General features: G+C 62.1%; 45 protein-coding genes. 22 read left to right on the plus strand and 23 right to left on the minus strand.

Annotated features, from left to right (window positions below; genetic code table 11):
* The 4 genes from K0F85_RS21665 to K0F85_RS21680 all read left to right on the plus strand — a co-directional run.
* On the plus strand, positions 1–1,235 hold a 1,235-nt coding region (locus K0F85_RS21665; RefSeq protein ID WP_219117988.1), incomplete at its 5' end, for an MFS transporter.
* 31 nt (positions 1,236–1,266) lie between these two features.
* The gene (locus K0F85_RS21670; protein ID WP_219117989.1) at positions 1,267–1,932 is read left to right on the plus strand and encodes a DUF1345 domain-containing protein; all 666 of its coding nucleotides are present in this window, start codon (positions 1,267–1,269) and stop codon (positions 1,930–1,932) included.
* A 239-nt stretch (positions 1,933–2,171) separates the two neighbouring features.
* Positions 2,172–2,549: an HPF/RaiA family ribosome-associated protein gene (locus K0F85_RS21675; protein ID WP_219117990.1), complete on the plus strand. Its 378-nt coding sequence runs from the start codon at positions 2,172–2,174 to the stop codon at positions 2,547–2,549.
* 258 nt (positions 2,550–2,807) lie between these two features.
* Positions 2,808–3,773 carry a GGDEF domain-containing protein gene (locus K0F85_RS21680; protein WP_219117991.1) on the plus strand — a complete coding sequence of 322 codons (966 nt, stop codon included), beginning with the start codon at positions 2,808–2,810 and terminating at the stop codon, positions 3,771–3,773.
* 1 nt (position 3,774) lies between these two features.
* On the opposite strand, the gene K0F85_RS21685 is transcribed toward K0F85_RS21680, so the two are convergent.
* Positions 3,775–4,404 (minus strand): DUF5610 domain-containing protein, encoded by a 630-nt coding sequence (locus tag K0F85_RS21685; protein WP_257572958.1) that lies wholly within the window; start codon positions 4,402–4,404, stop codon positions 3,775–3,777.
* A 143-nt stretch (positions 4,405–4,547) separates the two neighbouring features.
* On the opposite strand from K0F85_RS21685, the gene sbcB reads away from it, so the two are divergent.
* A complete protein-coding gene (gene sbcB, locus K0F85_RS21690) occupies positions 4,548–5,996 on the plus strand; it encodes an exodeoxyribonuclease I (RefSeq protein WP_219117993.1) in 1,449 nt (482 codons plus the stop codon).
* A gap of 43 nt (positions 5,997–6,039) precedes the next feature.
* Here sbcB and pyrF read toward each other — a convergent pair whose 3' ends face one another.
* Positions 6,040–6,864: an orotidine-5'-phosphate decarboxylase gene (gene pyrF, locus K0F85_RS21695; RefSeq protein ID WP_219117994.1), complete on the minus strand. Its 825-nt coding sequence runs from the start codon at positions 6,862–6,864 to the stop codon at positions 6,040–6,042.
* A gap of 167 nt (positions 6,865–7,031) precedes the next feature.
* Between pyrF and K0F85_RS21700 the strand changes: the two genes are divergently transcribed.
* The 4 genes from K0F85_RS21700 to K0F85_RS21715 all read left to right on the plus strand — a co-directional run bounded on the left by K0F85_RS21700 (position 7,032) and on the right by K0F85_RS21715 (position 9,853).
* Positions 7,032–7,646: a LemA family protein gene (locus tag K0F85_RS21700; RefSeq protein WP_219117995.1), complete on the plus strand. Its 615-nt coding sequence runs from the start codon at positions 7,032–7,034 to the stop codon at positions 7,644–7,646.
* Between the two features lies 1 nt (position 7,647).
* On the plus strand, positions 7,648–8,481 hold the full coding sequence (locus K0F85_RS21705; RefSeq protein ID WP_219117996.1) for a YgcG family protein: 834 nt from the start codon (positions 7,648–7,650) through the stop codon (positions 8,479–8,481).
* On the plus strand, positions 8,481–9,002 hold the full coding sequence (locus K0F85_RS21710) for a TPM domain-containing protein (RefSeq protein ID WP_219117997.1): 522 nt from the start codon (positions 8,481–8,483) through the stop codon (positions 9,000–9,002). Before K0F85_RS21705 ends, K0F85_RS21710 begins: the two co-directional genes overlap by 1 nt.
* 86 nt (positions 9,003–9,088) lie before the next feature.
* Entirely contained in the window at positions 9,089–9,853 is a 765-nt protein-coding gene (locus tag K0F85_RS21715; protein WP_219117998.1) for an SDR family NAD(P)-dependent oxidoreductase, read from the plus strand.
* Between the two features lie 54 nt (positions 9,854–9,907).
* On the opposite strand, the gene K0F85_RS21720 is transcribed toward K0F85_RS21715, so the two are convergent.
* Positions 9,908–10,099 (minus strand): hypothetical protein, encoded by a 192-nt coding sequence (locus tag K0F85_RS21720; protein ID WP_219117999.1) that lies wholly within the window; start codon positions 10,097–10,099, stop codon positions 9,908–9,910.
* Between the two features lie 303 nt (positions 10,100–10,402).
* On the opposite strand from K0F85_RS21720, the gene K0F85_RS21725 reads away from it, so the two are divergent.
* Positions 10,403–10,828, plus strand: coding sequence for a VanZ family protein (locus K0F85_RS21725; RefSeq protein ID WP_257572959.1), 426 nt, complete (start codon positions 10,403–10,405; stop codon positions 10,826–10,828).
* Positions 10,829–10,847: 19 nt separating this feature from the next.
* Here the strand turns inward: K0F85_RS21725 and K0F85_RS21730 are convergent, their stop codons facing one another.
* Positions 10,848–11,126 (minus strand): hypothetical protein, encoded by a 279-nt coding sequence (locus tag K0F85_RS21730; RefSeq protein ID WP_219118000.1) that lies wholly within the window; start codon positions 11,124–11,126, stop codon positions 10,848–10,850.
* A 438-nt stretch (positions 11,127–11,564) separates the two neighbouring features.
* Entirely contained in the window at positions 11,565–12,692 is a 1,128-nt protein-coding gene (locus K0F85_RS21735) for a peptidase M24 (protein WP_219118001.1), read from the minus strand.
* Positions 12,693–13,388: 696 nt separating this feature from the next.
* On the opposite strand from K0F85_RS21735, the gene K0F85_RS21740 reads away from it, so the two are divergent.
* Together K0F85_RS21740 and K0F85_RS21745 are read left to right on the plus strand one after the other, a co-directional pair.
* A complete protein-coding gene (locus K0F85_RS21740; RefSeq protein ID WP_219118002.1) occupies positions 13,389–14,387 on the plus strand; it encodes an LLM class flavin-dependent oxidoreductase in 999 nt (332 codons plus the stop codon).
* Between the two features lie 195 nt (positions 14,388–14,582).
* A complete protein-coding gene (locus K0F85_RS21745) occupies positions 14,583–15,797 on the plus strand; it encodes an MFS transporter (protein ID WP_219118003.1) in 1,215 nt (404 codons plus the stop codon).
* A gap of 48 nt (positions 15,798–15,845) precedes the next feature.
* On the opposite strand, the gene K0F85_RS21750 is transcribed toward K0F85_RS21745, so the two are convergent.
* From K0F85_RS21750 to K0F85_RS21775, 6 genes are all read right to left on the minus strand, one after another.
* Entirely contained in the window at positions 15,846–17,486 is a 1,641-nt protein-coding gene (locus tag K0F85_RS21750) for a M28 family peptidase (RefSeq protein ID WP_219118004.1), read from the minus strand.
* Positions 17,487–17,622: 136 nt separating this feature from the next.
* Positions 17,623–18,459: an HDOD domain-containing protein gene (locus K0F85_RS21755; RefSeq protein ID WP_219118005.1), complete on the minus strand. Its 837-nt coding sequence runs from the start codon at positions 18,457–18,459 to the stop codon at positions 17,623–17,625.
* A 121-nt stretch (positions 18,460–18,580) separates the two neighbouring features.
* A complete protein-coding gene (locus K0F85_RS21760; RefSeq protein WP_219118006.1) occupies positions 18,581–19,666 on the minus strand; it encodes a BMP family ABC transporter substrate-binding protein in 1,086 nt (361 codons plus the stop codon).
* Positions 19,667–19,687: 21 nt separating this feature from the next.
* A complete protein-coding gene (locus tag K0F85_RS21765; protein WP_219118007.1) occupies positions 19,688–20,617 on the minus strand; it encodes an ABC transporter permease in 930 nt (309 codons plus the stop codon).
* Positions 20,610–21,686 (minus strand): ABC transporter permease, encoded by a 1,077-nt coding sequence (locus tag K0F85_RS21770; RefSeq protein ID WP_219118008.1) that lies wholly within the window; start codon positions 21,684–21,686, stop codon positions 20,610–20,612. The genes K0F85_RS21765 and K0F85_RS21770 overlap by 8 nt, the downstream gene beginning before the upstream one ends.
* Positions 21,679–23,193, minus strand: coding sequence for an ABC transporter ATP-binding protein (locus tag K0F85_RS21775; protein WP_219118009.1), 1,515 nt, complete (start codon positions 23,191–23,193; stop codon positions 21,679–21,681). Before K0F85_RS21775 ends, K0F85_RS21770 begins: the two co-directional genes overlap by 8 nt.
* Positions 23,194–23,633: 440 nt before the next feature.
* Between K0F85_RS21775 and K0F85_RS21780 the strand changes: the two genes are divergently transcribed.
* Positions 23,634–24,446 (plus strand): outer envelope protein, encoded by an 813-nt coding sequence (locus tag K0F85_RS21780; RefSeq protein WP_219118010.1) that lies wholly within the window; start codon positions 23,634–23,636, stop codon positions 24,444–24,446.
* Positions 24,447–24,763: 317 nt separating this feature from the next.
* Positions 24,764–25,687 carry a tRNA glutamyl-Q(34) synthetase GluQRS gene (gene gluQRS / locus K0F85_RS21785; protein WP_219118011.1) on the plus strand — a complete coding sequence of 308 codons (924 nt, stop codon included), beginning with the start codon at positions 24,764–24,766 and terminating at the stop codon, positions 25,685–25,687.
* 76 nt (positions 25,688–25,763) lie between these two features.
* On the opposite strand, the gene K0F85_RS21790 is transcribed toward gluQRS, so the two are convergent.
* The gene (locus tag K0F85_RS21790) at positions 25,764–27,995 is read right to left on the minus strand and encodes a TonB-dependent receptor (protein ID WP_219118012.1); all 2,232 of its coding nucleotides are present in this window, start codon (positions 27,993–27,995) and stop codon (positions 25,764–25,766) included.
* A 516-nt stretch (positions 27,996–28,511) separates the two neighbouring features.
* Between K0F85_RS21790 and K0F85_RS21795 the strand changes: the two genes are divergently transcribed.
* Together K0F85_RS21795 and bla are read left to right on the plus strand one after the other, a co-directional pair.
* Positions 28,512–31,187 (plus strand): PAS domain-containing hybrid sensor histidine kinase/response regulator, encoded by a 2,676-nt coding sequence (locus K0F85_RS21795; protein WP_219118013.1) that lies wholly within the window; start codon positions 28,512–28,514, stop codon positions 31,185–31,187.
* The gene (bla, locus tag K0F85_RS21800) at positions 31,180–32,073 is read left to right on the plus strand and encodes a class A beta-lactamase (protein ID WP_219118014.1); all 894 of its coding nucleotides are present in this window, start codon (positions 31,180–31,182) and stop codon (positions 32,071–32,073) included. The genes K0F85_RS21795 and bla overlap by 8 nt, the downstream gene beginning before the upstream one ends.
* Here bla and K0F85_RS21805 read toward each other — a convergent pair whose 3' ends face one another.
* The 10 genes from K0F85_RS21805 to K0F85_RS21850 all read right to left on the minus strand — a co-directional run bounded on the left by K0F85_RS21805 (position 32,074) and on the right by K0F85_RS21850 (position 42,886).
* Positions 32,074–32,508, minus strand: a complete 435-nt coding sequence (locus tag K0F85_RS21805; RefSeq protein WP_219118015.1) for a DUF695 domain-containing protein — start codon at positions 32,506–32,508, stop codon at positions 32,074–32,076.
* A 38-nt stretch (positions 32,509–32,546) separates the two neighbouring features.
* Complete coding sequence (locus K0F85_RS21810; RefSeq protein ID WP_219118016.1) at positions 32,547–33,209, minus strand: hypothetical protein; 663 nt, start codon at positions 33,207–33,209, stop codon at positions 32,547–32,549.
* A 119-nt stretch (positions 33,210–33,328) separates the two neighbouring features.
* Positions 33,329–34,192, minus strand: a complete 864-nt coding sequence (locus K0F85_RS21815) for a hypothetical protein (RefSeq protein WP_219118017.1) — start codon at positions 34,190–34,192, stop codon at positions 33,329–33,331.
* Between the two features lie 76 nt (positions 34,193–34,268).
* The gene (locus K0F85_RS21820) at positions 34,269–35,264 is read right to left on the minus strand and encodes a PHB depolymerase family esterase (protein WP_219118018.1); all 996 of its coding nucleotides are present in this window, start codon (positions 35,262–35,264) and stop codon (positions 34,269–34,271) included.
* A gap of 82 nt (positions 35,265–35,346) precedes the next feature.
* Positions 35,347–37,566 (minus strand): TonB-dependent receptor, encoded by a 2,220-nt coding sequence (locus K0F85_RS21825; RefSeq protein WP_219118019.1) that lies wholly within the window; start codon positions 37,564–37,566, stop codon positions 35,347–35,349.
* Between the two features lie 148 nt (positions 37,567–37,714).
* On the minus strand, positions 37,715–38,527 hold the full coding sequence (locus K0F85_RS21830) for an alpha/beta fold hydrolase (protein WP_219118020.1): 813 nt from the start codon (positions 38,525–38,527) through the stop codon (positions 37,715–37,717).
* A 116-nt stretch (positions 38,528–38,643) separates the two neighbouring features.
* Positions 38,644–39,282 (minus strand): TetR/AcrR family transcriptional regulator, encoded by a 639-nt coding sequence (locus K0F85_RS21835; RefSeq protein ID WP_219118021.1) that lies wholly within the window; start codon positions 39,280–39,282, stop codon positions 38,644–38,646.
* Positions 39,283–39,389: 107 nt separating this feature from the next.
* Positions 39,390–40,346: a bifunctional helix-turn-helix transcriptional regulator/GNAT family N-acetyltransferase gene (locus K0F85_RS21840; protein ID WP_219118022.1), complete on the minus strand. Its 957-nt coding sequence runs from the start codon at positions 40,344–40,346 to the stop codon at positions 39,390–39,392.
* Positions 40,347–40,429: 83 nt separating this feature from the next.
* Entirely contained in the window at positions 40,430–40,864 is a 435-nt protein-coding gene (locus K0F85_RS21845; RefSeq protein WP_219118023.1) for a hypothetical protein, read from the minus strand.
* Between the two features lie 66 nt (positions 40,865–40,930).
* Entirely contained in the window at positions 40,931–42,886 is a 1,956-nt protein-coding gene (locus K0F85_RS21850) for a PKD domain-containing protein (protein ID WP_219118024.1), read from the minus strand.
* Positions 42,887–43,218: 332 nt separating this feature from the next.
* Between K0F85_RS21850 and K0F85_RS21855 the strand changes: the two genes are divergently transcribed.
* Genes K0F85_RS21855 through K0F85_RS21865 form a run of 3 tightly spaced genes read left to right on the plus strand, consistent with a single transcriptional unit; the run spans position 43,219 to position 45,051 of the window.
* On the plus strand, positions 43,219–43,713 hold the full coding sequence (locus K0F85_RS21855; protein ID WP_219118025.1) for a hypothetical protein: 495 nt from the start codon (positions 43,219–43,221) through the stop codon (positions 43,711–43,713).
* 51 nt (positions 43,714–43,764) lie between these two features.
* Positions 43,765–44,286 carry a DUF1993 family protein gene (locus tag K0F85_RS21860; RefSeq protein ID WP_219118026.1) on the plus strand — a complete coding sequence of 174 codons (522 nt, stop codon included), beginning with the start codon at positions 43,765–43,767 and terminating at the stop codon, positions 44,284–44,286.
* Between the two features lie 27 nt (positions 44,287–44,313).
* Entirely contained in the window at positions 44,314–45,051 is a 738-nt protein-coding gene (locus tag K0F85_RS21865) for a DUF1566 domain-containing protein (protein ID WP_219118027.1), read from the plus strand.
* Between the two features lie 61 nt (positions 45,052–45,112).
* Here K0F85_RS21865 and K0F85_RS21870 read toward each other — a convergent pair whose 3' ends face one another.
* A complete protein-coding gene (locus tag K0F85_RS21870; RefSeq protein ID WP_219118028.1) occupies positions 45,113–45,829 on the minus strand; it encodes an SDR family oxidoreductase in 717 nt (238 codons plus the stop codon).
* A 163-nt stretch (positions 45,830–45,992) separates the two neighbouring features.
* Between K0F85_RS21870 and K0F85_RS21875 the strand changes: the two genes are divergently transcribed.
* The 3 genes from K0F85_RS21875 (at position 45,993) to K0F85_RS21885 (ending at position 49,939) form a co-directional block, all read left to right on the plus strand.
* Positions 45,993–47,285, plus strand: a complete 1,293-nt coding sequence (locus K0F85_RS21875) for an MFS transporter (protein ID WP_219118029.1) — start codon at positions 45,993–45,995, stop codon at positions 47,283–47,285.
* 85 nt (positions 47,286–47,370) lie between these two features.
* Positions 47,371–47,964, plus strand: coding sequence for a cysteine hydrolase family protein (locus K0F85_RS21880; protein WP_219118030.1), 594 nt, complete (start codon positions 47,371–47,373; stop codon positions 47,962–47,964).
* Between the two features lie 394 nt (positions 47,965–48,358).
* Positions 48,359–49,939, plus strand: a complete 1,581-nt coding sequence (locus tag K0F85_RS21885) for an isocitrate lyase (protein ID WP_219118031.1) — start codon at positions 48,359–48,361, stop codon at positions 49,937–49,939.
* Positions 49,940–50,116: the final 177 nt, after the last annotated feature.

The raw sequence follows: 50,116 nt of genomic DNA on the forward strand, positions 1-50,116 counted from the left end.
ACCGCAACTTCGCCTTTTACCTGTCCGCCCGCGTGCTGGGCACGGTGGCCGTGCAGATGCAAAGCGTGGCCATCGGCTGGCAGGTGTACCAGATCACGGGCAGCCTGTTCGACCTGGGCCTGATCGGCCTGGCGCAGTTCGCCCCCTTCCTCGTGCTGATCCTGCCAGCCGGCCATGTGGCCGACCGCTACAACCGCCGCAACATCATCGCCTGGTGCCTGGCGGCGCAACTCGCTTGCGCGCTGGCTCTGCTGGCCTTTACGCTCAGTGGGCTGTCCATCGTCTGGCCCGTGTTTGCCGTGCTGGTGCTGTTCGGCAGCGCGCGCGCCTTCATGATGCCGGCCACGCAAGCGGTGCTGGTCAACATGGTACCCACGCAACACTTCAGCCGCGCCGTCGCGCTCAGCTCGTCGAGTTCGCACGTGGCCATCATTCTGGGGCCTACCCTGGGCGGCTTGCTGTATTACTTCGGCCCCAAGGTGGTGTATTTGATCTCGTCCGCGCTGCTGGTCGTGTCCGTCGTGCTGATGCGCGCTACCACGCCCGCGCCGCAAGTGGTGAAACGCGAACCCGTCAGCTGGCATACCCTGCTTGAAGGCTTGCGCTTCGTCTGGTCGAAACCCATCGTGCTGGGCGCCATTTCGCTCGACCTGTTCGCCGTGCTGTTCGGCGGCGCCACGGCCCTGCTGCCGGCACTGGCGCACGACGTGCTGCATGCCGGCCCCAGCGGCCTGGGCCTGCTGCGCACGGCACCGGGCGCCGGCGCGGCCCTGTGCTCGATCACGCTGGCCATCTTCCCCATCACGCGCCGCGTGGGCGCCTGGATGTTCGGCGGCGTGGCTGTCTTCGGCGTGGGCACCCTGGTGCTGGGCAGCACCAGCCATTTCCCGCTGGCGCTGGCGGCGCTGTTCCTGATGGGCGCCGGCGACATGGTCAGCGTCTACATTCGCCACCTGCTGGTGCAATTCGAGACGCCCGACGAGATCCGCGGCCGCGTCAGCGCCGTGAATGCCGTCTTCATCGGCGCCTCGAACGAGCTGGGCGAATTCGAATCGGGCTTGACGGCTGGCTGGTTCGGCCTGGTGCGCGCCGTGCTCTTCGGCGGCGCCGCCACCCTCGCCGTGACGGGCGTGTGGGCCGTGCTGTTCCCCGTGCTGTCGCGCATGGATCGCTTCCCCCACCACGAGAAGGAAGCGGCCGCAGGACGAGCAGCTGAGCCGGCACATAAGGGCTAAGATGCGCTATTGCCACTGACGACCTCGCACCATGAAACTCACGCTTCCCTTGCACGGCTTCATCCGCAGCCGCCCCCACCTGAGCCTGGCCACGGCCATCGGCGTGGCGGCCGGCCTGCTGCTGCCGGCAGCATGGCAACAAATGACGCGCCTGCTGACGGCGTGGAACGTCGCCGTCTGGTTCTACCTGGCGTCGATGGCCTGGATGATGATGCGTGCCAACCATCACAAGGTCAAGGCCGTGGCGGCGCGCCAGGATGAGCGGGCGGCCATGGTCCTGTCGGCCCTGTCGGTGGCATCCGTGATGAGCCTGGCGGCCATCGTCTCGCAACTGTCCTCGATGAAAGACATGGCGCCGGACGAGCGCGCCCTGCATTACGGCTTGACGATCCTCACCCTGGTCGGTTCCTGGTTCCTCGTCGGCACCCTGTTCTGCTTCCACTATGCCCACCTGTATTACCGGGCCGACCCTGCGCTACGTCCCCTGAAATTTCCCGACGGCGAGCAAGAACCCGATTACTGGGATTTTTTATATTTCGCCTTCACCATCGCCGTCGCCGTGCAAACGTCGGACGTTTGCGTGCAGACGCGATTGATGCGGCAGATCGTGCTGGGGCAGTCCGTGCTGAGCTTTTTCTTCAACCTGGTCGTGCTGGGCTTGTCGATCAATATTGCGGCGGGGCTGATTAACGGATAAAGGCGGGATAAGAGCGGGATAAGAGCGGGATAAAAGGCGGCTGACGGTGACGCGAAAAAAATTCCATGAAGAAACTTGACCTGGCTGAAGGGTTAAGCCCATCTTAATCGTGCGCCCCCTCTTGAAATACGCGAAAGAGGAGTAAGATAAGTTCCATGCACGAGGTCATGTGCATGAGGCAGCAACCAGGCCGCAGCACGCCTGAGATGGGTTTTTTTTGAATTGACAGGAGTCAGCATATGCAAATCAATATTCATACCGACAGCACCATCGCCAACACCGCTGGACTGAACGAACATGTGCAATCCGTACTTGAAAGCGCACTGAGCCGCTTCCGCGACAACCTCACCCGCATCGAAGTCCACATCAGCGACACGAATGGCCCGAAAGGCGGCGCCGACGATATCCGCTGCGTCATGGAAGCACGCGTTGCCGGCTATCAACCGATTGCCGTGACCGAACAGAACGCCACCGTGCATCAATCCGTTTCCGGCGCCACCGACAAGCTGAAACGCGCCATCGACAGTGCCCTGGGCCGCCTGCAAGACAGCAAGCGCCACGCCACCGGCAAGAATGCCGTGATCGATACGACCGAAGCGGAAGAGACCGCCGAATAATTCCCCCCTGCAGGATTTCCAGAGACTGAGGCAGCCGTTCAAGGCTGCCTTTGCACATCCGGCCCGCCTTTCGCGCGCGGCAATATCAATATCAAAACATCAAGCATTTTAAATTATTAACACGACAATGAAATAATTGTCGTATTTCTCACAGTAAGTGACATCAAGCAAGCTTTTGCCGTTACAGCCAAGGCCGCTTTACGCTATCATGAAGCTACCGGCCCCCTGCTCGTGCGCCGGCTTTTTGAAAGTGTGATTGTGGAACAGATCGGCAACTTCGGCGCTTCAGGCTGCAACATCGGCGATTTACAGCTATTTCGCGATGGGGCGGACAGCCACACGGCCGCCATGCTGGCGCCCTGCCCCGTCATGCGCCTCGAAGCGGGCGAAGCGATTGCCGACACGCAAGGGGCCAGCCTCTACATTGTCCTGCGCGGCTCGCTGGCCGTGGCCGCCGACACCCACACGGGCATGGATGACGGCACCGTCAGCAAAGTCTTGCCCGGCGAAAGCGTGGGCGAACAATCGGTGCTCGATGAAGCGAGCAACCTGGCCGCCATTTCCGCCCTGGAAGAAACCGATTTGCTGGTGATCGACGCGGCCATCGTCTGGGAATTGATCGAGCAATCGAATGGCCTGGCGCGCAATCTGCTGCGACTGCTGTCCTTCCGCATCCGCGCCGCCAATGCCCTGCTGCGCCGGCGCCAGAAATTGGGCGAATTCTACCGCCAGCTGTCGATGGTCGACAGCCTGACGGGCCTGTACAACCGCGCCTGGCTGACCGACTTGCTGCCGAACATGATCGTCACGGCCCACGCCAGCGGCTCGCCGCTATCGCTGGTGATGATCGACCTCGACCATTTCAAGCGTTTCAACGACACGCACGGCCACCAGGCAGGCGACCAGGCGCTGCGCATCGCCGCGCAAGTGCTGGGCGCGGCCCTGCGACCGACGGATTTCGCCGTGCGTTATGGTGGCGAGGAAATGATGGTGATCTTGCCCGACACCAACGAACACGTGGCCTTGCGGGTCGCCGAACGCTTGTGCGAGCGCATGCAGCACGCCGTCATCTTCGCCGACATGCGCAGCGCGCTGCCGCACATCACGGGTTCCTTCGGCGTGGCCAGCCTGGCGGCCGAACAGGACGACGAGGCGCTGATCGCCGCGGCCGACGCGGCGCTCTACAGGGCGAAAGCTTCGGGCCGCAACACAGTAGCGCTATAGCTCAGGCAGCCTTGCTGTCGGCCGCTTTGCCGGTATCCGGCGTGGCAGCGTCATCTTTCTTGCTGCTGTGCGCGGCGATGAAATCCGCATAGCCCTTCTGCACCAGCTCGTACGTCTTGTCGATATTGCCAGCGATATCGCCATTCAGCACTTTCAAGCCGCCCAGGATGTCGCGCGCTTCCTTGAAGCCTCTTTCCATGCCGCCACTGATGGTATCCATGAACTTGCTCAGGGCCGTATCGTCGTCCATGCCGGGATTCTGCTTCTTGTAGGCATCAAAAAAACCCGTCGACAGCGAGACGATGCGGCTTGCCGTCGCTTCGGCGCTATTGTCCTGCGAGGCCGCGTTCTGGATCGCATCCTCACCGTACTGGCCCTTCAGCGCTTCATTGATATTCGTGATGGCCGTCTTGTACAGCAGCGCCAGCGGCTCGTTTTCCGAGCCGATCGACACATTCAGCGAGGCCTGCATGATGGAGGCGTTCAATTGCAGCTTGCTGCGGTCATTCACGCTCATTTCAGCGTTGATGCCGTCCTTTTGCTGGACTTTATCGTCCTTGCCGGCAACGCCCGTACTGACGGAAGTCACGGAAGGGGTGGAATTGCCGCTTGCGGCGATGGGAATTGACACGATAGACCTCCTTGAACGGGCAATGTATGCCACCATGCGGGAAACGCGATGATGATCATCCTCTCGTGTAGTATCGGCAGGTTTTCAGAAAACTGAAGCGGCCCGGACAATTAAGATAACAATTAAGCAAGCAACGACCATCAATGACTAACCAGACTTTTCTTTGGCACGACTACGAAACCTTTGGCGCCCAGCCGCGCCACGACCGCCCGGCCCAGTTCGCCGCCATCCGCACGGATGCCGACCTCAGGGAAATTGGCGAGCCCATCATGCTGTATTGCCAGCCCGCCAATGATTTCCTGCCCGACCCACAATCGTGCCTGATCACGGGCATCACGCCGCAGCAATGCTTGCAGCTGGGCGTGCCCGAACATGAGTTCGCTGCCACCATCGAAGCGGCCTTTTCGGAGCCGGGCACCATCGGCGTGGGCTACAACACCATCCGCTTCGATGATGAAGTCACGCGTTTCCTGTTCTGGCGCAACCTGATCGATCCGTATGCGCGCGAATGGAAGAACCATTGCGGCCGCTGGGACATCCTCGATGTGGTACGCATGACGCACGCGCTGCGCCCGGAAGGCATCGAATGGCCAAAGCGCGACGATGGCCAGACCAGCTTTAAACTGGAACACTTGAGCAAGGCCAACGGTCTCGCCCACGAAGCGGCGCACGATGCGCTGTCCGACGTGCGCGCCACCATCGCCCTGGCGCGCCTGATCAAGGAAAAACAGCCGAAACTGTTCGAGTTCTGCCTGGCCCTGCACAAGAAGGACAGGGTCGCCAGCGAGATGGGCATGCACCTGGCCGCCAGCGAGCGCCAGCCCTTCCTGCACGTGTCCGGCATGTTCCCCGCCGAACGCGGCTGCCTGGGCATCGTCTGGCCGCTGGCCACGCACCCGAGCAACAAGAACGAGATCCTCGTCTGGGATTGCGCCTACGACCCGCGCGAACTGTTCAGCCTGGACGCCGACACCATCCGCACGCGTCTGTTCACGCGCAAGGAAGCCATGCCCGAAGGCATGACGCGCCTGCCCGTGAAAAGCGTGCACCTGAACAAGTCGCCCATGCTGGTCGGCAATCTGAAGACCCTGTCGCCCGCCATGGCCGCGCAATGGGGCATCGATCTGGACACGGCGAAGGTCAACGCGCAATTGGCCGCCACGGCGCCCAACATGGATGCGATCTGGGCCGAAGTCTTCCAGCGCCCGGGCGCGAATGCCGGCCTGGACGTGGATGAAGATTTGTACAATGGCTTCATCAGCAACGACGACCGGCGCCTGCTCGAATCTCTGCGCCGCGACACGCCGGCCAAGCTGGCCACGGCCCGCCCCTCGTTTGCCGACGAACGCCTGCAGGAATTGCTGTTCCGCTACCGCGCCCGCAATTTCCCGCAGACCCTGAGCGAAGCGGAAAGCCTGCGCTGGGAACAGCACCGCGCCGCGCGCCTGTTCGACGGCGACGGCGGCGCCCGCACCATCGAAATGCTGTTTACGGAAATCGACGTGCTGTCGGAATCGGTCGATGAGCGTGGAGAAGAGATTCTGGGACAGTTGTACGATTACGCGGAGATCGTCGCACCGCAAAGGGACTAAATGCAAAATGCCGGGCTAGCCCGGCATTTTTTATGCATGCAACTTAAAGCGCACGATGTTGATTGATCGCATCGCGCGTTTCAATGGCCACGCGGCGCGCCGCATCGGCCCAGTCTTCGCCCGCTTGCGGCGTGGCGTAGATGATGGCGCGCGAAGAGCTGATCATCATGCCCATGCCGTTCGCCGTCTGGCCCGCGCCGACGGTAGCGGCGATGTCTCCGCCCTGGGCGCCGATGCCGGGCACCAGCAGCGGCATGTCGCCGACGATGGCGCGCACTTGCGCCAGTTCTTCAGGGAAAGTGGCGCCGACGACGAGCGCGCACTGGCCATTCTTGTTCCATTTCTCGGCCACCAGGCGCGCCACGCGCTGGTACAGCGGTTCGCCATCCGTATTGAGGAATTGCAGGTCCGAGCCGCCCGGGTTCGAGGTGCGGCACAGGATGATCACACCGCGGTCTGTCCACGCCAGGTAAGGGTCGAGCGAATCCTCGCCCATGTAGGGGTTCACGGTGACGGCGTCGGCGCCGTAGCGCTCGAACGCTTCGCGCGCGTATTGCGTGGCGGTGGCGCCGATGTCGCCCCGCTTCGCGTCGAGGATCAGGGGGATGTGCGGGTAATTCTCGCGCACGTAGCGACAGATGTCTTCCAGCTGCTTTTCCGCGCCCAGCGCGGCAAAATACGCGATCTGCGGCTTGAAGGCGCAGGCCAGGTCGGCCGTGGCGTCGATGATGCGGGTGCAAAAGCTGGTGATTCCATCAGGCAAGTCGCGCAATTCGGCCGGCAGTTTCGCCAGGTCGGGGTCCAGGCCCACGCACAGCAGGGAATTATTGGCCGTCCACGCGGCGGATAATTTATTGATGAAATTCACGGCACACCTTCTCTATCGTCAGTTGCAAACCCCGTATTGTAACGCGGCGCGGGGTTGCCACGGCGTGGCAAGGCGGCCAGACACGGCCGCCAGCGCTTATTAAACCGACATGCCGGGCCGTTTCAGGTATATTTGCCTCACCTCCCATACTCTGCACGGAACCCATCATGCAAATCACCAATCAATTCACCAAATGGCTGCGCCTGGCGCTGAGCGTCACTGTGCTGGCCGGCATCCTGACGGGCTGCGGCTACAACGACTTCCAAAGCAAGGACGAAGCCACCAAGGCCGCCTGGGGCGAAGTGGTCAACCAGTACCAGCGCCGCGCCGACCTGATCCCTAATCTGGTGAATACCGTCAAGGGCTACGCCACGCACGAGCGCGAAACCCTGGAAGCGGTGACCAAGGCGCGCGCCGCCGCCACCAGTTTCCAGATCACGCCCGAAGTGCTGAACGACCCGGCCGCCTTCGAGAAATTCCAGCAAGTGCAGGGGCAGTTGTCGTCGGCCCTGTCGCGCCTGATGGTGGTATCCGAGAAATACCCGGACTTGAAGGCCGATACCAGCTTCCGCGACTTGCAGTCGCAGCTGGAAGGCACGGAAAACCGCATCACCGTAGCGCGCCAACGTTACATCGTTGCAGTCCAGGATTACAACGTGCATGCGCGCAGCTTCCCGAACAATCTGACGGCCATGGTCTTCGGCTACAAGGTCAAGCCTTCGTTCACGGTGGAAAACGAAAAATCCATCTCGACCGCGCCAACCGTCAACTTTGGCAAATAAGATGAAAGCCTGGTCTTCTCTGGCGGCACTGGCGACGGCGCTGCTGCTATGGACGATGCCCCCGGCCGGCGCACAGGAGTTGCAGCCCGTGCCGCCGCTGGCGGCGCGCGTGACGGATGACGCCGGCATGCTGGACGCCAAGCAGAAAGCGGCGCTGGAAGGCGTGCTGGCCGATTACGAAGCCAAGACCGGCAGCCAGATCGCCGTGTTGCTGGTCAAGAGCACGGAACCGGAAGCCATCGAGCAATACAGCATCCGCGTGACGGATGCCTGGAAGCTGGGCCGCAAGGGCGTCGACGACGGTGTGCTGCTGATGGTGGCAAAGGACAACCCATCGTCCCTGCGCCGCCTGCGCATCGAAGCGGGCCGTGGCGTGCAGGGTGTACTGACGGATGCACAATCGAAACGCATCCTGCAAGACGTGATCGCCCCGCATTTCAAGCAGAACGATTTCTATGGCGGCCTGGTCGCTGGCGTGGGAGCGATTGCCACCCTGCTGAACCAGGAGCAATTCCCCGCACCTGCACAGCAGAAAGCGCCGGCCAGCGTGGAAGCGGGCGGCATGACCTTCTGGCTGCCGCTGCTGTTCTTCGGCTTCCTCGTCGTGCTGACCGTGTTCCGCTCGCGCGGCGGACCTACGCGGCTGCAGCGCGGCAGCAACTGGTCCAGCGGCGCCACTGGTGTCGTGCTGGGCAGCATCCTCAGCCAGGCGCTGAACAACCGCGGTGGCGGCGGCTTCGGCGGCGGCGGTGGATTTGGCGGCGGCGGTGGTGGTGGTGGTTTCGGCGGCGGCGGCGGCGGCTTTGATGGCGGCGGCGCCTCGGGAGATTGGTAATGACAAAACAACTGACATTCGGACAACGCTGCGGACGCGCCTTGAAACATTTGCGCGGCACGCCGGCGACGGCGCGCCAGGCTTTTCCCGAACGCACCTTGAAAGCCATCGAGACGGCCATCGGCGACGGAGAAGCGATGCACCAGGCGGAAGTGCGCCTGATCGTCGAGGCCGCCCTGACGCCGGGCATGGCTTATCAGGGTGTGAGCAACCGCGAGCGGGCGCGCGAACTGTTCGCCCAGTATGGTGTGTGGGATACGGAAGATAACGTTGGCGTGCTGATCTATATCAACCTGGCCGAGCACCAGGTCGACATCGTCGCCGACCGCAACGTGGGCCGACGCATCACGCCGGAGCAATGGCAAGCCGTGTGCCGCGCCATGACGCAAGGTTTCAAGGATAGCAATTACCACGACAGCACGCTCGATGCCTTGCAGCAGCTAAATAGCTTGCTGCAAAGCCACTTCCCCGCAACTGGTCCGCGCGACAACCAGTTGCCGAACGAAGCCATCGTCCTCTGATTCCCGCCCAGGGATTAAAATCTGCCCATTGCCGCGCAGGCTGGTGGCACGGGCGGCGCGGCCCCTATTACCGCCGAGGAGCACACATGAAACTGATCAATAAAACCGCCATCGTCACGGGCGCCACGCAAGGCATCGGCCTGGCTTGCGCCACCCGCCTGATCGCCGAAGGGGCGCAAGTGATGCTGGTCGACATCAAGGAAGAAGGCGCGCAGGCGGCCGCCGCGCTCGGCCCGCAGGCGTACTTCTTTTGCGCCGACGTCAGCCAGAAGGCGGACGTCGATGCCATGCTGAAGGAAACCCTGGCCCAGTTCGGCCATATCGATATCCTCGTCAACAATGCGGGCGTGACGCACGCCGCCGATTTCCTCGACGTGTGCGAAGACGATTTCGACAGGGTCATGCGCATCAACCTGAAATCGATGTTCCTGTGCGGCCAGGCCGTGGCGCGCGAAATGGTCAAGCGCAATAGCGGCTGCATCATCAATATGTCCAGCGTGAATGCGGAACTGGCGATCCCGAACCAGGTGCCGTACGTGGTGTCGAAAGGCGCCATCAACCAGCTGACCAAGGTCATGGCCTTGAATCTGGCCATGCACGGCGTGCGCGTGAATGGCATTGGCCCTGGCACCATCCTGACGGAACTGGCCAAGCAGGCGGTCTTGTCGAGCCCGCAGGCGCGCCATACGATCCTGTCGCGCACGCCGCTGGGCCGCTGCGGCGAACCGGAAGAAGTGGCCGGCATCGCCGCCTTCCTGGCCAGCGACGACGCCACCTACATGACGGGCCAGACCATCTATGTCGATGGCGGGCGCATGGCGCTCAACTACACGGTGGCCGTCAAGGAGTGAAGGCAGGACGATCTAGTTATATAAAAAAACTATAATGGTTATCTAAAAAGACCATTAGACACATATCGTGCGACGCAGCATAATGCAGCTGTCTCCACTATTCTCCTCCAAGAAAATAGTTTTAAGCCCGCTTTCACCAGCGGGCTTTTTTTTTGCCATCACGACTGAAACATGGCCATTCTTGCCATGATTCACAATCTTCTCCGTCATTCTGCGTGCCGCAAAAAAAATGTTGCGGCGTGTCATCAGCCCGTCATCTTCGCCCCCTATACTGACTTCATCTGCTGTACAGGCAACCGATATGCCTGACTACAGACAGGTGTGCCGCGATGGCACACCACTCCCCTTTCATGACCGTGGCGCCCGCCCGCAAGGCGGGCGACATGGTGAGTACCGAGCAACTCTCAACTCTTGACCCATTTCATTTGGGTTTTTGGCCCGCGTCACCGCGGGCCTTTTTTTGCCTGCACGGCAAGCTCTTGCGCAAAAACACGATGGCCCGCCATGCACATGATATGGTGACGGTCTTTCCATCTGCCCTGTCGCCTCATGCCTGCACACTTGCCCGAACTCTGTTTTTCCGACCGCTATGCACGCCTGCGCTTCCGCACCGCGCTACTGCTATATGCCCTGGTGATTTTGATCGGCGACATTCCCGGCGTGCGCGCGGACGTGGGTCTATATGCGTCGGGCGGCGTGCTGCATTCCCTCGGTTACGGCGTGCTGGCCCTGATCCTGTTCAGCGGCACGGGCGGCGGCATGGCGCGCCGGGCGCTGCTGTCGGTGCTGATGGTGGCGGCCATGGGCGCGCTGGATGAATACATCCAGAGTTTCCTGCCTTACCGACATGGCGCCGTCAGCGACTGGGTGGTCGATATCACGGCCGCAGCAGCGGTTTGCCTGCCGCTGTGTTTTCTCTGGCCCAAAATGGTCGCCGCCGCCCTCGGCAAGGGCGCGCCACAACCCAAAGCCTGAACCGGGACAGGACAGAGCGTCAGGCGCGGTCCGCTACACGATCCTGCAATGCCAGCCGCAACTGCCCCTGACTGCACGCGCCCAGGCGCCGCATCAGGGCGCGCGCCTCACGCCGACTGCCGGCGCCCATGGCGCGTGCCGCATCGCGCTGCATGTCCAGCAACTGTTCCGAGCGCGCCAGCCGCACCAGGCCATGCAAGGCCTGTGCCAGCATATGGCGTGCACGGGCATCGCGCGCAGTGCCGGCGACGGCCAGCACTAACTCATCGATCAGTTTTGCGGTAGGACCAGAGGACATTTTTTCTCCCGATTCAACAGTGAGGAAACGTGCGGGCGCACGACCTAGTGATTATCAGCATCGTTTATACCAAGCACGGCAACTAGACGCTTGATCTAGCGCAATCACTCATGACGGCTGCCGAACATCCCGGCGGCGCCATGCTCTTACATGCAGCCATCGCGGCTATCCGCATCACTGCGGGTGACGATCCTGAGTGTTCGACCATGAGGAAAGGATGAGATCGAAAAAAACCCGGCGGCTGGCCAGCCTGGCCTGTCCCTTGCCGGGGCCTGTCACGCCACGGACAATGCCAGCCTGGCGCGCAGCTTCATGCAAAATACCCGGCCCGCCCTCCAGATTGGCGATCGGGTCAGCGCGCAAAAATGCGTGATGCAGCGCTATTGACAGGTGCCGGGGCTGGCCGCTGCGTACCGATTTTTTGCACACAGGGCCGTATCAAGCCAAGGCCAGGGTCAGCGGCCGGCTGCGCCCCTGCACCACGGCCGAGGGCCAGGCCGGGTCGTGCGTCAGGTTGTGCAATTGGCTGCCGTCGAGCAAAAAGGTGTCTTCCACCGTACTGCCGGGCAAACTGGGGTGGAAAGCCAGCGCCATGCCCGGCTTGAGGAGGATTTCCGTGTGCGCTCCGGCTGCCACTTCGGGCGCCAGGTAACCATGGATGCCGCCCTGCCGACTGGTGCGCACCGCGTCGGGCTGCCCTGCATACGCATAGGCGCTGTCGAGCGCGTGATACACCATGCTCAGCGCATGGCCTGTTTCGCAAGCATCGAGCGCCACCGCTTCCAGCGCCAGCATGGCGGCATCCGCATCGTCCATGACCACCCCCGCGCCATCGGCGCGATGCTGCGCCGGGCCGAAGCGCCGTTGACGGCTGAGGCTAGCGCACAGGCCGAAACGCCGCGCACACAGGGTCAGCACGGCTTGCGTGCCCAGCACCACGTGGGCCGGCGAAGCGCGCCGATACCGCTGTTGGCGCTCCTCGCCACTGACCTGCACGTGCACGGCTTGCAAGCCCCGCAGCCACAGCGCGCGCGCGCATGCGGCAGCCAGCTCCTGCTCGCTCCAGTCGGGGCGGGCCTGGCGCAGCGCATCTGCGGCCGCGCCGGCAGCCAGCCGTCCTACCTGGCGATAGCGCTGCTGCTCCGATTCCAGCAGCACCAGCCGCTCTTCGCGCAGGGCCACGGGCAGGCTGCGTTCATGCAAGCCGGGCCGGTCGGACAAGACCGGCGCGCCACCGGCCGCATGCTGCACGAAATGCTCACGCAATTCATACAGCTGCGGCTGCATCCAGGGCGACACTTGCCACGTCCATGGCCCGCGCACGTCCTCCTCGCGCATGCGCATGACTTCGGCTTCGTCCGTCAGGATGTAGGCGGCGTCGCGCGTCACCAGCACTTCCGCGCAAGCGCACTCGGCCGTATGGCTAAGGCTGTTCGACGCGCCCGCCGTGGCCCACGCAAACCAGTCCACGCTACGCAGGCGCACGGCACCGGCACGCTCCTGTTCCAGCCAGCCCCGCATCTGCGCCAGCTTGTGCGCCACTTCCCGTTCCAGCGGCCAGTTCATGACCGCCCCTCTTCCGGGTTCAGGCGCGGCACCACCCCGCCTGCTCTGCCCGGCACCAGCCGGGCCTCCTGTTGTTCATGCATAGCTGCTCCCTTCCTACATGGAAACGTCAGACCCGCGTACGCATAAAAAGTTCGGCGCCGGGCTTCGTCTCAGGCTTGCAGTCTATGACTTCCTTTTATTTTTGCAAGCAGCTATTTCGCCCGCGCGATCAGCACGGCCGTGACCTTCTGCAGGTTCAGTAGCAGCGGTTTTTCCGTGATGAACTCGTATTCGGAATGCCCCGTGCACACCGTGTGCGCCATGCATTGGCAGCACCGCCGATGGCGGCCGGTTGTGGATGCAGCATACCCGTGTAGTGCCAGAAGACGGCCAATAAAGTGGCAATCTGCGGCGCGCACGTCTGCAGCGACGGCGCGCCGATCTGCACCTGCTGCAGCACAAGCGGGATAGCCACTTCCTGCGCCGCCTGACAGGTTTTTTGAACATGGCGGGGCGCATCAAGTGGCGAGGCACACGCTAGCATCGCCGACACCAATTTGCCACCGATACGAGTTTTTTACCGATCAGTACGCAAATTCCCGATTCGCATTATCATGTGTCCAGCTGTCTTCCCTGCCAAGGCTGACCCTGTTGCCATCAGGAGATAGACAAATCGTCCATTGTGATTTTCCACCAGGTCCCGATATCGCTACCATGATTCCATTTTCCATACTCGACCTTGCGCCCATCGCCGAAGGCAGCAACGCCAGCCAGTCGTTCAAGAACACGCTCGACCTGGCGCAACACGGCGAACGCTGGGGCTACAACCGCTACTGGCTGGCCGAACACCACGGCATGCCGGGCATCGCCAGCGCGGCCACGGCCGTCGTCATCGCCCATGTGGCGGCCGGCACCAAGACCATCCGCGTGGGTGCGGGCGGCGTCATGCTGCCAAACCACTCGCCGCTGGTCATCGCGGAACAGTTCGGCACACTGGAAGCGCTGCACCCGGGCCGCATCGACCTGGGACTGGGCCGCGCGCCCGGCTCCGACGAGACGACGGCGCGCGCGCTGCGCCGCGACCTGCAGTCCGACGCCGAGCAGTTTCCGCAAGACGTGCTGGAACTGATCGATTACATGTCCGACGAGCCGCGCCAGCGCGTGCTGGCCGTGCCCGGCAAGGGCGCGAAAGTGCCCGTGTGGATATTGGGGTCTAGCCTGTTCGGCGCCCAGCTGGCCGCCCACCTGGGCTTGCCGTACGCCTTCGCTTCGCACTTCGCGCCGCAGATGATGTTGCAAGCCGTGGCCTATTACCGCGAGCACTTCAAGCCCTCGAAACAACTGGCAAAGCCGTATGTGATGCTGGGTTTTAACGTGTTTGCCGCCGACACGGATGCGCAAGCGCAGCTGCGCGCCACGTCGATGCAGCAAGCCTTCGTCAACCTCCGCACGGGCCGCCCGTCACGCTTGCAGCCGCCCGTGCCCGGCTATCTGGAGCAATTGGGCCCGCAGGAACGCGCCATGCTCGATTCCGTCCTGTCGTGCACGGCCATCGGCGCGCCGGAGACGGTCAAGGCCAAGCTTGCCGCCTTCATCGCCGAGACGGGCGCCGACGAACTGATGATCACTTCGCAAATCTTCGAACACCAGCACCGGCTGCGCTCGTATGAAATCACGGCGCAGGTGCATGCGGAGCTGGCCCGCGCGCAGTAAGTTTCACTCTCTCTCGGTATTTCCCCAAATACCCTTTTCCCGGCCATCGGCAACGATCGCCGGGATTTTTTTGCCCGCTGTTTTGCCCGCTTTTTTGCCTGCCACCCAGCCGCAAAATCGGCCGCGCCCGGCAAGAAATGCGTAGCCCCGCTATCATGCTGATCCAAAAGCGTCATTCCAAGAAAGTTGTATCGCATGAAATCTGCACCATCTTCCGTCGATGCCAGCGCCCTGCTGAGCTCCACCCGCATCCTGCTGTTTGCCCTGTCCGCCGGCGTGCTCGTCGCCAGCCTGTATTACGTGCAGCCGCTCACGTCCATGCTGGCCGCCTCGTTTGGCGTCAGTGTGCCGCAAGCGGGCTATCTGGTGACGGCCACGCAAATCGGCTATGTGCTGGGCATCGTGTTTTTGGTACCGCTCAGCGACGTGCTGAACCGCCGCCAGTTGCTGACGTGGATGCTGATCGCCAAGATAGGCGCCCTGCTGTTGGCCGCCACCAGCCAGAATATTATTGTCTTTGCCATCGCCAGCGTCTTGATGGGGATCACGGCCAGTGCATTGATGGTGGTCACGGCCATGGTGGCTTCGTATGCGCCCGACCATAGCCGGGGCCGCATGGTGGGCACCGTCATGACAGGCTTGTTGCTGGGCATCTTGCTGGCGCGTACCGTCTCCGGCACGGTGTCGCAGATCAGCGGTGGCTGGCGCACCGTCTACGTGCTGGCGGCCATCGTCGTGGCCGCCTTGCTCATCATGCTGCGCCACATCCTGCCGAACGAAGTGCCGCGTGGCAAGCTGCAATACGGCAAGCTGATGGCTTCCTTGGCCGACATCATCCGCCAGGAACCCTTGCTGCGCCAGCGCGCCCTGTTCTCGGGACTGGGCCTGGGCACCTTCAGCGTGTTCTGGACGGGGCTGACCTTCTTGCTCAGCGGCGCACCCTACCACTATTCGGAAATGCAGATTGGCCTGTTCGGTCTGGCTGGCGCCACGGGCGCCTTTGCCGCGAATACGGCGGGCCGCATGGCCGACCGCGGCTACGCGCGCCAGGCCACGTGGCTGCTGGCCGTCGCCTCAATCGCAGGTTGGGCCCTGATCGGCTTTGGCGCCCACTCGCTGACGCTGCTGCTGATCGGTATCGTGCTGCTGGACATGGGCGTGATGGGCTTGCAAGTGACGCACCAGTCCATCATCTATAAATTGGCACCGCATGCGCGGGCGCGCGTCACTACCGTGTTCATCGCGGGCGGCTTCATCGGCGCCTCGGCAGGCTCGGCCCTGGCCAGCGCCAGCTTCGCCGCCGGCGGCTGGCCCGCCCTGTGCATGGTGGGCGGCGCCATGCCGCTGTTGCTGCTGCTGGTGTGGAGCAAGTACCGCCACACGCAGCGCCGCTTGGAACGGGCAAGTTAAGCCCAAGGCGCGAAAAAAACCGCTCGACCAAGCGGTTTTTTTACGTCCTTACTGCGCTTGCGCGCGCGCCTTGCCGAAGGCATCGCCCGCCTTCCAGGCCGGCATCCTGGCCGCATTTGCCACGGCCTGCCCCAGGTTCAAGGTGAATTGCGCCTGCTGCGTCATGCCGGACAGATCCCAGCTGGCATCGTACTCATCGGTGACCTGGTGGTAGCGGGGGCCGTAGGCGGCCGCCCTGGCTTTCGATGCTGCCACATCCTTGACGTACTCGCGTCCGCCATTGATGGAAAACGCGGGCACGCCCGCCTTGGCAAAGCTGAAATGGTCGCTGCGGAAATAACCGCCAGCCAGGTCGGGACGGGCTGGCGCGATATGCATGCCCATGGATTTCGCGACACTCGCCGCCATGGCGCCCAGCTCCGTACGCTCACTGCCCTGCACGCCGATGTCGTGCGTGGCGCCGACGAAATTCAGGCTGTCCAGGTTCAGGGCGGCAGCCGTCTTGTCCAGGGGCCACAGCGGGTCGGCCGCGTAGGCGGCGCTGCCCAGCAGACCCTGCTCCTCAGCCGCCACCCACAGGAATATCTGCGTGCGTTTCGCAGGCTTTTTCACGGCTTCCTGCGCCATGGCCAGCAAGCCGGCCGTACCGGAAGCGTTGTCGACGGCACCGTTGTAGATCGTATCTCCGCTGTCACCTTGTTTGCCCAGGTGATCCCAGTGGCCGCTGTAGATGACGGCTTCTTCCTTCAATGTCGGATCGGTGCCCGGCACCATGCCGGCGATATTGAATTGCTCTACCTTGCGCACGGCGGACTTCATGTCGCCCGACAATTTGGCATTCAGCGCGACAGCCTTGAAATCCTTGCTTTCCGCTTGCGCGCGCAAGGCGTCCAGATCCTGGCCGCCGGCCGTGAATAAACGACGTGCAGCATCTTCCGCGATCCAGCCCTGCAGCGGCGTGCCGCTTGTCCTGTCCGCCAATTGAAAGCGCTCGCTACCGCTCCAGCTGTTTTGCACGACGCTCCAGTCATACGAGGCCGACGGTTTCGTATGGATCAGCAATACACCCGCCGCTCCCTGGCGCCTGGCTTCCTCGAATTTATAGGTCCAGCGGCCGTAATAGGTCAGCGCCTTGCCGGCGAAACGGTTCGGTTCGGCATTAGTGGGCTGCGGGTCGTTGACCATCATGACGACGATCTTGTTTTTGACATCGGCGCCCTTGAAATCGTTCCAGCCTTCTTCCGGCGCCGTGATGCCGTAACCGACGAACACCAACGGCGCGTCAAAGGTGTGGGCGGCAACGGAGTCGCCCGTGGCCCAGACCCAGTCCGGGCCGAACGCCAGCGGCACGGCCTTGCCGCCCGCCACGGCTTGCAGGCTACTCTCGGCAGGCATGGATTTCACGCCAGCAATTTGCACGCTCTGGCGGTAGCTGTTGCCACGCACGGGGCGCAAGCCGGCCATCAGCGCCTGGGTTTCCAGGTAGGCCACCGTCAGGTCGGCGCCGCGCTGGCCCGTGCCCCGGCCTTCGAGCAAATCGCTGGACAGGAAGGCCAGGTGGGCGCGCAGGGGCGCTTCCTGCACGATGGGCAAGTCCTTGGCGGCAGGGGCGGCGGCGTGCGCGGAAAACGCCAGTGCCAGGCTGGAAGCGAGCGCCGTGACGGCCAGGGAAGAGAACAGCTTCTGCATAAGATCCTTTGGGTAAGAGGAGACATTCAGTCCGGCGGATGGCCGAGCCGGCGATTGTATGCCATGGGACAGGCACAGCAAAATGCGGACGAAAAAAATCCCCGCAGCAAGGGCGGGGATTTCATGGCGGGGTAAGTTACACCAGCAAGGCGGCCGCCAGGGATTCGATCTCTTCGGCCGATTCCTCGAGAATGGTGTGCAAGGTGCTGCCGCCGATGCCGAAGTCGATCTTCGCCGCCGCAAGGCGCCGCTCGGCGCTTTCCGGCGGGTGCAGGGGCGAGCCGACGGGCGACAAATCGTTGGCCAGCACCAGGGTCGCGCCCAGGGTGCGGGGCGGGAACGGGCTGCCGCCGTGCCACATGCCTTCCACTGCCTGCAAGACCATGTCGGGCACTTGCAGCTGGCGCAGCACGCCGCGGCCGATCAGTTTTTCGCCGTACTCGATCCAGTCTTCGGTATTATCGTCGAGCAAACCCGGATATTCCTCGGCGCGCGACAGCAGATAAAAGCCGCCAACTTCGTGCACGATGGCGGCGAACATGGCCGTTTCCACGTCCACGTGCGTGACTTTCCTGGCGATCACCTGGCTTAGCGCGGCCACGTGGGCCGTGTGTTCCCACAGCCTGGCCGCCTTGGCGCGCAATTGCGGGTCCGTGATCTGGCTGCCCAGCTGGCGCACGATGACAGACGCCACCATCGATTTCAAGGTGGCAAAGCCGAGGCGGGAGACGGCTGCGCGCACATTGGCGATTTCATTGCCGGACCGGTTGTAGGCGGCAGAGTTGGCCAATGCCACGACGCGGGCCGACAGCAGCGGCTCGGCCATGACCATGCGGGCGGCCGCTTCGATATGGCAATCGGGGTCGTCCAGCGCTTCCTGCAGCTTCAAGGTGACCTTGACGTTGGCGGGGAACGTCAGCTCGCCCTTGCTCGCTTGCAGCGCGATAATCTTGAATACTTCCAGTCTATCCATGGGTCAATCTCCGGTACGGACCTGTGCAGGCTCTGCTATGTGGATGGGCCGGGAAGGCGCACTGCGTCCCGGCCCTGCTCCCGTTTCCGGCAATATTACAGCATGTTTACAGCCAATCCTATTACTTTCCGGAAACTTTCCCTGCCACCCCTTCGACAAAATAATCCATCTTCGTCAGCGCCGCATCGTCCAGCACGCCTTTGTCCAGGCGCACCTTGCCATCGTTATCCTTGATCGGCGCGCTGAAAGGATTGAGCTTGCCAGCCACCAAGTCTTTCTCACGCGCCAAAACAAACTGTTTCACGTCGGTGGGCACGGCGGCGTTGATGCCTTCCAGCTTGACCATGCCATCCTTGATGCCACCCCAGGTGCTGCTGGTTTTCCACGTACCATCCAGCACGGCTTGCGCCTGCTTCGTGTAGTACTCGCCCCAATGGTGGGTGACGGCGGCCAGCTGCGCCTTCGGCCCGTACTTTTTCATGTCCGAGTGATAGGCGATCGCATACTTGCCCTTCTCTTCGGCCGCCTGCACCACGGCGGTGGAGTCGGTGTGGTGGGTGACCACGTCGGCGCCCTGGCCGATCAGGGTGATGGCCGCGTCGCGCTCCTTGCCCGGATCGAACCAGCTATTGACCCACACTACTTTCACTTCCGCCTTCGGATCGACGCTGCGCATGCCGCGCGTGAAGGCGTTAACTCCCTGCAACACTTCCGGGATGGGGAACGCCGCCACATAACCGGCCACGTGCGTCTTGCTCATCTTGCCTGCCAGCACGCCTGCCAGGTAGCGGCCCTCGTAGAAACGGGCATTCGTGTTGGCCACGTTGACGGCCGTCTTGTAGCCGGTCAGGTGGATGAACTTCACATTAGGAAATTGCTTCGCCACTTTCAAGGTGGGATTCATGTAGCCGAACGAGGTCGTGATGATCAGCTTGCTGCCCGTTTGCGCCAGGTCGCGGATCACCCGCTCCGCATCAGCGCTTTCCGGCACGTTTTCCACATACTTGGTGGTGATCCTGTTGCCCAGCGCTTTTTCCATTTCCTTGCGCGCCTGGTCGTGCTGGGTGGTCCAGCCCGCGTCGCCGATGGGGCTTATGTAGACAAAACCGACATTCAATGGCGCAGCGGCGGGCGCGGCGGCCATGACGGACATCACGGGCATCAGCGCGGCACTGCAAACGGCGGCGCACAATAGTTTCTTGGACATGGTTTTCCTTGTGGTGAGTGATTAATTTCCGGGATTGAAATTTTTCCCCAGCGAAGCGGGCATGTTGAGCTTGATGTAATTGGCATTGCTGGAAATGAGCACCAGCACGACGATGGCCGCCACATACGGCAGCATCGACAGCAGCTGCGAGGCGATGGGCACGCCCAGCGCCTGCGCATGGAAGGTCAAAATGGTGATGCCGCCGAACAGGTAGGCGCCGCCCACCACGCGCGCGGGTCGCCAGGTGGCAAAGGTGGTCAGCGCCAGCGCGATCCAGCCGCGTCCCGCCACCATGCCCTCGACCCACAACGGCGTGTAGACCAATGACAGGAAGGCGCCAGCCAGGCCGCAACAGGCGCCGCCGAACAGCACGGCCGCCAGGCGGATGCGGCGCACGGGATAGCCCAGCGCATGCGCAGACGACGGCGACTCGCCCACGGCGCGCAGCACCAGACCGGCCCGCGTGCGGTACAGAAACCAGGCGATGGCCATGCACAGCAATAGCGACAGATACACCATGGGATGCTGGCGAAACAGGGCCGGCCCCAGCACGGGAATATCCTCCAGGAACGGGATGCCGAAGCGGCCGTTGTGCAAGCTGTTGCCCACATAGTTCAGGCCGATATACGTGGACGCGCCCGCGCCAAACAGCGACAAGGCCAGGCCCGTCGCATACTGGTTCGTGCCCAGCCACACGGTCAGCCAGGCAAAGAAGCCGGACAGCACCATGCTGGCCCCCGCCCCCGCCAGAAAGCCCAGTGTGGGACTGCCCGTGTTAACGGCCACGGCAAAGCCCGTGATGGCCGACACCAGCATCATGCCTTCCGCACCCAGGTTCACCACGCCCGCCTTTTCATTGACGAGCAGCCCCAGCGCGGCCAGCATCAGCGGCGTTCCCGCATTGATGCTGGCGGCGATCAGGGGCGCTATCGTCAGGGCCAGGTTATCCATGTTTCCTCCAGCGCAATTTGTATTGGATCAGCACGTCGCAGGCGAGCAAGGCGAACAGCAAGATGCCCTGGAACACGCCCGTGATCGCGCTGGGCAAGCCGAGGCGCGATTGCGCCAGTTCGCCGCCGATATAGAACAGGGCCATGACGAAGCTGGAGAAAATCACGCCCACGGGATGCAGCCGTCCCACGAAGGCGACGATGATGGCGGCAAAGCCGTAGCCGGGCGACACCGTGGGCGTCAACTGCCCCATCGGTCCCAGCACTTCGCAGGCGCCCGCCAGGCCGGACAGGGCGCCGCAGATCAGCAGGGACGACCATAAAGTCTTGCGCGAAGAAAAGCCCGCATACCGGGCGGCGGCCGGCGCCATGCCGCCCACGCGCAGGCGGAAGCCGGCAATGCTGCGTGACAGATACAGCCAGCCGCCCAGCGAGGCCAGCGAGGCGAAGACGATGCCCACGTGCAAACGCGTATCACTGATGAGCATCGGCAGCAGCAAGCCATCGGACAGCAGTTTCGACTGGGGAAAATTGAACCCATCCGGGTCGCGCAGCACGCCGTACACGAGATAGCTGAGCAGCAATTGCGCGATGTAGACCAGCATCAGCGAGACGAGGATTTCGCTGGCGTTGTAGCGGTCGCGCAGCCAGGCTACCAAGCCCGCCCATGCCATGCCGCCGGCCATGCCTGCCAGCAGGGCAACACCGATGACGGCCGCGCCACCGACGCCGTCATCGAGGTACAGGGCGGCCGCGCCGCCGCAGATGGCACCCAGGGTCAACTGCCCTTCCGCGCCGATGTTATAGATGTTGGCGCGAAAGCAGATGGCCAGGCCGACGGCGATCAGGAGCAGCGGCGCCACCTTGAGTCCCAGCTCGGACCAGCCATGCGCGTCGCGCAGCGGTTCGACGAAGAACACGGCCAGTCCCGCCAGTGGATCGTGTCCCAGCGCAAGAAACAATAGCGCGCCGCATAGCACGGTAAGCAGCACGGCCAGCACGGGCGACAGCCATGACATCAGCCGCGACGGTGTGGGCCGGGCTTCCAGGCGCAAGGCGAACTTAGCCATGGGCAGCCTCCTGCGGCCACAGCCCGCTCATCCATTGCCCCACGAGGGTCACGCTGGCCTCGCCCACGTCCAGCGACGGGGACATTTTTCCTTTCGCCATCACCAGCAGGCGGTCACTGATCTCGAACAATTCATCGAGTTCCTCCGATACCACCAGCAGGGCGCAGCCCGCGTCGCGCAGCGCCAGCAATTCCGCGCGGATCTGCGCTGCCGCGCCCACATCCACGCCCCAGGTCGGCTGCGCCACTACCAGCACGGTGGGCTCGCGCATGACTTCGCGTCCGACTATGTATTTCTGCAAGTTGCCACCCGACAGGCTGCGCGCCAGCGCCTGCGGTCCGCCCGCCTTCACCTGGAAGCGCGCGATGATGGCGGCCGCCCGCTGCGCGATGACCTTGTGACGCACGAAGCCGTGGCGGATGGTGGCGGGTGTCTGCAAGCTCAATAGCACGTTGTCGGCCAGCCCCATGTCGGGCACGGCGCCCCGCCCCAGCCTTTCTTCCGGCACGAAGCCGAAGCCCAGGGCGCGGCGCCGGCCCGGCGGCAAACAGCCCGCCTGGACGCCGTTCAGCACGATGCTGGCAGGGGCTGCACGCAGGTCCTCGCCCGACAGGGCAGCCAGCAATTCCTGCTGGCCATTGCCGGACACGCCAGCGATGCCGACGATCTCGCCCGCGCGCACGTCGAAATTGATATCGATCAATTGCGTGGCGAACGGATGGCTCTTCGGCAACTGCAAATGCCTGACGCTCAGCATGGCCGCCCCGGGCGTGCGCGCCACGCGCGTGACGGCGGGCGGCTCGGCACCTATCATCATGCGCGACAGGCTGGCGGCCGATTCCGCGCCCGGGTCGCACACGCCCGCATTCTTGCCGGCGCGCACCACCGTGCAGGTATGGCACAGGGCGCGGATTTCGTCGAGCTTGTGGCTGATGTAGAGGATGCTGCAGCCTTCGGCCGCCAGCTGGCGCAAGGTCGTAAACAATTTTTCCACGGCGCCCGGCGTCAGCACGGACGTCGGTTCATCGAGGATCAACAGTTGCGGCTTGGCCAGCAAGGCGCGCACGATTTCCACGCGCTGGCATTCCCCCACGGACAGGGTGTGCACGTGGCGCTGCGGTTCCAGGTCCAGGCCATACTGGCGCGCCGTCACCTCGATGCGCTGCGCCAGCTCCGTCATGTTGGTGCCGGCGGGCAAACCGAGGGCGATGTTTTCCGTCACCGTCAAGGTGTCGAACAGGGAAAAGTGCTGGAACACCATGGCGATGCCCAACGCGCGCGCGGCCGACGGGTTAGCGATCTCGACCTCGCGGCCATTCCACAGGATGCGGCCGCCATCGGGCTGCACTGCGCCATAGATGATTTTCATCAAGGTCGATTTGCCGGCGCCGTTCTCGCCGAGCACGGCGTGGATCTGCCCCGGCGCCACGGTGAGATGAATGCCGTCATTGGCCACCACGGACGGATAGCGCTTGCTGATATCGTGTAATTCCAGGCGTGCCGTCATTGTTTTTTTCGTGCCTCGCTGCAGGGTCGCCGGCATGGTCGCCGGTGGGAAAAATCAAGCTGGTCGCTCTATCGTATCGGCATCCGCAGCGCTTGGGGGATGGCGTGGCGGCGCGCATTTCTATTTCCACAAAAAAACAACACCTGTATACAATTTTAAAAAAAATTATCAGCTTTACAGCAACCGCCTTGCCCCGCAAGGGTGAGAAGGTGCGATGATTATATTCAGGAACTGATAGTAACTATGCAGAAAATACATATCGTCCTATGCGTCGATACTCGCATCATGGATTGAACGGCGCGCAGTTGCTACTTCGCAGTGCTGCATGCGGGCTACGCGCCCTGCCATACCGAATACCCGTTTTCCAACACTGCCCTCAGGAGCCGAAAGTGCCAAAAACCCTACCGTGTCTGTTGCTCTGCCTCACTACGACCCTTGGCATGGGCGCCACCGCCCAGGCTGCCGAATGGAGCGATACCGCGCTGAGCTGGCGCGCCGGCAATGATTACCGCGAGCCCTTCAATCCGGACGACATCAAGAAAAACATCTTTGCCATCACGCATGCCAGCGGCTACAAATACGGCAGCAACTTCGTCAACCTGGATTTCCTCATGTCCGACAGCAAGGACCCTGGCGCACTCGGTAAAACATCCGGCGCGCAGGAGGCGTATCTGGTGTATCGCAACACCATCGACATCGGCAAGGTGCGCGGCAGCGACATCAAGTTCGGCCCCGTGCGCGGCGTTGGCGTCACTCTCGGCTTTGACGTCAACACGAAAAATGACGTCGGCTACAACTCGCGCAAGCGCATGCTGGTGGCCGGCCCGACCCTGATGTGGGACGTGCCCGGCTTCTTCAACACCAGCTTGCTGTTGCTGCGCGAAAGCAATGCCCCCAGCGGCGCCTTCCCGCCCATCTCACAAGTGACGGGCCGCTACACGTTTAAAACCCATGCCATGCTGACGGGCGCCTGGGGCATTCCATTGTCGCCGCTGTTCTCGTTCGAAGGTTTCTTCAATCTCATCGATTCGAAAGGCAAGGATGAAGTGGGGCGCGACACGGCGGTGGAAACGAATATCGACATGCAGGTGATGTACGACGTGGGCGCGGCCCTGGGCAGCGCCAAGAACACTTTCCGCGTAGGCATCGAGTACCAGTACTGGAAGAACAAGTTCGGCAATTCTGCCGCCACCACGGGCAATGTGGGCCAGACGGCGAAGACGCCGATGATACGCGCGGAGTACCATTTCTAAAATTCATTGTTCCGCATCAACACCCACGCTCGCGCCTGATGCCAGCATGAAGCTTTCCTGCTGGCGGAGAGCGCGACCGTGGAACAACTGCTTGCACATCGTCCAAATACAGCTCATCCTGTAGCTCGCTACCTTGGGCTACGATCCAATCACGTCCAGCTCATGCATCGCGCAAGACAAGATGGCATTCCAGCGGCATGACATGCCTCTGCCATTTCGCACGATTTGACACGCCTCGCGCCCTCCCCGATACTTGCTCCAACCCTAGCCAACTCCACCAGCGCAAACTACCTGTGTAGCCGCTTGCGCAAGCACGAATGAATAGTTCTCTCTCCCCTCCCTACATCGGCCGCTTCGCCCCCTCTCCCTCCGGTCCCCTGCACATGGGCTCGCTCGTTGCCGCCATGACCAGTTATCTCGATGCCAAGGTGCATCGCGGCACGTGGTTGCTGCGTATCGAGGACCTGGACTATGACCGCAATGTCGAGGGTGCCGATATGGCGATTCTGGCTACCCTGCAGCGCTGCGGCATGGCGTGGGATGGCGAAGCGACGTGGCAGAGCCGCAGGCTGCCGCTGTACGAGGCGGCGCTGAAGCAGTTGCAGGACGATGGCCTCGTGTATGCGTGCGGCTGTTCGCGCAAGGAGATCCAGGATTCCGTGCTGCTTGCAGGTACGCCCAAGAACGGAGCCGCCGTGTATCCGGGCACCTGCCGCCATGGCTTGGCGCCGGGCAAGGCGGCGCGGGCCTTGCGCTTGCGCGTACCGCAGGGGCCGCAAGCCGTGTATGGCTTTAGCGACCGCTGGGCGGGTCCGCAGCAGCAGGATCTGGCCAGCGAAGTGGGCGACTTCATCGTGCTGCGCGGCGATGGTTACTGGGCGTATCAGCTGGCCGTGGTGGTCGACGATGGCGCACAAGGCATCACGCAGGTGGTGCGCGGCGCGGACTTGCTCGATTCCACGCCGCGCCAGCTGTATCTGCAGGATGTGCTGGGCTTGCCCCATCCTGGCTTCCTGCACGTGCCTGTCGTCACGAACGACAGCGGCGAAAAGCTGTCCAAGCAGACGGGCGCCCTCGCCTTCGATACGGGCACGCATGCTGCCGAACTGCTGGCGTCGGCATTGCTGCCGGCCGCCCGCATCCTCGGTCTCGACCTGCGTGCAGACAAGGTGGACGATTTCTGGCGGCAAGCCGTTCCCGCCTGGGCGCAGCGGCTGGCACGACTTCCCGAGCGCGCATAAAAAAACCCGCCGCGGCGCAAACCGGGCGGGTTGAAGCAGGCGCTGGCCGCAAGGGCCGGCGCCTGGTATCGGGCAATTAGAAGTTGCCCTTGAACTGCACACCAAACTGACGTGGCTCATTGATGAAGCCCGTGCGGTTGTTGAAGTCGATGGCGCCCGTGATACGTTGGGTGTCGGTGATGTTGCGGCCAAAAGCGGCCACTTCATACTTGCCGGCATCCCAGGTGTAGCCCACGCGCAAGCCACCTTCGAGCATCGGCTTGCCGGTGAACTCGGTCGATTCATACAGGAAGAAATTGATCTTGCTGCGGTAAGCCCAATCCGTGAAGACGAAGAATTCGCCGTTCTCCGTCGGAATCGAATAACGGCCCGTGGCAGTGATCGTCCACTTCGGCGCTTGTGGCAACGGATTGCCGTCGATGACGGCCCGATTTGCAGCGTTGATCGGATCAGTCACAGTGCAGCGTGTTTTGTCGCAGGTGGCGATCGACAGGCTCGGATCCTTGATTTCCGTGAAGTTGTAGCTGCCGCCCAGGGACATCTTCAGGCTAGGCGTAACAAAACCTTCCAGTTCCAGTTCCGCGCCACGGCCATTCGTCTTCGCTGCGTTGATCAAACGCGTCACGTTCGAGGTGCCGCCAACGACCGTCAGTTGCTGGTTTTTTACCTGGTAGTCATACACGCTGAAGGCGACGCGGGCGCGTCGGTTGAACAGGTCGGCCTTGATGCCCGCTTCGTACGAGGTGATGGTTTCCGCATCGGCAACCGTGACAGGCACGCTGGTGCTGGCCGGAGCGATACTTGGCGCGCGGAAACCGGTGGCGATACGGGCGTAGAAGTTCACGTCCTTGTTGTACTTGTAGGTGCCGCTCAAGTCCCAGTTGACCTTGGCTTTGCTGACATCGGCGCTGGTCGGGTTGACCTGCTCGATGTTGGTCGCTTCCACCGTGTTGAAATCCTTCTTGTCCTTGGTGTAGCGCAAGCCGGCGCGCAGCATGAAGTCATCGTTGACGGCGTAGTTGACGGAACCGAAGGTGGCCCAGGCCGAGTTCTTCTGGCGGCTGGCCAGATGCGTGCCCAGCACATGTGTGTCGGAATCGAAGTTGTCGGTGAAACCGTTGGCTTCTTCGTTGAAGTAGTACACGCCAGCCTGCCAATTGAGCGGTCCGGCATTCTTCGATTCGGCGCGCAATTCCTGCGAATATTGTTTCACGCTGCTGATGCCGCCAGCCGTTTCAACCTGGAAAGGAATGAAGCCGGGGCCCGTCGGCGTGCCGCCATCGATGTCGCCATGCGACAGGTAATTGCCGACCTGTTCAAAGCCTGTGATCGAATACAACTTGATGCCGTCCAGATCCCAGCTCAGGCGGGCGCTGGCGCCGTTGGTGCGCAGGCGCTGGAAATTCGGTGCATTCGTGAACGACTTGTTCGGATCGAAGCCGTCGACGATATCATTCGTGCCTTGCTTGATCATGTTGGCGAAGAAGATGCGCGCGCTACCCGTGGTATTGCGCTGGTGCACATTGAACAGGGCGTTGAACGTGGTGTTCGGCGCGTACAGCAATTGCACGCGTTCGGCATGTTCGTTATAGCCGTCCAACGCGTTTTTCTGGCCCGTAAAGGTATTGTCGACGTAATCGTCGCGGTGCTGGCGCAGGGTCGAGAAGCGCAGCGCCCATTCTTTGCTCAGCGGCACGTTGACGGCGCCGTCGAAGTTGCTGGTGTTATGCGTGGCGGTGGAAACGTTGTAATAGCCTTCAACCTTGTCCAGGTTCGGCTTGACGGATTCGAACTTGACCACGCCGGCAGGCGTATTGCGGCCGAACAAGGTGCCTTGCGGGCCGCGCAGCACTTCTACGCCAGCCACGTCGAAAATCGGATAGCCCTTGAGGATAGGGTTTTCTTGCACGACATCGTCGTAAATCAGGGAAACAGGTTGCGATGCAAAGATGTTGAAGTCGGTATTACCGTAGCCGCGGATGTAGAAGCGGGGGAAGGTGCGGCCATTCGACGATTCCACGTTCAGACTCGGCACTTTACCGGCCAGCACGCGGATATCCTGACCACTCGACACCAGCACGTCGAGCTTCTCGTCGCGCAATAGCGATACGGAGACGGGCACGTCGCGGATATTTTCCTTGCGGCGCTGTGCCGTGACGGTCACGGTTTCCAGCTGGCTGGCGGCAGGGGCCGTATCAGCAGCGACTTCATCAGCATAAGCCGTACCGATAGGCAAGGCAGCGGACAGGGCCAGCATTGCGGCGCTTTTGGCGCACAAACGCTTGTGCATCTTTGACATCTTGATCATGTGGTTTCCCAGAAGTTTAAAAAAAGAATTGCGAAATCTGTCTTTCTTGCAACCTGTCTCCGGGTTATATACGGCGCTGGACGATCGTTTGCACCATCACGGTGCAACAGCGCGAGCGAATGTTCCCCCGCTCTCGGCGTCACTGGCTCTGCCCTGGCTGCCACGCAAGCGGACAGCGGTTGCGGCCGCATCTCTGGGATGTCTGATGAGCGCCAACTTTTTAGTAAGGCGCCAATTTAATTCAAGCGGCTTATGCGCGGCAAGAATATTGTTATGTAAAATATTCATTCACCAACATTCAAGGCTGACTAGTGGTTATTCAGCCACAATATGGACATGGGCTGGCTGTTTTGCCCGTTTTCCGGCCCTGGCGCCACCATTTCAACAAGGCGGCAAAAATGCGCCTGGAAGACAGGCCCGGGCCGGTATTTGACTGTAATATCGCCGTACTTGACCTTGCCGTGCTGCCACATTCCAGTGCAGCGGCGGCGCGCCGCACCATTACTGACCTTCTCCATGCCAGAACCGAGCCTGCATAGCCAAGACTTGCCCACTTCCCCCGCCGCCGCCCGGGCCGCGCATCTATTGCTGGGCGCGCATTGCGATATCGTCTGGAGCACGAAAACCTTCGGCCAGTTCGATAGCGACCAGCCTTCCTGGCGCGCCTTCACGGGCCAGACCGAGGCAGAACTGCTGGGCCGCGGCTGGCTCAATGCCCTGCATCCGGACGACCGCAACTTGCCCTACGTCATGCCATCGCATCTGACGAGCGTGTTCGAAGCGGAATACCGGCTGCGCCACGTCAGCGGCGCCTACCGCAATATGCTCGTGCGCATGCTGCCGGTGCTGGCGCCCGACGGCAGCATTCTTGAATGGCTGGGTTCGCATTGCGACGTGACGCAGCAACGGCAGACGGAACAGCGGCTGCGCCTGGCCATGCAGGGCGGCCGCATGGGCACGTGGGAGATCGACCTGGGCAGCGGCAGCATGGCCGGTTCCGATGCATTCAAGGCCAATCTGGGCCTGCCACTTGCCAGCCACATCGAATACGTGCAGTTGATGGGTATCATGCTCGACGGCGACCTGCAGCACTGGCAAACGGTGGTGCATGCCGCCATCGCCAGCGCCAGCGATTTCGAGATCGACATCCGCGTGCGCTGGCCCGACGGCTCGCTGCACTGGGCGCACATGCGCGGTACTTGTGCCAGCGACGGCGCCGGCAACGTGATCGCCCTGTCCGGCATCTCGCTCGACTTGACGGCCAGCAAGCAGAATGAGGAAACCCTGCGCCTGACCCTGGCGGCCGGTGACGTGGCCACCTGGAACTGGGACATCGGGGCCGACCGAGTCACGGTCGACAGCAATATGGCGCGTTTGTTCCCCGTCCATGCCGATGCGGCCGCGGCGGCGCCCCTGGCGCGCTACCTGGACATCATCCACCCCGATGACCGCAAGCAAGTCAGTGCGCAGATTACACAGGCGCTGCACGCGCACACGCCGTTCGAGGCCAGCTACCGCATCGCTGCCGGCGATGGACAGTACCGCTCGGTGATCGCGCGGGGCCGCGCGGAATACGCGCCCGACGGCACGCCCTTGCAATTTCCAGGCGTCCTGCTCGACATCACGCGCCAGAAACAGGTGGAAGACGCACTGCGCCGCAGCGAGGAACGCTACCGCACCCTGATCGACCTGATGGACCAGGGTTTTTGCGTCATCGAGATGCTATACAACGAGCAGGGCCGCCCCGTCGACTTCCGCTACCTGGAAGGCAACGCCGCCTTCGTCAAGCAGTCGGGGCTGGACGATGCCATCGGCAAGACCATCCGCAGCATCGTGCCCGACCACGACCAGCACTGGTTCGACCTGTACGACCAGGTCCTCAAGACCGGCGAGCCTGCGCGCTACGAAAATGCCGCCGTAGCCATGGAGCGCTGGTTTGAAGTCTTCGCCGCGCGCCTGGGAGGCCCCGGCAGCCGTCTGCTGACGGTGCTGTTCAGCGATATCAGCGAGCGCAAACGCTCGGAGCAGCAATTGCGCCAGCTGGCCGACAACCTGTCCGAGATGGACCGGCGCAAGACGGAATTCCTGGCCACCCTGGCGCACGAACTGCGCAACCCGCTGGCACCCATCCGCAACGGCTTGCAAATCATGCGCCTGGCCGCCGACAAGCCCGCCACCGTGGCGCGAGTGCGCGACGTAATGGAACGGCAAGTCAATCAGATGGTGCACCTGGTCAACGACTTGCTGGATGTGGCCCGCATCACGCGGGGCCAGATCGAACTCAAGCTCGAACGCACGGATCTGAAAACCATCATCGCCAGCGCCGTGGAAACGAGCATGCCGCTGATTGAAGCGAGCCATCACCAGTTGCAGGTGGCGCTGGACGCGCAGGCACTGCCGCTCGAGGCCGATCCCACGCGACTGGCGCAAGTGCTGGGCAACCTGCTCAACAACGCCGCCAAATACACGCCCGCTGGCGGCCACATCGCCTTGCGCGCGGTGCGCGATGGCAACGAGGTCTTGATCGAGGTCAAGGACAGCGGCGTGGGCATCCCGGCCGAGTCGATCGCCACCGTCTTCGACATGTTTACCCAGGTGGGACAGAACATGGGCAGGGCGCAAGGCGGGCTGGGCATTGGCCTGTCGCTGGTGCGGCGCCTGGCCGAGTTGCACGGCGGCAGTGCCACGGCGAGCAGTCCCGGCGCCGGCCTGGGCAGCACCTTTAGCGTGCGCCTGCCCCTGGTGGCGGCGGAGCGGGCCGCGCCCGCCGCGCCGGCCTCGCAGGGCGGCGCCACCAGCGGCCCGTACTTCCGCGTACTGGTGGTCGATGACAACGTGGATGCGGCCGATACCCTCGCCGCCGTGCTCGACATGATGGGCCATGCCACGCAAGTGGCCCACGACGGCGCGCAGGCCCTGGCCGTGGCGCCGCAATTCTTGCCAGATGTCATTTTCCTCGATATCGGCTTGCCCGGCATGAACGGCTATGAAGTGGCGCGCGCGCTGCGCCGGATACCGGCCGGCGCCAACGTCGTACTCGTTGCCTTGACGGGCTGGGGTGCCGAAAACGACCGCAGCCAATCGAGCGCGGCCGGCTTCGACCACCATCTGACCAAACCGGCCAACCTGCTCGCCATCGGCGAACTGCTGGCTACCCTTTCCACACCAACAACACTCCCACACCATGACTGACTCCCTGAACCACCTCCGTCGCCACCTCTTGCTGGCCAGCGGCGCCACCCTGCTGTGCCCGACACCGCTGCTGTTTGCCGCGCCCGCCACCGGCATCGCCGCCGCCCACACGCAACTGGCCGCGCTGGAACAGGCCGCCGGCGGACGCCTCGGCGTTGCCGCCTGGCGCCAGGGCAGCGAGCTGCGCGTCGCCTATCGCGCCGACGAACGCTTTCCCCTGGCCAGCACCTTCAAGGCCATGCTGGCGGGCGCCGTGCTGGCCCGCAGCGTCAGCCAGCCGGGCTTGCTGGATCAGCACGTAAGCTACGAGAAAAAAGACCTGGTCACGTATTCGCCCATCACGGAAAAGCATCTGAGCGACGGCATGAGCGTGGCGGACCTGTGCGCCGCCACCTTGCAATACAGCGACAATAGCGCGGCCAATTTCTTGATGACAGTATTAGGCGGGCCGCAAGCCGTGACGGCGTTTGCGCGCAGCATCGGCAATACGGTGTTTCAGCTGGAACGCTGGGAAACGGAATTGAACAGCGCCATCCCTGGCGAAGTGCGCGACACGGCCAGCCCTGCATCGATGGCGCACAGCTTGCAGCAACTATTATTAGGCAATAGCTTGCCGGCGCCACAACGCCAGCAGCTCGACGCCTGGATGCGCGGCAATACGACGGGCGACAAGCGCATCCGCGCCGGCGTGCCGGCCGGCTGGCAGGTGGCCGATAAAACGGGCTCGGGCGCGTATGGCAGCGTCAACGATATTGGCGTGGCCTATCCGGCCAGCGGCGCGCCGCTGGTCATCGCCGTGTACTACACGCGCGAACAGAAAAAAGCGGATACGAACCAGGACATCATCACGGCCGCCACACGCATCGTGACAGCCGCGCTGGCGTAATTACTGCGGCAGGGCTGCCATGAAACCCGCGTAAGTCGACCAGGCGGGGTCGGCCGCGCTGCGAATTTCAATCGGGAATTTCGGACGCGACGCCAGCGCCGTGTTCAGGCGATTGAAAAATTCCTCGCCCGACTGCGTGTAATAAATCCATTCGCGCAAGTTTTCGCCCGTGGATACCAGGGCCAGAGTGGCGAAGCCGCCCTCTTCCACCACGGGCGCCAGCGCCGCTTCCAGCTCTTCCATGTGCTCGCGCTCGTTCGGCGCGGGCATGCCCGTTTCGTCCTCATAACGCCAGGCGATGATGATGCGGTCCGGTTGCGACGACAGGTCCCAATCGTCATGAAAGGCGTCGACGTAACGGTAGATGATGGCCATCTCGTCACTATGCGTGACGATGGTGCCCCAGCTGCGGGCGGAAGTGGAATTCTGGTTCATGATTGCAACAGTCAAAAAATAAATCGGGGATGCGCAGCTTACAGCACCGGCGGGCAAGTCACATTCCAGGCGTCATACTGGGCGCCGCTCTTGCGTAGCCAGATACGGGCGTAGCTGTCGCGGTCGCTCTTGAACACCAGCGCATAGCGCTCTTCGGCACGCGGCGCAGCGGCGCCCACGTCGACGGCCGCCAGGGTAAACTTCAGCGCCCGCAAGGGAGCGCAGGCAGTGTTGCCCGCCATCAATAATCGCGCCCGCTCCAGCAGCGGCTTCTGGTATAGCAACACGCCTTCCAGTTCCACATCGGGGATGCGTTGCAGCATACGCACGGGTTCGGCCACGGCGCGGCAGGGGCCACGGTCGAGCCAGGCGTAATACTCCATGCCCGCCTCCTGCCAGCGCGCCTGCTTGCCCTCGCCGTGCAGCACGAACTTGCTGCGCTGCGTACGGCACAGCGCGCCATGGCCGCGATACGGCGGGGTTTCCACGCTGCCCACCACTTCGCTGCCGCGGCTGCCGACCACGGGCACGCTCTCGAACACGGTGCGCGTGGCCGGCTCGCCCGGATATTGCTGTGCATAAAAGTCGAGCAAGGACGCGCGCTGCTGCGCATCGACCGCCACCGCCTCGGCGGCACTGGCAGAGAGGCAGACGGCCGATACTACACACAGCGCCAAGGGGCGCACGAAATAGGTTGGCATGGCATTCCTTCAATCCGAGTTCTGGGGCGGGTATCACCCAAGCGCAGATTATATAGTTACCGGGAAATACCGGGAGGACGCAGTGTCAGGATGCGCCAAAGGCATCTGCAAATGCTTCTTCAGTCGGAACCCGCCAAGGTTTCCAATACTTCCATCAACTTTTCCCGCTTCGCCAGCAAGGCGGGATCAAACGCCGTCCACCGTTCCAGACGCAGCGCATACGCTGGCGTCATCATCGAGCCGAACACCTCCGCCTTGTCTTCCTCGGGACCATAAGCTGCGTACAGGCTGACGAGTCCCGGCTGCGGGTGGCCGAGGTTTTGAAAACCCTTGCCGTAAGCCGTGGCGCCGCCCTGGCCGTAGGCTATGCCGGGCGGATTCAGGGCCAGCCAGGCGGGGTCGCGGTAATAGAAATCGTTGAACAGGCGGTATTCGATGAAATGGTAATACTCATGGTGCACGCGCAGCTCCATGCCGGACGGACACAGAGCGGCCAGCAGGTTGTCGGCGTAGACGACGCTGTCGATTTCCGGCGCCGGCATGGCCATGCGGCGCTGGCCATCCACGCTCAAGTCTTTCACCAGCACGACGTGGCGCAGGCCCGTGCGCGCGAAGACGCCGGCCGGGTAGCGTTCCATGGCCGGCAAGACGATGCTGAGCAACAATTGCAGCCCGGCGCGGTCTTGCTGCGAATCGCTGAAGGCCTGCGCCTCGCCACCGGGAATGGACAAGCTCCAGGCGGGCGCCAGTTGCAAAGCCGCCAGGCGCGCCGTGGCAATCGCCTGCAGTTGCGCCACGCTGGCGTCGCTGGGCGCAACGGGCGCATAGCGCACGTTCCAGTCGCATTCGCTGCGCATGCTGTCTTGCTGGGCGGCACGCTCGAACGCTTGCGCGTAGGCCGCCGACGGTGCGGGCGGGCCGACGCTGGCGCAAGCGGACAGCAATGCAAGGGCAACACAGGACAACAGGCGGCAAGCAGGCATGGGATCTTTCACAGGCATCAACAATGGGGCGCAATCACTGCGCGCCATTGTACAAGCCGCCCATTTCCTCACGCCATCAACGCTGGTAATGCTTGAAGAAATTCCAGCTGATCACGGTGGCGTCCGGCCCCAGTTCATCGCTGAACGGCCAGCCCGGAGGCCCGCCGCTCCACGCATGGTTCATGCCCTCGACCGTGTACTTTTGCGCGATGACGGCGCCGTTGTGCCGATACGTGTCGATGGAGTAGCTGCGGCCATACGGCACTGTCTGGCGCACGATGCTGTCGGCACGGTAGCGCACGCTGTCATTATCGAGGCCATCGTCGCCATAGTCGCTGGTCTGCAGGAATTGCTCGATGGTTTGCTCGCCGTTGACAGGGTTGACGACGATGTCGGAAGTGCCGTGGAACACCATCGTCGGCATCAGGCGGCGCGGCGAACCGGAACAGCGCCAGGCATCCTTGCCGCGTACTTTCGGATCGAAGGCACTGCCGTTGAACAGCGAATCGGCGGCCGTGAGCATGCCGATGGCGCCCTTGTACATGCCACCCGAATGCACCATCACTGCGGCGAACACATCCGAGTAACAGGCGGCCATGATGGATGCCATGGCGCCGCCGGCCGAAATGCCCGTCACATATACGCGGCTGTTGTCGACCGCATATTTGTTCTTGATCTTGTTCAAGATGCCCATCAGCACGGCCGGCTCGCCCGTGCCCCGCTCCTGGTTCAGCGGCAGCATGAAATTCCAGCAGCGCATGGGGTTGGCCGTGACGTTCTGGCGCGGATAGACGACGATGAAGTTTTCGCTGTCGGCCAGTTGGTTGTAGCGGCTGACGGCGGCCATGCTGTTGGGCTCGGAACCGCAGCCATGCAGCATCAGCACCACGGGCAGCGGCGTGTTGGGGTTGTAATTGCTCGGTAGCCAGACCTGGTATTCGCGTGAGCCCCACAGGCTCGCGTACAGGCCGAAGTCCCACTGCCCGGCAAAGGCCGGCAGCGCTGCCAGCAAGCCGCAGGCGGCGATGCATGCAGATAAGATATGACGCAGTTGCTGATGCAGATTTGCCATGCCAGTCTCCTGATTCATTAAGGATGAAAACAGCGACAACGAACCAGCCTGGCGCTCACCAGGCTGGCACTTCAACAAGCTTTTAGAACTTGTAGCCGGCCTTGGCGATGATCTGGCGCGGCGGGCCATAGAAACCGTCGAGGATGAACACGGCGGGAATGTTGTAGCCATCCGTGCGGTAGCGTTTGTTGCCCAGGTTGCTGCCGTGCAGGCTGAAGGTCCAGTGCTTCGGCGCTTCCCATACGACGCCCGCCGTCCAAAGGCTGTAGCCGCCCTGCGCCAGGGTGTCGCTCAAGTCCGTGGTCGGATACACCTTGCTGCGGTAGCCATAGCCGACCATGCTGCGCAAGGCACCACCAAACACATCGCGGTCCGTGCGCGTCACATTCAAGCCCACTTGCCGGGCTGGCGTGTTGCTGAACTTTTGCGTATCCGCAATGTTCTTGCCGCCACTCATGAACTCGTCATAGCGGGCATTGAGCAGGGCGAGGAAGCCGTTGACTTCCCACTGGCGGTTGGGCCGCCACGAAAATTCGAACTCGGCGCCTTTGACGGTGGCCTTGCCCGCATTCGTGAAATCGCCATAAAAGCCCGGCACGCCGCCCGGCTGCACATAGCTGGTAAACACCGACAATTGGATATCCTTGTAGCGGTTGGTGAACAGGGCCACGTTGGCGTCAAACGTATCGTCCGGCGCCGCGTATTTCATGCCCACTTCCAGCGCGTCGAGTTTTTCATCCTTGTAGGGGCGCGCCGAATCGGGCACCACCAGATTGTTGGCGCGCACGTTGTAGCCGCCCGACTTGAAACCGCGCGACAGGTTGCTGTAGAAATTCGTCGTCTTCGACGCTTCATAGCGCACGGACAATTTCGGCGAGGTATTGCTGACCGACAAGGACTTGTCGAAGTCGGCCGCCGTCTGGATGGGACGCGTAAAGCCCACGTCGGCAAAAGCGCGGTTGAGCACGATGGCGCGCTTTTCCTCGCGCGTGTGGCGCAAGCCCGCATTGATGCTCCACACCTTGCCCAGCGGCCAGGTCCAGTCCGTGTACAGCGCCGTGCTGTCCGTCTCCACCGTGCTGACGGCCGCCGTGAACTGGCGCCCCAGGAAGTTGTTGTAGATGCCGCCGCCTGCCGTGCCTTCGAAGCGGTACAGGCCGATCACGCCGGCGCCATGGTCGCCGCTGTAAGATGCCTGCAATTCCAGGCTTTTCTGTTCGTCGCGGGAGTCGCCGAAGACGTCGGCGATGGGCTGCGGCAAGCCGTCGAAGTCGATGGTTTGCTCGGACGTGCTGCGCCGCTTGGCGCCGATCACTTTGACGGACCAGTCGTTCGACAGCGTGTAGTTGGCCACCAGCGAGCCGCCCCGATTGTGCGTGAAGTTGTTGCCCGGCATGCCGCTCTGGATATCATACGCATCCGTGCTGGCTGGCCGCTTGAGCGGGTCGAAAGCGCTGACACCCATGCGCTGGAAGCCGCGCACGCCCGATTTATCGTCCGTGGCGTCCAGGCTCAGCACGACGGTCAAGGGTATGTCCTGCGGAAAGTAGCCGACGGACAGGCGCGCGGCCGTACTGTCCTGGTCGCTGACCTGTTCGCCATTAAAGGTGTTGCGGCCGAAACCGTCACGGTCCAGTTTGGCGGCCGCCAGGCGCGCGCGCCAGGTGCCGTTCTCGTTGGCCAGATTGAAGGCGGCCTTGAAGTTGCGCTGATTGTAATTACCGAGGCCGACTTCCGCCGAGGCGCCGTTTTCCTTCGCCAGGGGGCGCGAAATGTACTTGATGGCGCCGCCGATGGTGTTCTTGCCGTACAAGGTGCCTTGCGGGCCGCGCAGCACTTCGATGCGCTGCACGTCGAATACGTCGAGCAGCGCGCCCTGCGGACGGGCCATGTAGACGTCGTCAAAATAGATGCCCACGCCAGGGTCCACGCCCCAGACGGGATCGGCCTGGCCCACACCGCGAATGAAGGCCGTCAGGGTGGTATTCGTGCCGCGCGAAGCGTACACGGTCAGGTTCGGCACGCGCTCCTGCAAGTCGGCCAGGTTCTGGATATTCGCCCGTTCCAGGGCCTTGGCGGAGAACGCCGTGACGGCCAGCGGCACGTCCTGCAAGCGTTCTTCGCGGCGGCGGGCGGAAACGGTGACGGTTTCCATGCGCTCTTTCGCGTCGCTGGCCTCGCTGGCGCTTTGGGCGCTGGCGGTGGCAGCGGTGGCGGCTTCCTGCGCCAGGGCCTGGGTGGAAAAGCTGAAGGCACCGGCAACGGCGAGGGCGGCGGGCATTAATTTCAAAGCAAGTTTCATAGCGTCTCCAATGTCAGACTTGCTTGCCACCAGGGAAGACGGCCGGATACCAGAATCGCAGGACGTAACGGTACCGGCGCGCGCGTAGCGAGCACCTGCCCTGCGATGACTGTTTCCCGGCCCGCTGCCCGTGCGGCGAGTGGCCTGTTTATTTTGAATGTGTGGCGAGGAAGGACTGCAACAAGGTATTCACACGCTGCGCCTGGTCCAGGGGCGTGGCGTGGCGCGAGTTCGCGATAATCTCGATCTCGCACTGCTGAAACTGTGCGGCAAAGGCCCGCTTGCTGGCGACGGGCGTGTAATCCTGGTCGGCCGCCATGATGAAGACGGGCATGGCCAGGGCCTGGAAATGCATGTCGATATCCCAGTGGAAAATGGCGTCCAGCGCGGCCAGGTAGGCGCGCTTGTCCATGCCCGCCATTTGCCTGGCGAAGCGCTCGACCAGGGGCTGCTGGGATGGATCGGGAAACAGTTTCTTGCCGATGATGTTGCCCATGGTTTTCAGGCCGAAGGTAGCGATCACCGTGCGGCGCAGCCAGTAGGCAAACAGCAAAGAAGCAGGCTTGCTGCCCTGGAAGGGCTGGGAATTGATCAGGCACAAACTGGCCACCCTGTCGGGAGCGCGGTTGGCCATGTCCAGGCCCACCATGCCGCCCAGGGAAAAGCCGACGATGTGCGCGCGCGGCACGTCGAGCTGGTCCATCAAATTGAAGAGGTCGTTGGCGAAGTCGCCGATCTGCCAGTCGCCGCTTGGCGCAGGGCTGGCGCCATGGCCGCGCATATCGGGCACGATCAGGCGATAGTGACTGCCGAGGGCATCGATTTGCGGGCGCCAGTCTTCGGCGCAGGAACCGAGGCCGTGCAGCAGAAACACGGGCTCGCCCTGTCCTGTCTCTGTGCCGGGATCGAGGTCGAGGTCGAGGTAATGCAATGTAACATCGGATGTGGTGTGACGCCGCATTCTGTCTCCTTGCTGTTGAACATGCTTTGTGTTCAGGTGCAGGAATATGTTTTCCTGCTGTTGGAAAACATAATACGGAATCCGAATTCCGATTTCAAGTTAAATCGCACAATATCTCAAGTCAGGTAATTTAAAGCAACACGCACCAGTTCATCTTCCAGTGCCGCGCCCGATAAAAAGGACAGCGAGCCCGTCAGGGTGTGCTGGTTCAGGATGCCCAGCAGCACGGGCGGCACCACCATCATCGCCTGCGTGGGGTTCGGGTGGCGGATGCTGGAGGACTTGCTGGCCAGCACGGCGACCGTGCGCTGCGAGATCAGATGATTGATCTGGTGCACCCTGTCGCGAAATTGCGCATCCTGCGACGCGCGCGTGATCAAGGCCCGCAAGACGCCGCTGCGCCCGCCATTCACGGCCACGAACATGGCCACCATGGCGCGGATGAACTCTTCCAGGCTGCGCCCTTCCCACTGGCGCAGCTCCGTCAGGGTCTCGACCTTGTCCACCATGTCGGAAAAAAAACGCTGCAGCAGCAAGCGGCTCAGGGTGTCCTTGTCGCCCAGCAAGCGGTAAAAAGTGCCGACGGATGTTTCCGCCAGCCTGGCCAGGTCGGCCACGCCGATTTCATCGAAACGGTTTTCCGCCAGCAACTGTTCGCCTACCTGCAGCAGGCGCTCGAACGCTTGCTTGCTGCGCGCCTGGGTGGGTTCAGGGGGAACGATCATCTGCGGGAAGGGCATCGGGAAGGAAGGCATGCGGCGTCGGCGTCTCGAATAGTGGAACCTGAGTTCCGTTATGGGGTGCGCGTATTGTAACGCGGGAGACGGCCGATGGGGAGCGCCGCGTGGCGCCCTGGCGTGTGCTACCTGCCCTGCCACTCCATGTAGACGTCGGCGCGCTGGTAATGGGCGTCGCCGGCGGGCCGCGCCACGTGCTGAAAACCGCTGCTTTCGTACAGGCGGATGGCGGGCGCCAGCTTGCTGTTCGACTCCAGGAACAGCAGCGTCGCGCCGCTGGCCTCGAAGGCGTCGAAAGCCCGTTCGATCAAGCGCCTTGCGATGCCCAGGCCCTGGCATTCTGGCGTGACGGCCATCTTCGACAGTTCGATGCTGGCGTCGCCGGTGCAGATCAGGGCGCAAGTGCCGACGATCTTGCCATCGAGGCGAGCGAGGAAAATCTGCCCGCCATCGTCAAGTATCGAGCTTTGCGGATCGGACAGCACCTTGTCGTCCAGCGCCTCGACATAGAAATAGCGTTCCAGCCAAGCGATATTCAGGCGCTTGAAATCGGCCGCATATTGCGCGGCGTAATCGATGATTTCCACGGCGTCCCGCTCGCGCTGGCGCCGGCAGGCGGCAATCGTCTCGCCAAAACCCTGCGCCTGCAAGCGCGCTTCGGCCCGCTCCAGGCTGGCCATCAGTTGCGGCGTGCCCTGCTCGAACACGGCGTCAATGGCCGCGCGCACATCGTCCCACAGGGGCGCCATATTGCGCAGCAATGCCTGCCCGGCTTCGGACAGCGCCAGCAGCCGGCGCCGCTCATCCTTGGCGTCCGGCATCTCCGTCACCACGCCGGCATCGAGCAACTTGCGTCCCAGTTGCACCACCACCGGGTGCGTCTGCCCGATCTGCGCGGCCAGGGTCGTGATCGCCGTGGGACCGTTGTCGCGCAGTAGCAATAACAAGGGAAAACAGCGCGAGCTCAGCTCGACGCCGGCCGCCAGATAGCTGGTATCGACGCCCGCATACAGTTGATCGGAAAGACGGCGCAGGCGGCTGCCCAGCATCAGGGAGCCGTAGGTTTGCAGGTTGGAGGACATGTTTGACAGGATATATGTAAGTAGTTACGTATACCCTAACGCAAACCAAGTTTCGAAGTCAAGCGTCAGCGCTTGTTGATCGCTTATTCATCATCATCGTCATCGGCCAGCGCCAATAGCAGCCTGGCCCGGAACACCGCCCCGGCCATCTCGCCCAAGCCCGGCCACACCTGCCTCAGCCAGCGCCTGCCCTCCTCGCTGGGCACCACATATGGCGCCTCGCGCGTGGTGCAGCCCAGGCCGATTGCGATGACTTGCCCTGCATCTTCCAGGCCGCCGGCGATCATGGCGTCGATAGGGCATGCGATGAGCTCGGCGGTCAAATGCGGACGCAGCAGGCAAGCGGGCGCGATGATGGCGAACGACGCTTCCGCATAATTCCAGCAATTGGTGGGCCAGTGGGCGTTTTTCACATTTTCCAGGAAGACAGCATCACTGAGCATTTCCGGATGGGCTTGCGCCTGCGCATAGAAAACGGCGAGGGCGACGAGTTGTGGCGGGGAAGTCCAGATGGGCATGGGAACACAGACAAGAAGGGCTGGCGAATGCGGGACCAAAGCCCGACATTCGCCATATTACATCACTTAGTTTGACGTGAAGTCTGCGTTATAAACGAAAGACTGGCCCGTTTCCGCCACAAAGAACTTGTACGTCAGTTTGGCCGTTGCGCCATTCGTCTTGGGTGACACCAGCGAAAAGGTGGCGCTACTGCCGGCAGGAATGACCTGGCCCGACACCAGACCGACGATGGCTGGAACGACCTTGCCGGTACTGTCGACGGCCGTCACATTGGTAATCATGAAGCTGGTCCCGGCGGCGGCCACCTTGAAGGTATCGACCGTAAAGTTGGCTGCACACGACCCTGAGCACGACTTCTGTACCGTCGCATTGGCGAGGTAAGGCAAGCCGACCTTCGTGTCGACCTGACCGGCCCCATTGTCCTGCACCTGGTATAAATTGAGCAGATTCGGCGTCGCCGTTACCGTGACATTATCTTCGCGACTATTCACCGAGCCATCGTTGACGATTAATGTCGCGACATAATCACCGGCCATATCTGCGACAAATGTCGGCTGCGCGTCAGTCAGCGATGACAGCACGGCCTTGCTGCCGAAAGGCTTGCTCTTCAATTGCCAGCGGTATGTCAAGACATCGTGTTCCACATCTGCACTGCCAAGTCCCGTCAAACGCACGGTCGTTCCTGGCTCGACAAGCTGGTCCATGCCCGCATTGGACATCGGCCGCCCATTGGTCGAGCTTGCAGTGGCAATAATGGTGGCGGTCGATGGTGCACTGTCGACCGTACCGTCATTGACGACAAGACTGACGACATAGGTTCCCGGCACATTCGCCCAAAAGCTGCTGACTGCCTGGCTGCGGTCCCATGCGCCGGGAAATGGTTGCAGCATGCTATTTGCAGGCACGGAAATGAACGTCCACTTATAACTGAGACTGTCGCCGTCCGCATCCGAACTCCCCCTGCCATCGAGGGTCACGACATCCGCGCCTGACAATACATGCAAATCCACGCCGGCATTCGCCACCGGGGCGGCATTCGTGGACGTCGCCGTTATCGTCACGTTCATTGGATTGCTCGTTATCTTTCCATCATCCACACGCAAGGTGGCGACATACGTGCCAGCCCTGTCGGCGATGAATGAGGGTTTCACCAGCCTGGGAGACGACAGCGTGGCAGTACTCATGGGCGGACTAGAAGTCAAGGTCCAGTAATACGTCAGGGTATCGCCATTCGCATCGGAACTTGCGCTGCCGTCGAGAATGACGGTGCTCCCCTTGAGCACGTTCTGCAGCACGCCCGCATTGGCCACTGGTGGGGCATTGGCGACAACCGCCGTCATCGTCACGAAAGCCGGCGCACTATCCACCTTGCCGTCGTTGACAATCAGGCTCACTTCATATGCACCGGGCAAATCCATAGAGAGATACGGGCGCACCGAGTTGACATCCAACAACTGCGCAGTGCTGCCGGCCGGCTTCGATACCAGGCTCCATTTATATATCAGAATATCGCCATTCGCATCGCTGCTTTCGCTACCGTACAACATGATGCCCATCCCCGCAACGACGGTCATTGCACGGCCCGCGTGGGCGACCGGCGGAGCATTGGCTACCGACGCGGTGATCGTAACCGAAGACAGTTCGCTGCTGATCTTGCCATCACTGACCAGCAAGGTGGCCACGTAAGTGCCAGCCACATCAGCGGTAAAGGTCGGTTTCACGGCGGATAAGGAATCGAGGGCGGCGGCACTGGTGACGGGTTTGGAACTCATCACCCATTTATAGGTCAAGGTATCGCCATTGGCGTCGGAGCTGGTACTCGCATCCAGGGTCACGACGCTGCCAACCACCACGCTTTGGGCTGGCCCGGCTTGCGCGACTGGCTGCGTATTGACCACGGTGACGGGGGGATTTACGGGTGGCGCCACGACGCCGCCATTGTCCGCAGCGTCATTGCTCCCGCCGCCACAGGCCGACAAGGCAGCAAAAGCCAGCGCACAAAATAAAATTCTACTATTCACGTGATATTCCGATCAGGTTAATGACATTTCACTCGACCCGAATTATTCACGATAAATAAAAAATATGATAGGCAAGCGCTGAATTGAATAGCAGAAAATATCGTAATTCCAGCGCCGCATTCTTATTATCTATTTCAAACAAAGAAAAAATAATCGCATTGATACCATAGACCAACTTTCATTTGCAACGATTAGTTACCACCACCAGTAAAATCAAGAAATAGAAGAACAAGGATGATTCATTTTCGTCGAAAAGAAATCTGCCACCATCAATAAAATTACAGGCGGCACAGGTCATAATGACAGCCCATCGCGATCATTTCATTCACTCCATGCCACCCTCATTCGAACCCTGGAAAGCCGAACTTTTAATTGTGGGCAACATCGTCCAGGATGGCGACAGCACCACGCCGCCCGATGCAGCCCAGCGGCGCTTCCAGCGCTACAGCGCCATGCTCGATGCGCTGACGGGCACGGAAGGCGCGCAATACGCGCTGGCCATTGTTCAGTCCGTGCAAGCCGAGCACGATTACGGCGCCTACCAGACGGCCAACCGCGCCGCCTGGCGCTTCGGCGAGACGGCGTATTGCGCCGCCTTGCTGCAGGAACTGCCACGTTTGATCGCCAGCTTGCCCGACTGGGCTGGCGAATTTCTCGTCGGCATCGCCAACGGCGCGGGCACGCCCCACGCCTCGGCCATCGCCTGCTTCAACACCTTGCTGGCCGCCGTCCCGCCCGCGCAGCAAGCGCTGATCGCGGATTTTATTGCACAGGAAGAAGACGATGGCTGGTTCGAGCATTGCCCGGGCGTGCTGGGGCATCCGTAAAGGCAGAGCGCCTTTCCACTCCCTGTCAGCATCACTACTTGAGGAATATCCATGTCGGTCTACGCCATTACCATCCCCTGCTTTGCACAGATGCTGCGCTCACTGACGACGTTGTTAAATAAAGGCGAGGAGCGCGCCCAGGCCCTGGGTTTCGATCCCCAAAATCTGCTCGACGCGCGGCTGGCGCCTGACATGCACACCTTGGCGCGCCAGGTGGAATTCACGTGTACCCAGGCGCAGGAAGCCGTGTGCCGGCTGACGCAACAAGCGCTGCCCCAGCTCGCCACGCCCGCCAGCATGTCGCAAGCCAAGGCGCTGATCGACGACACCCTGGCGATGCTCGCTGCGGCGGACCGCGCAGCGATCGACGCTGGCGCGCAGCAAGCAGTGTCGATCGCCTTGGCCGGTGGCATGACCTTCGACATGACGGGCCTGGAATACGCGGTGAACTGGGCCACGCCGCAGTTCTATTTCCACCTGGTGACGGCCTATAACATCCTGCGCCATAACGGCGTGCCGCTTGGCAAGGCCGAATATGTGCAACATATGTTTGCGTATGCGCGCCAGGCATAATTACTTGCACAGACAGAAAGGAAGGCAATGCTGCCGACACTCGACGATCCCCTCTCGCACCACCAAAGCGCCATCGCCGGCGAACGCTACGCAGGCATCATGGCTGGCGCCGCCGGCTATCAATTGTTCCTGCTGCCCGGCGAAGCCGATGCCCTGCCCTGGCAAGACGCGCTGGACTGGGCTGCGGCGCGCGGCGCCTGCCTGCCGACGCGCAGCGAACTGGCCCTGCTGCACGCCAACTTGCGCCACGCTTTCCCGGATGCCTGGTACTGGTCGTCGGAAGAGGACGCCATCCTGCCCCGCATGGCCTGGAGCCACGATTTCGACAACGGCACCCAGTACAACTATCGCAAGACCTACGCCGGCCGCGCCTGTGCCGTGCGCCGGGTCGAGCTGCCGCTATCTGCCGCCGCGCCCGTCCCCCTGCGGCACGGCGAACGCTACGCCGGCCTGATCCTCGGCACGGATGGCGCGCCCGATTACCATTTGCTGCTGCAGCCCGACGAGTGCGAGCTGGATTACCAGTCGTGGCAAGCCGCATCAAGCTGGGCGGCAAGCCTGGGCCACAGCTTGCCGGGACGGCGCGAGCAGACACTGCTGTATGCGACGCTGAAAGATGCATTCCGGCCCAACTGGCACTGGTCGGGCGAGCCGGGCGACATCGAAGACGAAGCCTGGTGCAAGGATTTTGACACGGGCGTCAGCTATCAGACCGCGCGCGAGTTTGACTGCTACGCGCGTTGCGTGCGCAGAGTGCCTGCATAGTTTTGCGCAAGCGAGCGCTGCACCATCAAGCAAACCCATGCTCGGCACAGACGCGTCACCGTCAGAAACGCTCGTCGCGCAGCGCCGGCAGCACCAGTTCGCGCACGAACGAGGCATTCGACAAACTCAGCAGCATACGCACGACGGCAACGACGTCATGCACAGGGATCAGTTCGCCCTCGCCCCGCGCAGCGGCGTCCGCCAGCGGCACGGACAAGCCATCATAGGTATTCAGATAGCCCAGCTGCAGCGCCGTCACGGCCAGTCCCTGCGCCCGGAAACCTTCGCGCAAGGCATCGGCGATGCCGTTCAGGGCGAATTTCGAGGCGCTGAACGTCACTTCCGGGCGGCCGCTCTGGCGCAGGCCGGAGGTCGACCCCGTGAGTATCAGCTGCGGCTTGCTGCTGGCCAGCAAGCACGGCACCAGGCGCTTGAGCAGCAAAATGGTCGCCGTGATATTCGTATTGACCATGTCGACGATGACATCGTCCGCATCGTCGAGGAAAGCGTAGCCATCGCTGAAGGCTTTTTCTTCCCACACGCCCAGGTTGTAGATCACCGCGTCCAGCGCGGCGGGCGCTGCGTGCGCGATGCGTTCGACCGCCTCGGCGGGCTTGGCCAGGTCCGCCGCGATCCATTGCAGCTGTGTGCCCTGGCCGGCAGGCAAGTCGGCAGCTTGCTGGCGCGACACGCCGATGACGGTGTGGCCGTCATCGAGCAACCCGTCCACCAGCGCGCGTCCCAGGCCCCGACTGGCGCCCACGATCATGATGTGCATTGTGTGTCCTTTCCAATGAAGTCAACGCCGATGATAGTGGCGTTGTATTAAGCACAGCTGAGGCTACCCACGCGCACCGCCCCCATGCCATAACATTTACTCAAGCGGCGGAAATGCGTATGCTAGATCTGGCAATCTCCAATAACACACAAGAACGAGACACATGCCTACCTCCAACACCGCCGCAAGCCGTCCCCTCACCTCACAAGACTACAAGACCCTGTCGCTGGCCGCACTCGGCGGCGCGCTGGAATTCTACGATTTCATCATCTTCGTCTTTTTTGCCAACGCCATCGGCCAGCTATTCTTCCCGCCGGAAATGCCGGAATGGCTGCGTTTGCTGCAAACCTTCGGCATCTTCGCCGCCGGCTACGTGGTGCGTCCGCTGGGCGGCATCGTCATGGCCCACTTCGGCGACTTGCTGGGCCGCAAGCGCATGTTTACCCTCTCCATCCTGATGATGGCCGTGCCGACACTGCTGATCGGCCTGCTGCCCACGTACGCCACCATCGGCCTGGCGGCCCCGCTGCTGTTGCTGCTGATGCGCGTCTTCCAGGGCGCGGCCGTGGGCGGCGAAGTGCCGGGCGCCTGGGTGTTTGTCTCCGAACATGTGCCCAGCCGTTTCACGGGCTTTGCCTGCGGCACGCTGACGGCCGGCCTGACTGTCGGTATTTTGTTGGGTTCGCTCGTGGCGACCGGCTTGAACACTGTCTACACGCCGCAAGAAATCACCGATGGTGCCTGGCGCTATCCCTTCCTGCTGGGCGGCGTCTTCGGCTTCGGCGCCATGTATCTGCGCCGCTGGCTGCATGAAACCCCCGTCTTTGCGGAAATGCAGCAGCGCAAGGCCCTGTCGACGGAAATGCCTTTGAAATCCGTGCTGCGCAGCCATCGCGGCGCCGTCGCCGTATCGATGCTGCTGACCTGGATGCTGTCGGCCGGCATCGTCGTCGTCATTCTGATGACGCCTGCCCTGCTGCAAAAGATCCACCACATCGCGCCGCGCACCACCCTGGTCGCCAACACCGTGGCAACACTCTGCCTGGCCTTCGGCTGCATCATCGCCGGCATGCTGGCCGACCGCCTGGGCGGCAAGCGCGTGATCTTCGTCGGCTCTCTGCTGCTGGCCATTACTACCTATATTTTCTACACCACCATCGGCAGCCGCCCCGACCTGCTGCTACCCCTGTATGCGATGACGGGCCTGTGCGTCGGCGTCGTCGGCGCCGTGCCCTACGTGCTGGTGCAAGCATTCCCGGCGCAGGTGCGCTTCTCGGGACTGTCGTTTTCCTACAACTTGTCGTACGCAATCTTCGGCGGCCTGACGCCCGTGGTCGTGACCCTGATGCTGAAAAATAATGTGCTGGGCCCCGCCTATTACGTGATCGGCGTGTGCGTGGTGGGCATGCTGACGGCACTGTTCATCAAGGACCAGCGGCAGACCGTGGGACGCTAGATACACGCCCCTGCGGCAATCACTGCAGTGCTATTTCCCTCAGGCAGGCGCCCAGTGCGCCTGCCATCCCTTCCAGGCTACCAACATGCATGCCCACCATCCCGCACTGATCATCATCGACATGCAACAAGGCATGGCCAGCCCCACTGCCGGAAGCCGCAACAATCCCGGCGCGGAACACCAGATTGCCACCCTGCTGCAAGCCTGGCGTGCAGCGGACGCCACCGTCGTACATGTGCGCCACATTTCCAGAACGCCAGGATCGCCCTTCTGGCCCGGCCAGCCCGGCGTTGAATTTCAGGCAGCGCTGGCGCCTTTGCCGGAAGAGCATGTCGTGGAGAAAAATGTGCCGGATGCCTTCATCCACTCGGGACTGGAACGCTGGTTGCGCGTACGCAGCATCAGCAAGCTGGTCATCGTGGGCGTCAGCACCAACAATTCCGTGGAGTCAAGCGCGCGCACGGCGGGCAATCTGGGCTTTGCCACGCAAGTCGTCGCCGATGCGTGTTTTGCGTTTGCTCAAGTCGATTATGCAGGCACATCGAGAACGGCAGACGAGGTGCATGCGATGGCGCTGGCCAATTTGCATGGCGAGTATGCGCAAGTGCTGGCAACGGCGGACGTGGTCGACGCACTGTCCCGCCCTTATCCTGTGCCAGCGCACCAGCTTATTCGCTAAGCTGTGGCCGGCATACGACATTTGCGCTGAAAAAGCATCCAGCAAGGCCCTCCGCACATTGCAAGCAGGCATACACAAGTCAGCGCCACCTTCGGGTGGCTTTTTTACGCCCCGATTTTGTCGCGCTGCACCAAATTCTGAAAAGACGTTTCACATCGCGAAATTTCAAACAGCAGGCTCAGGCATTAGTTCTCTCACTTTTTGAAAATTCATTCCACATCGCAAAATACAAAAATTAAGTCATTGAAAAACAAGGATTAAATTTAAGTTATATGTCTTATATAAGACTTGAACATCGACATGAATAGGCCTACTATTTAGTCATGCAGTTCGCATCGACAAAGCGGCGCACTCGACGATTTTCTCAAACTTAGTTTTTCTTTAGGAGATACACATGTCCCAATATCAAGACGACATCAAGGCTGTTGCCGGTTTGAAAGAGCAACAAGGTAGCGCATGGAACGCCATCAATCCCGAGTCCGCCGCCCGCATGCGCGCCCAGAACAAGTTCAAGACCGGCCTGGACATCGCCCGCTACACGGCCAAGATCATGCGCAACGACATGGCTGCCTACGATGCGGACACATCCAAGTACACGCAATCGCTCGGTTGCTGGCATGGTTTCATCGGTCAACAGAAGATGATCTCGATCAAGAAACACTTCAACAGCACCGACCGCCGCTACCTCTACCTGTCCGGCTGGATGGTTGCCGCCTTACGCTCCGAGTTCGGCCCGCTGCCAGACCAGTCCATGCATGAAAAAACCGCCGTCACCAGCTTGATCCGTGAACTCTACACTTTCCTGCGCCAGGCCGATGCCCGCGAACTGGGCGGCCTGTTCCGCCAGCTGGACGCCGCGCAGGGTGCTGACAAGCAAGCCATCCAGGCCAAGATCGACGGCCACATCACCCACGTCGTGCCCATCATCGCCGACATCGACGCCGGTTTCGGCAATGCGGAAGCAACGTACCTGCTGGCAAAACAGTTCATCGAAGCGGGCGCCTGCTGCATCCAGATCGAAAACCAGGTATCCGACGAGAAACAATGCGGCCACCAGGACGGTAAAGTCACGGTGCCGCACGAAGACTTCCTGGCCAAGATCCGCGCCATCCGCTACGCCTTTTTGGAACTGGGCGTGGACGACGGCATCATCGTCGCCCGCACCGATTCGCTGGGCGCCGGCCTGACCAAGCAGATCGCCGTCACCAATGAACCAGGCGACCTGGGCGACCAATACAATTCCTTCCTCGACTGCGAAGAAGTGTCGGCCGACGCGCTGGGTAATGGCGACGTCATCATCAAGCGCGAAGGCAAGCTGCTGCGTCCAAAACGCCTGCCAAGCAACCTGTTCCAATTCCGCGCCGGTACGGGCGAAGAGCGTTGCGTGCTCGACTGCATCACCTCGCTGCAAAACGGCGCCGACCTGCTGTGGATCGAAACGGAAAAACCGCATATCGCGCAAATCGGCGGCATGGTCAGCGAAATCCGCAAGGTCATCCCGAACGCCAAGCTGGTGTACAACAACAGCCCATCGTTCAACTGGACCCTGAACTTCCGCCAGCAGGTGTATGACATCATGAAGGCCGACGGCAAGGACGTGTCCGCCTACGACCGCGCCCAGCTGATGAGCGTGGAATACGATCAGACGGAATTGGCGATCACGGCCGACGAGAAAATCCGCACCTTCCAGGCCGACTCGGCCCGCGAAGCCGGCATCTTCCATCACCTGATCACCCTGCCGACCTACCACACGGCCGCCTTGTCGACCGACAACCTGGCCAAGGAATACTTCGGTGAGCAAGGCATGCTGGGCTACGTGGCCGGCGTGCAGCGCAAGGAAATCCGCCAGGGCATCGCCTGCGTGAAACATCAAAACATGTCCGGCTCGGACATCGGCGACGATCACAAGGATTACTTCAGCGGCGAAGCGGCGCTGAAGGCGGCTGGTAAAGACAACACCATGAATCAGTTCTGAGTTTTTGGTTTGGCTGTAGAGTGAAAAAAACCCGCTTCGGCGGGTTTTTTTGCGTTTGCACGTTGCGAGAGGGGGATTCAAATCATGGCTGGTAACGCGTATGGGGGGCTGATTTGTAAGCGTCAAGCCAGCGCCGTCTTGAGCCCGTCAATGAATCAGAAGATGATGGCATCACAC

Source organism: Janthinobacterium sp. UMAB-56 (assembly GCF_900095265.1).
Classification (GTDB): domain Bacteria; phylum Pseudomonadota; class Gammaproteobacteria; order Burkholderiales; family Burkholderiaceae_D; genus Janthinobacterium.

Coding starts and splice junctions, on each gene's coding strand:
- K0F85_RS21790 (WP_219118012.1), bottom strand. CDS start 27,995: ATGATCAAGATGTCAAAGATGCACAAGCGTTTGTGCGCCAAAAGCGCC.
- K0F85_RS21765 (WP_219118007.1), bottom strand. CDS start 20,617: ATGGATAACCTGGCCCTGACGATAGCGCCCCTGATCGCCGCCAGCATC.
- K0F85_RS21705 (WP_219117996.1), top strand. CDS start 7,648: ATGAAAGCCTGGTCTTCTCTGGCGGCACTGGCGACGGCGCTGCTGCTA.
- K0F85_RS21855 (WP_219118025.1), top strand. CDS start 43,219: ATGCCACCCTCATTCGAACCCTGGAAAGCCGAACTTTTAATTGTGGGC.
- K0F85_RS21780 (WP_219118010.1), top strand. CDS start 23,634: ATGGGCGCCACCGCCCAGGCTGCCGAATGGAGCGATACCGCGCTGAGC.
- K0F85_RS21740 (WP_219118002.1), top strand. CDS start 13,389: ATGATTCCATTTTCCATACTCGACCTTGCGCCCATCGCCGAAGGCAGC.
- K0F85_RS21880 (WP_219118030.1), top strand. CDS start 47,371: ATGCATGCCCACCATCCCGCACTGATCATCATCGACATGCAACAAGGC.
- K0F85_RS21875 (WP_219118029.1), top strand. CDS start 45,993: ATGCCTACCTCCAACACCGCCGCAAGCCGTCCCCTCACCTCACAAGAC.
- K0F85_RS21810 (WP_219118016.1), bottom strand. CDS start 33,209: ATGCCAACCTATTTCGTGCGCCCCTTGGCGCTGTGTGTAGTATCGGCC.
- K0F85_RS21805 (WP_219118015.1), bottom strand. CDS start 32,508: ATGAACCAGAATTCCACTTCCGCCCGCAGCTGGGGCACCATCGTCACG.
- K0F85_RS21700 (WP_219117995.1), top strand. CDS start 7,032: ATGCAAATCACCAATCAATTCACCAAATGGCTGCGCCTGGCGCTGAGC.
- K0F85_RS21845 (WP_219118023.1), bottom strand. CDS start 40,864: ATGCCCATCTGGACTTCCCCGCCACAACTCGTCGCCCTCGCCGTTTTC.
- K0F85_RS21870 (WP_219118028.1), bottom strand. CDS start 45,829: ATGCACATCATGATCGTGGGCGCCAGTCGGGGCCTGGGACGCGCGCTG.
- K0F85_RS21710 (WP_219117997.1), top strand. CDS start 8,481: ATGACAAAACAACTGACATTCGGACAACGCTGCGGACGCGCCTTGAAA.
- K0F85_RS21815 (WP_219118017.1), bottom strand. CDS start 34,192: ATGCCTGCTTGCCGCCTGTTGTCCTGTGTTGCCCTTGCATTGCTGTCC.
- K0F85_RS21885 (WP_219118031.1), top strand. CDS start 48,359: ATGTCCCAATATCAAGACGACATCAAGGCTGTTGCCGGTTTGAAAGAG.
- K0F85_RS21830 (WP_219118020.1), bottom strand. CDS start 38,527: ATGCGGCGTCACACCACATCCGATGTTACATTGCATTACCTCGACCTC.
- K0F85_RS21825 (WP_219118019.1), bottom strand. CDS start 37,566: ATGAAACTTGCTTTGAAATTAATGCCCGCCGCCCTCGCCGTTGCCGGT.
- K0F85_RS21760 (WP_219118006.1), bottom strand. CDS start 19,666: ATGTCCAAGAAACTATTGTGCGCCGCCGTTTGCAGTGCCGCGCTGATG.
- K0F85_RS21715 (WP_219117998.1), top strand. CDS start 9,089: ATGAAACTGATCAATAAAACCGCCATCGTCACGGGCGCCACGCAAGGC.
- K0F85_RS21775 (WP_219118009.1), bottom strand. CDS start 23,193: ATGACGGCACGCCTGGAATTACACGATATCAGCAAGCGCTATCCGTCC.
- sbcB (WP_219117993.1), top strand. CDS start 4,548: ATGACTAACCAGACTTTTCTTTGGCACGACTACGAAACCTTTGGCGCC.
- K0F85_RS21730 (WP_219118000.1), bottom strand. CDS start 11,126: ATGTCCTCTGGTCCTACCGCAAAACTGATCGATGAGTTAGTGCTGGCC.
- bla (WP_219118014.1), top strand. CDS start 31,180: ATGACTGACTCCCTGAACCACCTCCGTCGCCACCTCTTGCTGGCCAGC.
- K0F85_RS21835 (WP_219118021.1), bottom strand. CDS start 39,282: ATGCCTTCCTTCCCGATGCCCTTCCCGCAGATGATCGTTCCCCCTGAA.
- K0F85_RS21750 (WP_219118004.1), bottom strand. CDS start 17,486: ATGCAGAAGCTGTTCTCTTCCCTGGCCGTCACGGCGCTCGCTTCCAGC.
- K0F85_RS21795 (WP_219118013.1), top strand. CDS start 28,512: ATGCCAGAACCGAGCCTGCATAGCCAAGACTTGCCCACTTCCCCCGCC.
- K0F85_RS21755 (WP_219118005.1), bottom strand. CDS start 18,459: ATGGATAGACTGGAAGTATTCAAGATTATCGCGCTGCAAGCGAGCAAG.
- K0F85_RS21675 (WP_219117990.1), top strand. CDS start 2,172: ATGCAAATCAATATTCATACCGACAGCACCATCGCCAACACCGCTGGA.
- K0F85_RS21865 (WP_219118027.1), top strand. CDS start 44,314: ATGCTGCCGACACTCGACGATCCCCTCTCGCACCACCAAAGCGCCATC.
- gluQRS (WP_219118011.1), top strand. CDS start 24,764: ATGAATAGTTCTCTCTCCCCTCCCTACATCGGCCGCTTCGCCCCCTCT.
- K0F85_RS21670 (WP_219117989.1), top strand. CDS start 1,267: ATGAAACTCACGCTTCCCTTGCACGGCTTCATCCGCAGCCGCCCCCAC.
- K0F85_RS21745 (WP_219118003.1), top strand. CDS start 14,583: ATGAAATCTGCACCATCTTCCGTCGATGCCAGCGCCCTGCTGAGCTCC.
- K0F85_RS21725 (WP_257572959.1), top strand. CDS start 10,403: ATGCCTGCACACTTGCCCGAACTCTGTTTTTCCGACCGCTATGCACGC.
- K0F85_RS21820 (WP_219118018.1), bottom strand. CDS start 35,264: ATGGCAAATCTGCATCAGCAACTGCGTCATATCTTATCTGCATGCATC.
- K0F85_RS21840 (WP_219118022.1), bottom strand. CDS start 40,346: ATGTCCTCCAACCTGCAAACCTACGGCTCCCTGATGCTGGGCAGCCGC.
- K0F85_RS21720 (WP_219117999.1), bottom strand. CDS start 10,099: ATGACACGCCGCAACATTTTTTTTGCGGCACGCAGAATGACGGAGAAG.
- K0F85_RS21735 (WP_219118001.1), bottom strand. CDS start 12,692: ATGAACTGGCCGCTGGAACGGGAAGTGGCGCACAAGCTGGCGCAGATG.
- K0F85_RS21770 (WP_219118008.1), bottom strand. CDS start 21,686: ATGGCTAAGTTCGCCTTGCGCCTGGAAGCCCGGCCCACACCGTCGCGG.
- K0F85_RS21860 (WP_219118026.1), top strand. CDS start 43,765: ATGTCGGTCTACGCCATTACCATCCCCTGCTTTGCACAGATGCTGCGC.